Origin of the sequence: Chryseobacterium arthrosphaerae (genome assembly GCF_001684965.1) — a bacterium.
Taxonomy (GTDB): Bacteria; Bacteroidota; Bacteroidia; order Flavobacteriales; family Weeksellaceae; genus Chryseobacterium; species Chryseobacterium arthrosphaerae.
Genome location: NZ_MAYG01000012.1, coordinates 516,664 through 574,334, shown reverse-complemented (window position 1 = coordinate 574,334; position 57,671 = coordinate 516,664). Strand labels below are relative to the sequence as shown.

At 37.8% G+C, this 57,671-nt stretch carries 54 protein-coding genes (2 of these 54 only partly in view); 41 read left to right on the top strand and 13 right to left on the bottom strand.

Annotated elements, in window-relative coordinates:
* The 19 genes from BBI00_RS17985 to BBI00_RS17895 form a co-directional block, all read left to right on the top strand.
* Positions 1-350, top strand: partial view of an ABC transporter permease gene (locus tag BBI00_RS17985; protein ID WP_065400236.1) — the 3' portion only. It extends 499 nt beyond the left edge of the window; only the last 350 of its 849 coding nucleotides appear in the window; its start codon lies off the left edge, out of view; the stop codon is at positions 348-350.
* Positions 351-393: 43 nt separating this feature from the next.
* The gene (locus BBI00_RS17980; protein ID WP_065400235.1) at positions 394-1,647 is read left to right on the top strand and encodes an ABC transporter ATP-binding protein; all 1,254 of its coding nucleotides are present in this window, start codon (positions 394-396) and stop codon (positions 1,645-1,647) included.
* Positions 1,648-1,655: 8 nt separating this feature from the next.
* On the top strand, positions 1,656-2,057 hold the full coding sequence (locus BBI00_RS17975; protein WP_065400234.1) for a sugar 3,4-ketoisomerase: 402 nt from the start codon (positions 1,656-1,658) through the stop codon (positions 2,055-2,057).
* The gene (locus tag BBI00_RS17970; RefSeq protein WP_065400233.1) at positions 2,054-3,121 is read left to right on the top strand and encodes an ATP-grasp domain-containing protein; all 1,068 of its coding nucleotides are present in this window, start codon (positions 2,054-2,056) and stop codon (positions 3,119-3,121) included. Before BBI00_RS17975 ends, BBI00_RS17970 begins: the two co-directional genes overlap by 4 nt.
* Entirely contained in the window at positions 3,122-4,009 is an 888-nt protein-coding gene (locus BBI00_RS17965; RefSeq protein WP_065400232.1) for an NAD-dependent epimerase/dehydratase family protein, read from the top strand.
* Position 4,010: 1 nt separating this feature from the next.
* Positions 4,011-4,640: an HAD family hydrolase gene (locus tag BBI00_RS17960; protein ID WP_065400231.1), complete on the top strand. Its 630-nt coding sequence runs from the start codon at positions 4,011-4,013 to the stop codon at positions 4,638-4,640.
* Positions 4,627-5,334, top strand: a complete 708-nt coding sequence (locus BBI00_RS17955; RefSeq protein ID WP_065400230.1) for a class I SAM-dependent methyltransferase — start codon at positions 4,627-4,629, stop codon at positions 5,332-5,334. Before BBI00_RS17960 ends, BBI00_RS17955 begins: the two co-directional genes overlap by 14 nt.
* A gap of 6 nt (positions 5,335-5,340) precedes the next feature.
* Positions 5,341-6,441, top strand: a complete 1,101-nt coding sequence (locus BBI00_RS17950) for a DegT/DnrJ/EryC1/StrS family aminotransferase (protein WP_065400229.1) — start codon at positions 5,341-5,343, stop codon at positions 6,439-6,441.
* A 1-nt stretch (position 6,442) separates the two neighbouring features.
* Entirely contained in the window at positions 6,443-7,339 is an 897-nt protein-coding gene (locus BBI00_RS17945; protein WP_165602556.1) for a glycosyltransferase family 2 protein, read from the top strand.
* Between the two features lie 2 nt (positions 7,340-7,341).
* Positions 7,342-8,214, top strand: coding sequence for a glycosyltransferase family 2 protein (locus tag BBI00_RS17940; protein WP_065400227.1), 873 nt, complete (start codon positions 7,342-7,344; stop codon positions 8,212-8,214).
* Positions 8,215-8,221: 7 nt separating this feature from the next.
* On the top strand, positions 8,222-9,340 hold the full coding sequence (locus BBI00_RS17935) for a glycosyltransferase WbsX family protein (protein ID WP_065400226.1): 1,119 nt from the start codon (positions 8,222-8,224) through the stop codon (positions 9,338-9,340).
* Positions 9,333-10,178, top strand: coding sequence for a glycosyltransferase family 2 protein (locus BBI00_RS17930; RefSeq protein ID WP_065400225.1), 846 nt, complete (start codon positions 9,333-9,335; stop codon positions 10,176-10,178). Before BBI00_RS17935 ends, BBI00_RS17930 begins: the two co-directional genes overlap by 8 nt.
* A 54-nt stretch (positions 10,179-10,232) precedes the next feature.
* Complete coding sequence (locus tag BBI00_RS17925; protein ID WP_065400224.1) at positions 10,233-10,901, top strand: NAD-dependent epimerase/dehydratase family protein; 669 nt, start codon at positions 10,233-10,235, stop codon at positions 10,899-10,901.
* 183 nt (positions 10,902-11,084) lie between these two features.
* Entirely contained in the window at positions 11,085-11,993 is a 909-nt protein-coding gene (locus BBI00_RS17920; RefSeq protein WP_165602555.1) for a glycosyltransferase family 2 protein, read from the top strand.
* Between the two features lie 116 nt (positions 11,994-12,109).
* Positions 12,110-13,141 carry a hypothetical protein gene (locus BBI00_RS17915; RefSeq protein ID WP_065400222.1) on the top strand — a complete coding sequence of 344 codons (1,032 nt, stop codon included), beginning with the start codon at positions 12,110-12,112 and terminating at the stop codon, positions 13,139-13,141.
* Positions 13,125-14,051 carry a GDP-L-fucose synthase family protein gene (locus BBI00_RS17910; RefSeq protein WP_065400221.1) on the top strand — a complete coding sequence of 309 codons (927 nt, stop codon included), beginning with the start codon at positions 13,125-13,127 and terminating at the stop codon, positions 14,049-14,051. The genes BBI00_RS17915 and BBI00_RS17910 overlap by 17 nt, the downstream gene beginning before the upstream one ends.
* Positions 14,051-15,121 carry a GDP-mannose 4,6-dehydratase gene (gmd, locus tag BBI00_RS17905; protein WP_065400426.1) on the top strand — a complete coding sequence of 357 codons (1,071 nt, stop codon included), beginning with the start codon at positions 14,051-14,053 and terminating at the stop codon, positions 15,119-15,121. The genes BBI00_RS17910 and gmd overlap by 1 nt, the downstream gene beginning before the upstream one ends.
* 66 nt (positions 15,122-15,187) lie before the next feature.
* On the top strand, positions 15,188-16,012 hold the full coding sequence (locus tag BBI00_RS17900) for a glycosyltransferase family 2 protein (protein WP_065400220.1): 825 nt from the start codon (positions 15,188-15,190) through the stop codon (positions 16,010-16,012).
* Between the two features lie 130 nt (positions 16,013-16,142).
* Entirely contained in the window at positions 16,143-17,081 is a 939-nt protein-coding gene (locus BBI00_RS17895; RefSeq protein ID WP_065400219.1) for a glycosyltransferase family 2 protein, read from the top strand.
* Positions 17,082-17,126: 45 nt separating this feature from the next.
* Here the strand turns inward: BBI00_RS17895 and BBI00_RS17890 are convergent, their stop codons facing one another.
* Positions 17,127-18,161 carry an acyltransferase family protein gene (locus BBI00_RS17890; RefSeq protein WP_065400218.1) on the bottom strand — a complete coding sequence of 345 codons (1,035 nt, stop codon included), beginning with the start codon at positions 18,159-18,161 and terminating at the stop codon, positions 17,127-17,129.
* A gap of 165 nt (positions 18,162-18,326) precedes the next feature.
* Between BBI00_RS17890 and BBI00_RS17885 the strand changes: the two genes are divergently transcribed.
* Genes BBI00_RS17885 through BBI00_RS17875 form a run of 3 tightly spaced genes read left to right on the top strand, consistent with a single transcriptional unit; the run spans position 18,327 to position 20,862 of the window.
* The gene (locus BBI00_RS17885; RefSeq protein ID WP_065400217.1) at positions 18,327-18,869 is read left to right on the top strand and encodes an acyltransferase; all 543 of its coding nucleotides are present in this window, start codon (positions 18,327-18,329) and stop codon (positions 18,867-18,869) included.
* Complete coding sequence (locus tag BBI00_RS17880) at positions 18,869-19,708, top strand: glycosyltransferase family 2 protein (RefSeq protein WP_065400216.1); 840 nt, start codon at positions 18,869-18,871, stop codon at positions 19,706-19,708. Before BBI00_RS17885 ends, BBI00_RS17880 begins: the two co-directional genes overlap by 1 nt.
* On the top strand, positions 19,708-20,862 hold the full coding sequence (locus BBI00_RS17875; protein WP_065400215.1) for a glycosyltransferase: 1,155 nt from the start codon (positions 19,708-19,710) through the stop codon (positions 20,860-20,862). Before BBI00_RS17880 ends, BBI00_RS17875 begins: the two co-directional genes overlap by 1 nt.
* Before the next feature lies 1 nt (position 20,863).
* Here BBI00_RS17875 and BBI00_RS17870 read toward each other — a convergent pair whose 3' ends face one another.
* Genes BBI00_RS17870 through BBI00_RS17860 form a run of 3 tightly spaced genes read right to left on the bottom strand, consistent with a single transcriptional unit; the run spans position 20,864 to position 22,857 of the window.
* A complete protein-coding gene (locus BBI00_RS17870) occupies positions 20,864-21,622 on the bottom strand; it encodes an SDR family NAD(P)-dependent oxidoreductase (RefSeq protein ID WP_065400214.1) in 759 nt (252 codons plus the stop codon).
* Entirely contained in the window at positions 21,622-21,855 is a 234-nt protein-coding gene (locus tag BBI00_RS17865; RefSeq protein WP_065400213.1) for a phosphopantetheine-binding protein, read from the bottom strand. Before BBI00_RS17865 ends, BBI00_RS17870 begins: the two co-directional genes overlap by 1 nt.
* Before the next feature lie 27 nt (positions 21,856-21,882).
* Positions 21,883-22,857, bottom strand: coding sequence for a 3-oxoacyl-ACP synthase III family protein (locus tag BBI00_RS17860; RefSeq protein ID WP_083988567.1), 975 nt, complete (start codon positions 22,855-22,857; stop codon positions 21,883-21,885).
* A gap of 52 nt (positions 22,858-22,909) precedes the next feature.
* On the opposite strand from BBI00_RS17860, the gene BBI00_RS17855 reads away from it, so the two are divergent.
* The 3 genes from BBI00_RS17855 to BBI00_RS17845 are packed head-to-tail and all read left to right on the top strand — an operon-like array spanning position 22,910 to position 25,237.
* Positions 22,910-23,479, top strand: a complete 570-nt coding sequence (locus tag BBI00_RS17855; RefSeq protein ID WP_065400212.1) for an acyltransferase — start codon at positions 22,910-22,912, stop codon at positions 23,477-23,479.
* A 42-nt stretch (positions 23,480-23,521) separates the two neighbouring features.
* Positions 23,522-24,670: a glycosyltransferase gene (locus tag BBI00_RS17850; protein WP_065400211.1), complete on the top strand. Its 1,149-nt coding sequence runs from the start codon at positions 23,522-23,524 to the stop codon at positions 24,668-24,670.
* A gap of 12 nt (positions 24,671-24,682) precedes the next feature.
* Positions 24,683-25,237: a serine O-acetyltransferase gene (locus BBI00_RS17845; RefSeq protein WP_065400210.1), complete on the top strand. Its 555-nt coding sequence runs from the start codon at positions 24,683-24,685 to the stop codon at positions 25,235-25,237.
* A gap of 295 nt (positions 25,238-25,532) precedes the next feature.
* Here the strand turns inward: BBI00_RS17845 and BBI00_RS17840 are convergent, their stop codons facing one another.
* Positions 25,533-25,742 (bottom strand): hypothetical protein, encoded by a 210-nt coding sequence (locus tag BBI00_RS17840; protein ID WP_065400209.1) that lies wholly within the window; start codon positions 25,740-25,742, stop codon positions 25,533-25,535.
* Between the two features lie 49 nt (positions 25,743-25,791).
* On the opposite strand from BBI00_RS17840, the gene BBI00_RS17835 reads away from it, so the two are divergent.
* Positions 25,792-27,282: a phosphoethanolamine transferase gene (locus tag BBI00_RS17835; protein WP_065400208.1), complete on the top strand. Its 1,491-nt coding sequence runs from the start codon at positions 25,792-25,794 to the stop codon at positions 27,280-27,282.
* Positions 27,283-27,398: 116 nt separating this feature from the next.
* The gene (locus BBI00_RS17830; protein ID WP_065400207.1) at positions 27,399-32,360 is read left to right on the top strand and encodes a T9SS type A sorting domain-containing protein; all 4,962 of its coding nucleotides are present in this window, start codon (positions 27,399-27,401) and stop codon (positions 32,358-32,360) included.
* Between the two features lie 61 nt (positions 32,361-32,421).
* On the opposite strand, the gene BBI00_RS17825 is transcribed toward BBI00_RS17830, so the two are convergent.
* Together BBI00_RS17825 and BBI00_RS17820 are read right to left on the bottom strand one after the other, a co-directional pair.
* On the bottom strand, positions 32,422-33,030 hold the full coding sequence (locus BBI00_RS17825) for a DUF2306 domain-containing protein (RefSeq protein ID WP_065400206.1): 609 nt from the start codon (positions 33,028-33,030) through the stop codon (positions 32,422-32,424).
* Between the two features lie 211 nt (positions 33,031-33,241).
* The gene (locus BBI00_RS17820; RefSeq protein ID WP_185116325.1) at positions 33,242-34,378 is read right to left on the bottom strand and encodes a helix-turn-helix domain-containing protein; all 1,137 of its coding nucleotides are present in this window, start codon (positions 34,376-34,378) and stop codon (positions 33,242-33,244) included.
* A 387-nt stretch (positions 34,379-34,765) separates the two neighbouring features.
* Here BBI00_RS17820 and BBI00_RS17815 point away from each other — a divergent pair, with 387 nt between their 5' ends.
* From BBI00_RS17815 to BBI00_RS17800, 4 genes are all read left to right on the top strand, one after another.
* Positions 34,766-35,434 carry a carbonic anhydrase gene (locus BBI00_RS17815; RefSeq protein ID WP_065400204.1) on the top strand — a complete coding sequence of 223 codons (669 nt, stop codon included), beginning with the start codon at positions 34,766-34,768 and terminating at the stop codon, positions 35,432-35,434.
* A 21-nt stretch (positions 35,435-35,455) separates the two neighbouring features.
* Positions 35,456-35,755: a hypothetical protein gene (locus tag BBI00_RS17810; protein WP_065400203.1), complete on the top strand. Its 300-nt coding sequence runs from the start codon at positions 35,456-35,458 to the stop codon at positions 35,753-35,755.
* A 147-nt stretch (positions 35,756-35,902) separates the two neighbouring features.
* A complete protein-coding gene (locus BBI00_RS17805) occupies positions 35,903-37,495 on the top strand; it encodes a SulP family inorganic anion transporter (RefSeq protein ID WP_065400202.1) in 1,593 nt (530 codons plus the stop codon).
* A 53-nt stretch (positions 37,496-37,548) separates the two neighbouring features.
* Positions 37,549-38,184 carry a carbonic anhydrase gene (locus BBI00_RS17800; RefSeq protein ID WP_065400201.1) on the top strand — a complete coding sequence of 212 codons (636 nt, stop codon included), beginning with the start codon at positions 37,549-37,551 and terminating at the stop codon, positions 38,182-38,184.
* A gap of 214 nt (positions 38,185-38,398) precedes the next feature.
* On the opposite strand, the gene pth is transcribed toward BBI00_RS17800, so the two are convergent.
* The 6 genes from pth to mfd form a co-directional block, all read right to left on the bottom strand.
* The gene (gene pth, locus BBI00_RS17795) at positions 38,399-38,962 is read right to left on the bottom strand and encodes an aminoacyl-tRNA hydrolase (protein WP_065400200.1); all 564 of its coding nucleotides are present in this window, start codon (positions 38,960-38,962) and stop codon (positions 38,399-38,401) included.
* An 85-nt stretch (positions 38,963-39,047) separates the two neighbouring features.
* Positions 39,048-39,977: a hypothetical protein gene (locus tag BBI00_RS17790; protein ID WP_065400199.1), complete on the bottom strand. Its 930-nt coding sequence runs from the start codon at positions 39,975-39,977 to the stop codon at positions 39,048-39,050.
* 542 nt (positions 39,978-40,519) lie between these two features.
* Positions 40,520-41,254: a hypothetical protein gene (locus BBI00_RS17785; protein ID WP_065400198.1), complete on the bottom strand. Its 735-nt coding sequence runs from the start codon at positions 41,252-41,254 to the stop codon at positions 40,520-40,522.
* An 8-nt stretch (positions 41,255-41,262) separates the two neighbouring features.
* Positions 41,263-42,078, bottom strand: coding sequence for a hypothetical protein (locus tag BBI00_RS17780; protein ID WP_228394793.1), 816 nt, complete (start codon positions 42,076-42,078; stop codon positions 41,263-41,265).
* A gap of 5 nt (positions 42,079-42,083) precedes the next feature.
* Complete coding sequence (locus BBI00_RS17775; protein WP_065400197.1) at positions 42,084-42,902, bottom strand: hypothetical protein; 819 nt, start codon at positions 42,900-42,902, stop codon at positions 42,084-42,086.
* Between the two features lie 373 nt (positions 42,903-43,275).
* Complete coding sequence (mfd, locus tag BBI00_RS17770; RefSeq protein ID WP_065400196.1) at positions 43,276-46,644, bottom strand: transcription-repair coupling factor; 3,369 nt, start codon at positions 46,642-46,644, stop codon at positions 43,276-43,278.
* A gap of 353 nt (positions 46,645-46,997) precedes the next feature.
* Between mfd and BBI00_RS17765 the strand changes: the two genes are divergently transcribed.
* From BBI00_RS17765 to BBI00_RS17720, 10 genes are all read left to right on the top strand, one after another.
* Positions 46,998-47,393: a hypothetical protein gene (locus BBI00_RS17765; protein ID WP_065400195.1), complete on the top strand. Its 396-nt coding sequence runs from the start codon at positions 46,998-47,000 to the stop codon at positions 47,391-47,393.
* A 182-nt stretch (positions 47,394-47,575) separates the two neighbouring features.
* Positions 47,576-47,866, top strand: coding sequence for a hypothetical protein (locus BBI00_RS17760; protein WP_065400194.1), 291 nt, complete (start codon positions 47,576-47,578; stop codon positions 47,864-47,866).
* 134 nt (positions 47,867-48,000) lie between these two features.
* The gene (locus tag BBI00_RS17755) at positions 48,001-49,500 is read left to right on the top strand and encodes a GH3 auxin-responsive promoter family protein (protein WP_065400193.1); all 1,500 of its coding nucleotides are present in this window, start codon (positions 48,001-48,003) and stop codon (positions 49,498-49,500) included.
* Positions 49,501-49,569: 69 nt separating this feature from the next.
* Entirely contained in the window at positions 49,570-49,932 is a 363-nt protein-coding gene (locus tag BBI00_RS17750) for a hypothetical protein (protein ID WP_065400192.1), read from the top strand.
* 92 nt (positions 49,933-50,024) lie between these two features.
* The gene (locus tag BBI00_RS17745; RefSeq protein ID WP_065400191.1) at positions 50,025-51,260 is read left to right on the top strand and encodes an MFS transporter; all 1,236 of its coding nucleotides are present in this window, start codon (positions 50,025-50,027) and stop codon (positions 51,258-51,260) included.
* Positions 51,261-51,562: 302 nt separating this feature from the next.
* The gene (locus BBI00_RS17740) at positions 51,563-52,159 is read left to right on the top strand and encodes a hypothetical protein (protein ID WP_065400190.1); all 597 of its coding nucleotides are present in this window, start codon (positions 51,563-51,565) and stop codon (positions 52,157-52,159) included.
* A gap of 121 nt (positions 52,160-52,280) precedes the next feature.
* Complete coding sequence (locus tag BBI00_RS17735; RefSeq protein WP_065400189.1) at positions 52,281-54,356, top strand: T9SS type B sorting domain-containing protein; 2,076 nt, start codon at positions 52,281-52,283, stop codon at positions 54,354-54,356.
* A gap of 269 nt (positions 54,357-54,625) precedes the next feature.
* A complete protein-coding gene (gene dnaB / locus BBI00_RS17730) occupies positions 54,626-56,212 on the top strand; it encodes a replicative DNA helicase (protein WP_065400188.1) in 1,587 nt (528 codons plus the stop codon).
* A gap of 54 nt (positions 56,213-56,266) precedes the next feature.
* Positions 56,267-56,743 (top strand): ribonuclease HI, encoded by a 477-nt coding sequence (gene rnhA / locus BBI00_RS17725; RefSeq protein ID WP_065400187.1) that lies wholly within the window; start codon positions 56,267-56,269, stop codon positions 56,741-56,743.
* Between the two features lie 166 nt (positions 56,744-56,909).
* A protein-coding gene (locus BBI00_RS17720; RefSeq protein WP_065400186.1) for a T9SS type B sorting domain-containing protein crosses the window boundary here: on the top strand, positions 56,910-57,671 show its 5' end (the start). The gene runs 1,500 nt beyond the window's last position; the window shows 762 of its 2,262 coding nt (coding positions 1-762); the start codon lies at positions 56,910-56,912; its stop codon lies beyond the right edge, outside the window.

The window sequence follows — 57,671 nt, the reverse complement described above, 5'->3', positions numbered from 1 at the left end:
CGTTCCTTATATTCTTAATGGCACTTTTTGCTCTGGGAGTAGGCATGATATTTTCTTCACTTACTACAAAATATAAGGATCTGGCGATGCTGTTAGGTTTTGGGGTTAGCTTATACATGTATGCCACCCCTGTCATTTATCCGGTATCTTCATTACCGGGATTCTTTAAAAAACTGGCATATTATAATCCTTTAACGGGTATCTTTGAATGCTTTAAATATGCATGGATTGGGGCGGGAGACTTCTCTCCTGCCATGCTTGGAATCAGTACGGTGATTATTCTCATTCTTTTAATGACAGGAATCGTCGTATTCAATAAGGTTGAAAAAAGCTTTATGGATACTGTATAGCATTTATTGAGAAACTTTCTTATTAATTTTAAATCATTTAAATATGCTGGCTTTAAAAGCAGAAAATATATCAAAACAATACCGTCTGGGACAAGTCGGAACAGGTACTCTTTCCCATGACCTCAACAGATTCTGGCATAAAGTAAGAGGAAAAGAAGATCCCTATCTGAAGATTGGTGAAGCCAATGACAGAACCACCAAGGGAGATTCTGAATATGTATGGTCTCTTCGTGATATCAACTTTGAAGTTAAGCAAGGAGATGCTGTAGGAATCATCGGAAGAAATGGTGCCGGGAAATCAACATTGCTGAAGCTCCTGAGTAAAGTCACCAAACCCACAACCGGTAAAATATACAGCCATGGAAGAATTGCATCATTGCTGGAAGTAGGAACAGGTTTTCATCCTGAAATGACGGGACGGGAAAATGTCTTTCTGAATGGAGCTATTCTTGGAATGACAAGAAAGGAGATCAAGAGAAAGTTTGATGAAATTGTAGACTTTTCCGGTGTTGAAAGATATATTGATACTCCTGTCAAGAGATATTCTTCCGGAATGTATGTACGCCTTGCATTTGCTGTAGCAGCACATTTAGAATCAGAAATATTAATCGTTGACGAGGTATTGGCTGTGGGGGATGCTGACTTTCAGAAAAAATGTCTTGGCAAAATGAATGATGTTACCAAAGGAGAAGGAAGAACCATTTTATTTGTAAGTCATAATATGACTGCCATAAAAGAGCTTTGCTCATCAGGAATTTTGCTACATCAAGGGCAGCTGTCATATAGTGGAGGTATTTTGGATACTATTGCAGAATATCAGAAAAGCTCTGAAAAACAATCAAGTTACCTTCATGAAGGTCCTTTGGAGACAGCTTTAGGAAATGAAAATATCAGAATTTTAGAATTTTCCGTTAAGCCTACAAAAGGACAGTTTTTAGACATTGAATCAGGGATTAAAATCCTGCTTAGATTTTATAATTTCAAAGAGAATATCAATATTGACACCACTTTTGAACTGAGAACCTATGAAGAAGCTGTAGTTTTTCATACCGGAGCTCCTATCACCACTCAAAATGACTCTCAGAAAAAAGAATATATTGTAGAATTTGAAATCCCGCCACACCTTCTCAATACAGGTAATTATTATTTCAAACTCATGTTTGGTGAGGATCAGAGAATCCCTCTGTATGTCGCCAATGAAATAATAGGCTTTGAAATTGAAAATGTGAAAATGGGTAAAAATATTAATGTATTGCCCGGAATTATCAGACCTGATTTTAATTATATTGTAAAATAAATTGTTTAATGGAAAAAGTTCAATATTTTGATTTAGAAAAAATAGGTGATTCTTCATTAGGTTTCATTACTGTCGCTGAAAATTTAAAAAATATACCTTTTGAAGTTAAACGTGTATACTGGACTTATTATACCCCACAAGATGTAATAAGAGGAGGCCATGCACATAAAAATCTTGAACAATTAATATTTGCTGTTTCAGGTATCATAGAATTTAATACAGAAAATAAAGATGGCCACAAAGAAACTTTTATTCTGAACAATCCGTCTAAAGGCATATATATTCCCAAACTGGTATGGAGAGACATTAAGTTTTCACATAATGCTGTACTTTTATGTTTAGCATCTCTGCCGTATACTGAAGACGATTATATAAGAGATTATCAAGATTTTCAAAAACTCATAGAATGATTAAAATACTAATTGCCGGTGCAGGCGGCGCTCCCTCTGAAGGAGTTATCAACTCTCTTCTCCGAAGTTCTAAAAAGGAGAGAATAATCGGCATGGGCAGTGAGCCTACAGACCTTATTCTTTCCAATGCTCATGAAGTATCTTATATACCTTATGCCAACCAACCCGATTATAAAACATCATTATTACAAATACTGAATCAGGAAAAACCTGATTTGATACACTTTCAAAATGATCTGGAGATTTATCACGCCTCTATGATCAGAGAAGATATTCATTCTGCCGGTACCAAAACGTTTATGCCGTCTCATGAAGTTATTGATACCTGCGTTCATAAATATAAAACCTATTTGAAATGCAGAGAAGCTGGTGTAACAGTACCCGGAAACATCATGATCAATAATGAGGATGATCTTAAAAAAGCTTTTTCAGATTTAGGAGACAAAGATGGAAATATATGGTTAAGAGCTTCATCTATTGGAGGAGGCGGTAAAGGAGCCCTCCCTACCAATGACTTTTCTTTTGCAAAAGGGTGGATCGACCGATATCATGGATGGGGAGACTTTGTGGCTGCAGAAATGCTGACTCCGGATACCGTAACATGGCTTTCCATTTGGCATGAAGGTGAATTGGTAGTCGCCCAAACAAGATTGAGAAAAGGATGGACTCATGGGAACAGAACTGTTTCCGGTGTTACAGGGGTCACAAAAGTAGGTCAGACCTATTCGGATCCTGAGGTAGACAGAATATCAATAGCCACGATCAAGGCCGTTTCAGATAAACCTCATGGAATTTTTGGAGTAGATATGGCTTATGATAAAAATGGTGTTCCCAATCCTACAGAAATAAATATTTCAAGATTCTTTACTACGGTATTATTTTTTACCGAAGCGGGATTGAATATGCCTGAAATATTTAAAGACATTGCTTTATATAATGAGTTTCCACAATTAAATAAAAAAATAAACCCCTTACAGGACGGATTATTGTGGTTAAGAGGCATGGATACTCAACCCAAGCTAATGACGGATACTCAGATACAGCAACGAATAAAAAATTTGTAAATGTTACTTTTAACTGGAGCTTCGGGATTTATAGGAAAACACCTGCTTTCACACCTGATTGAAAGATACGGTAAAGAAAATATAGTCTGCTTAACCTCTCAACCAATAACAGAGTGCACCTATCTGTTGCACAACAACTATCAGTTTGAAAGCGATTTTTTCTTAAAAAATGGTTTGCAGAACATTGATACGATCATTCATGCCGGAGCTTTCACACCTAAAAAAGGAAGTGAAGCAAATAACATTCAATCATCTAATTCAAATATATTTCACACAGAAAAATTATTAAATGCAGCTTTACCTCATCTAAAAAAATTCATTTACCTTAGTACACTTGACGTTTATGATAATGAGAACATTATTTCTGAAGACACTTTAGAAAAACCGGCTTCACTCTATGGCCATTCTAAATTGTATTCAGAAAAGATGGTAGAAAGTTGGGGAAAAGAAAATAATAAATCCGTTCAAATCTTAAGGATAGGGCATGTGTATGGTCCGGGTGAAGAAGCTTATCAAAAAATAATTCCCGCAACAATTCATAATATTTTATCGGGAAAGCCTGTTCAGATTTGGGGTACAGGAGAAGAGTTACGCTCTTTTATTTATATTAAAGATATTGTTAAAGCTATTATCAACTCTATTCATCTAAAAGATACAGGAGTTATCAACTTAGTCGGAAACCGTTCTATTTCGATCAATGATTTGGTGAATATAATAACACAGATTTCAAACAAAGAGGTAATAATAGAAAAGATACCTGTTGAAAAAAAAGGAAGGGATTTTGTATTTGATAGTTCAAAAATGAATGCCCTTTTGTTACCCCATGAAACTTCTTTAGAAGAAGGGCTCAGGGAAGAGTTCGAGTACATGAAAAAAAATAAAAAGTAATATGAATATTTTTTTTGACCTTGATGGCACTTTAATAGATTCCCGATCAAGACTGTATCAGTTGTTCCAATCATTAGTTCCTGCTTCTGAGTTGTCGTTTGATCAATATTGGGCGTTAAAGCGTAGTAAAATAAGTCATAAAGAAATTCTCCTTTCTAAATTTAATTATACCGAAGAGCAGTACAGTGATTTTGAAAAAAAATGGATGTCGGAAATTGAATTAGAAAATTGGCTGCAGCTAGACACTCCTTTTGAGGGAACAGCAGATTTACTTCTGAACCTATCTAAAAAACATGCTCTATTTGTAGTTACGGCCCGTCAGTCGGAAAGTATTGCTGTGGAACAAATAAAATCATTCGGCTGGGAAAATATTTTCACGAAAGTTTTAGTAACTCAACAACAGCAGGATAAATATGATTTAATTAAGGATGCAGTAGAGATAACTTCTGAAGATTGGTTGATTGGGGATACGGGCAAAGATATTCAAACAGGTAAATCATTAGGAATCAAAACAGTGGCTGTTCTTTCCGGTTTTCTCAGCAAAGAAAGTTTACTCCCATATCAGCCGGACATTATTATAGATACTGTTCTTGATTTAAAAATAGATAAAATTACAAATGGAAAATTATAAAAATAAAGTGCAGAATTCGGCACAGTTCTATAACAGTTCTTTTCTTGACTTTGATTTTAAGTTAACAGAATTGAATTATTTAAGTTTAAAACCTTATTTCAAAGGAGATTCTGCTCTGGAATTAGGGCCAGCCCTGGGGCATATGACCAAATATCTGGTCAATGATTTTTCATCTCTGGATTTGGTTGAAGGATCTCAAAATTTATTAAATCAGATTCCTGATTATCCAAACGTTACAAAACACAACTCGTATTTTGAAGAGTTTAAAACAGATAAAAAGTTCGACACTATCATCATGAGCCATGTACTGGAGCATATCGAAAATCCTGTTGATGTTTTAAAGCTTGTTTATTCCTGGTTATCAGACAGTGGTATATTTTTAATTTCAGTACCCAACGCTAAGTCTATCCATAGATTAGCTGCCGTAGAAATGGGATTATTAAAAAGCGAATATGAGTTAAATCAAAGAGATCATGAATTGGGACACTATAGAGTGTATGATTTAGATTCTTTAAAAGATGATATTACAAAAGCGGGATATAAAATAATTGATGAAGGTGGTATTTTCTTTAAACCTGTTTCAAATGGGCAAATTGAAAACAATTGGAATGAAGCCATGATAGAAGGATTTTATAAATTAGGAAAAAAGTTTCCTCACCATTGTGCTGAAATATATGTTGCATGTTCAAAATAAAAAGAAATGATTAAGTTTTTAGATCTTCAAAAAGTAAACATGAAATACCAGCAGGAAATAGAAAACAAACTTCTGGAAGTCTTCAGAAGCGGATGGTATTTATTAGGAAATGAAGTTAAAAATTTTGAAGCAAATTTAGCCCATTATATTGGTTCAGAATATGCAATAGGGGTAGCAAACGGTCTGGATGCACTGCGGCTTATTTTCCGGGCTTACATTGAGCTGGGCTATATGAAACCCGGTGATGAGGTAATTGTCCCCTCCAACACCTATATTGCCTCTATTCTGGCTCTGTCAGATAACGGATTAGTACCTGTTTTAGTAGAACCTGAGCTCAATACTTACAATATTGATATTTCAAAAATTGAAGAAAAGATTACGCAAAAAACCAAAGCAATTTTAATCGTACACCTTCAGGGCAGAATTGTTTTCTCTGAAAAGCTGAAAAATATTGCTGAGAAATACAGATTAAAGATTGTAGAAGACAATGCCCAGGCTATCGGGGCTGAATGGAATAATATAAAATCGGGAAATCTTGGGGACGCTGCAGGTTTCAGTTTTTATCCCGGAAAAAATCTTGGGGCTCTTGGTGATGCAGGAGCCGTCACAACCAACGATAAACAATTAGCTGAAACAATACGTGCCTTAGGAAATTATGGTTCAAACCAAAAATATATTAATATCTATAAAGGATTAAACTCCAGGTTAGATGAACTTCAGGCAGCTGTTCTGGACGTTAAACTGAAATATATAGAAGATGAAAATGAAGCAAGAAGAAAAGTTGCCAGATTATTTATAGAAGGAATAAAAAACCCTAAAATCATTCTTCCTGAAAATCCATCAAATGAGAAAGAGCATGTATGGCATGTTTTTGTCATAAGAACAGAAAATCGTGATGCACTTCAAACCTATTTAACAGAAAAAGGTATTCAGACCATCATTCACTACCCTATTCCTCCTCATCAGCAGGAGGCTTACAAAGAAATGAATAATTTTTCTCTTCCTATCAGTGAACAGATCCATGAAGAGGTGCTCAGCTTACCCATATCTTCTGTGTTGGAAGAGCATGAAATAGCGGACATTATTAATGTCATAAATGAGTATTAATATGGAACAGCCTTTAGTTACAGTTATTGTTACAGCCTATAATCATTCTCAATATATTAGGGAGAATTTAGATAGCATAAAAAATCAAACCTATAAAAACATTCAGCTTATCCTGGGTGACGACGTCTCTCCCGATAATTCCGTTGAAATTTTTGAAAAGTGGTTAGAAGATAATAATTTTTCTGCAGAAAAAAACTTCCATACTAAAAATACAGGCCTGGCAACCATGTTGAATGAATGCATTAAACTTGCAAAAGGGAAATACATAAAAATTATTTCTGCAGATGATTATCTGCATCCTGAGTTTTTAGAAAAAACTGTAGCTAAAATTGAATCTTTAGGAAAAGAATATGGTATGATTCATACCAACACTTATACGATAGATGAAAACAGCTCTATTGGAGAGGATATGGCAGATCACGATGCATTAGGAGAGGTAGATCCCTATATTTTCAGAAAAGAACTGATAAAAAATAATAGAATTGCGGGCCTGACTACATTAATAAAGACAGAAGCAATTATTGAAACCGGCGAATATGATTCCATGTTTATTGCTGAAGATTATTATCGTTGGCTAAAAATAAGTGAAAAGTATTTAATCGGATACGTCCCTGAAAAACTGGCCTATTACAGATTGCATCAGGAAAATATTTCAAAAATAAAGGCAGATAGAATCGAGATAGAAAACTTGATTCTGCAAATGATGTTTGATAAAGAAGGTAATGTAAAAAATACTATAAATAGTATAACGCAGAAATACTATTTTTCAAAAGAAAAACTCCCTTCACAATATATTGAAGCTTACAAAAAATATCCTTTCAATATAAAAAGGTTAAATATTGCAATACAATATAACATTCCGGTGCCGTTGTATAAATTTTTAAATAAAATGATTTAAAAATGAATCCAAAAATTTCAGTAATCGTTCCTTGTTACAATCAGGCTCATTTTCTTGATGAATGCCTGGAATCTGTTGTAGAACAGACATATAAGGATTGGGAATGCATCATCGTGAATGACGGATCACCGGATAACACAGAAGATATTGCAAGAAAATGGATAGAAAAAGACAGCCGTTTTCAATATCTATATAAAAAGAACGGCGGTTTATCTTCCGCAAGAAATGCAGGAATAGAAAGAGCTAATGGAGAATGGTTACTTTTCCTTGACTGCGATGATGTAATAGAAAATAAGAAATTAGAAGCTCACTCTAAGTTTTTTGATCAAAATATTGATATTATTATTTCCGGATACCGATATTTTGAAAACTCAGAAGGAATCAAGTATAAACGGATTTTTGGCAGAGATAATCTTCTTCCTGAGGTTTATCTAAACTTTGATGACACTGTTGATATCAAGCAGCTTTTCAAGATTAAAAACCCTTTTGTAATATCTGCTCCGTTATATCATAAAGATATATTCAAAGCAATTGGCTCTTTTGATGAACGTTTAAAGTCCCTGGAAGATTGGGAATTTAATCTCAGATGTGTCCTGAATGATTTTAAATTCCAGCACATCGGCTATGAAGATCATACCAAAACCCTTATAAGACTTCATGATAACAGCATGATGAGAGATACGGAAAAAATGAATCAGAACTATGAATTATTTCTTTCTATCTGTTATTCAAGTCCAAAATATATAGAAACTTATGGCAAACCGATCCCAAAAACTGAAAGACCTCAAGAAAAAAAAGGTAGAAAACTAATTCGACTTTTGATTCCACCTATTTTTATTATATTGAAAAATAAGATCCTGTATAGAACGAAATAATTTATTGATGAAAAAAATAAAACCCCTAGCATTTTATCTCCCACAATATCACCCTGTTCCGGAAAATGACGAATGGTGGGGTAAAGGATTTACTGAATGGACGAATGTAAGCAAAGCCCAGCCTCTTTTTGAAGGGCATGATCAGCCCATATACCCTGCAGATCTTGGCTATTATGATCTCCGCGTTCCGGAAGTGAGAGAACAGCAGGCTCAGATGGCAAAAGATTATGGTGTACATGGTTTTATCTATTATCATTACTGGTTCGGCAACGGAAAACAATTGTTGGAACGTGTGGCCAACGACGTCCTGAAGTCAGGGAAACCGGATTTCCCTTTTTGCTTTTGCTGGGCCAATGAAACATGGTCAGGAATATGGCACGGACTATCAGAAAAAATACTGGTAGAACAGACTTATCCGGATGAGCAGGACCTGATAGCTCATTTTGAATATCTTCTGCCTTTCTTTAAAGATGAAAGATATATCAAAGTGGATAACAGGCCTCTTTTCATTATTTATGATTCTAACCATTTAAATAACGGGGACCCTCATTATATCTCAAAATTCAGGGAGCTTGCCCGAAAAAACGGATTTGATGACCTCTATGTCATGGCTTCCAATAAGCTGCGTGATGATCTTGACTTCAGGGCTATGGGCTATGACAGTAAGATTTCAAATGCCTTCCAGAAAGCATGGATACCCCATATCGGCAAAGAATATATCTCCCATTCCCAGTATTATAAAAACAGAATAAAAGGATTAATCGGAATTAAGAAAAAAGAACAGCCTAAGGTAAGGATTCAGGATGCTCATGCAGTGGTAAACGATTTAAAATTTGAGGAAAGCAACGTTCCTACATATCCGTGTATTCTGCCTAACTGGGATAATACCCCCAGAAGCGGCTACAGGGGGATCATACTGGCCAACAATTCTCCGGAACTTTTCGAAGTGCAGGTAGAAAAAGCGGTACAATACCTTGAAGATAAAAACTATCCGGAACAGTTTTTAGTGGTGAAATCATGGAATGAATGGGCAGAAGGAAATATCCTTGAACCTGATAGAAAAAATGGCTTCGGATATCTGAACGCACTAAAAAAAATATTGAATAAACACAGTAGAAATGAGTAAATTCAGTGTACTTATCGCTAATTATAATAATGGTCATTTTTTTGAAAAATGTTACCAGAGTTTGATTGCGCAGACTGAAACAGACTGGGAAGCGGTAATTTTAGATGATGGCTCTACTGATGATTCTCTTGAAGTCATCAAAAAGATCATCGGTGATGATCTGCGGTTTAAAATCAATCAGAATGACCAAAACAGAGGAATCGGATATACAAAAAAAAGGTTAATCGAACTTGCTGAGGCAGAAATATGCGGATTTTTAGATCCTGACGATGCCCTTGCCGCACGTGCCCTGGAACTTGTTTTAAGAACTCATGCCGACTATCCTGAAGTAGGCATGGTGTATTCAAACTTTGTCCGTTGTGATGAATATCTTAACCCCATATCTGTTCATAAGGCCCAACAAATTACAGGTCTGGATCAGACTTATTTCAATTTCAATGCTGAAATTTCACATTTTGTCACTTTTAAGAAAAAAATATATGAAAAGACATCAGGTATTGATCCTTTTCTGAAAATTGCTGAAGATAAAGACTGGTACATGAAAATGTGCGAGATCGCTCCCGTTAAGTATATTGATGAAGATTTATATTTATACAGGATCCATGACACCGGCATCTCTACAACAAAAAATGCAGAAAAGGCATTGTTTTGGCACTGGGTAGCCCTGATAAAAATGGCAGAAAGAAGAAACATTAGTATTGAAGACCATTTCCTTCAAAGCTATGTTCCGAAATATAAATATGATCAGGCACTGAATAAACTGAACCATGTGAAAAATTCAAGATGGGCAAAACTGGGAAATACTCTTGGACTTTTTAAGATATTTAAAAAACTTTAATTCCATTCAGATATAAAAAAATCAAACTAACATCTTAATGAGATAAGAACACATATGATAATTGGTAACGGAATTCTGGCAAATGCCATAAGATTTTACGACAGAGAAGATGTTATTTTTTTTGCATCAGGGGTTTCCAATTCATTGGAAAAAAATCCTGCTGAATTTGAAAGAGAAATATCACTCCTGAAATCAGTTATGAATCAGCATCCTGATAAAAAGCTGATTTATTTTTCCACATGCAGTATTTATGATGCCAGTAAGACAGCCAGCCCTTATGTGATGCATAAGCTGACTATTGAAAAAATAATTGCAGAACAGCATTCAAACTTCATTATTTTCAGGGTAGGCAATGCAGTGGGCCGTGGAGGAAATCCCAACACCCTCATCAATTTCCTGAAAAGTTCAATCCTGTCTGAAAATAAACTGACGATCCACAACAATGCAAGAAGAATCCTGATCGGAACCGATGATATTGCAGCATTTGTCGGAAAATATATCAACGATTTTAACCATGAGATTATTAATCTTGCATATCCTTACCAGTATTCACTACCTGAGATTCTGTCAGCGCTTGAAGATCACCTTGGCAAAAAGGCAAACTATGAAAGTGTAGACGAGGGTTCTTTTTATAATATAGAATTCAACAATCTTACGGAAGATTTTTTTACAGACCATTCTCCCAATGAATATTTAAAAAAGCTTTATTCATCCTATTTATAACGAATTATACAACCAGATACAACAGGCACTGAAGCCTCCGGTTCTGTACAGGAAAAAATAATTTTGTAACTTCGACCGAAAAACTTCAGCAATTGCCGGTCTCACAGAAGCATTTTATAAAGCTTTACTTATTATCAGCTGAAGCATAAAAACACATAAAACCCTCTTGATAAAAAAATGAAAATGAATCCCAAAATATCTGTAATTGTTCCCTGTTATAATCAAGCACGGTTTTTGGACGAATCGCTGCAGTCTATTCAGGATCAGACCTATGAAAACTGGGAATGCATCATCGTAAATGACGGTTCTCCCGATAACACCGGTGAAGAAGCTGATAAATGGGTAAAAAAAGACAACCGTTTCAAATACCTTTACAAAGAAAACGGAGGGCTGTCTTCTGCAAGAAATGCCGCTCTGAAGGTCATAACCGGGGATTATATTCAGTTTTTAGATGCAGATGACATCCTGGTTCAAACCAAGTTTTCAGATTCAGTAAATCTGATACAAGATAAAGAAGCAATTGTAGTGTCAGATTTTTGCCTGTTTGATGACTCCAATAAGCAAGAGTTATTACCGCCTTTTTGCAAGTTATCTCAGGATTTGCTCAATTTTGAGTCTATCCTGTACCAATGGGACCTTACATTTACGATTCCTATTCATTGTGGATTTTTTCCAAAATCTCTTTTTGAAAATATAGGTTTTAATGAAAATTTAAAAGCAAAGGAAGACTGGCTTTTCTGGATTCAAATTGCACAGAAAAATATTGATTTCATTTTCCTGAACGCTCCGCTGGCCTTGTATAGAAAACATGCAAGAAGTATGTCCCGGGACAGGAAACATATGATATTATATCAAATGCTTTTCTATAATGAAGCTGAAAAAGTGATTTCAAATTCAGACTTCAATAAATTGCTTTTAAAGCACTTAGACATTAACTATAATAAGGTTAACGAATTAACAATTGAAATAAGAAATCTAAAAGAATCGAATACTTTTAAGCTCTTTTTATTTTTTAAGAAATTGATTAAAGATATGGGGTTATTAAATGTATCTAAAAAATTATTCCGTGTAATACTGAAGTTCAGGAAATAAATTTTATTCCGGAAGTCTCCCGGGTAATTACAAGACTAAAAAAATCAATCTCAGTAAAGTAATTTATTTTTTACAATATATTAAGACATTTCAACAACTTTCACTACCAAAATCCTATGAATATAGCTTTCACAATCTGCTCCAACAACTATCTTGCACAAGCTAAAGTTTTAAAAAACTCTGTTAATAAATATGGTGAAAACTTCAAATTTGTGATAGGATTGTGCGATGAAAAATCCAGTGAAATAGATTATGATTCTTTCCAATGTGACATTGTGGAAATGAAAGATATTGGAATAAAGAATTTTGATGAATTATGGATGAAATATGACATCATAGAGTTTAACACCTCTGTGAAGGCATCATTTTTCAAGTACTTATTAGCCAAGAATCCCAATACGGAATTCATATATTACTTCGATCCGGATATTGAGATATTTGATCAGTTATCGATCCTCAATGCGGAATTTGAAGACAAAGCAGACATCCTGCTCACCCCTCATATTCTGAGTTCCATTCCTTTGGATGGCTACAAACCGGTAGAAAACACTTTTCTTAATTTTGGTATATACAACCTTGGATTTATTGGATTAAGGGGTAATTCTGAAAATACCAAAAACCTTCTCGACTGGTGGGAAGAAAGGCTGTTATCTCTTTGCTATAACCGACCGGAAAAAGGACTGTTTGTAGATCAGATATGGATGAATTTTTCCCCTATATTTTTCAAAAACGTAAAAGTTCTCAATAAAATGGGCTATAACGCTGCCCCATGGAATTTGCATGAAAGAATAGGATTAGTGGCTACAGAAGACAATAAATACCTTATGCCGGACAATTCGCCTTTAGTGTTTTATCATTTTTCAAATTTTAAATATAAAAACCCTGAAACTTTAGCAAAATACTATGACAGATATTCCTTGGATAACTCAGTTTCCCTGAAAAAATTATATCAGAATTATCATCAGAAAATAATTGAAAACGATATTGAGAGAATCTCAAAAATAGATTGCAAATATGTAATTTTGAAAAATGCTTTACCTAAAAAAAGCAAATCTTTTTATGAAATTTTGAAATCAAACTTCAGGAATCTGTTAAAAATAGTTTATTATAAAATTCGTTACAACTACAATTATGAACCCAAACTCTAAAATATACATTGCAGGACATCGAGGTATGGTAGGAAGCGCCATTGTAAGAAATTTAACTTCAAATGGTTTTAACAATATTGTTACTAGAACTTCAGACGAATTAGACCTTACAGATCAAAAAAATGTACAATCATTTTTTGAAACCGAAAAGCCGGAATATGTTTTTCTTGCTGCGGCCAAAGTAGGAGGCATTTATGCTAATAATACTTATCGTGCTGATTTTCTTTACCAGAATCTTATGATTGAGACTAATGTCATTCATCAAAGTTATTTACATGGGGTAAAGAAATTACTTTTTTTAGGCTCCAGCTGTATATATCCCAAGCTTGCTCCACAACCTTTAAAAGAGGAATATTTATTAAGTGGTTTTTTAGAACAGACCAATGAACCCTATGCCATAGCAAAAATTGCCGGGATAAAAATGTGTGATGCATACAGAAGTCAGTATGACTGTAATTTCATTTCCGCAATGCCAACCAATCTTTATGGCCCTAATGATAACTATGACCTCAATAACTCTCATGTTTTACCGGCTATGCTCAGAAAGTTTTTTGAAGCCAAACAAAACAACGTAAAGGAAGTGGTTTTATGGGGCGATGGAAGCCCTTTTAGGGAATTTTTACATGTAGATGACCTTGCAAAGGCATGTGTATTCCTGATGAATAACTACAATGAAAGTGGACATATAAATATAGGTTCATCCAGGGAAATCTCTATATCAGAACTGGCCATGCAGATTAAAGATATTACCCAATATGAAGGAAATATAGTTTGGGATACAGAAAAACCCAATGGTACTCCCAGAAAGCTAATGGATTCTTCTAAGATTAATTCTATGGGCTGGTCTCCTGATATATCTCTGGAAGATGGAATAAAACAAGTTTATCAAGAAAAATTTTTAAACAAATGATGAAAAAAGCACTTATTACAGGAGTTACAGGACAGGATGGTTCTTATCTTGCCGAACTTCTTTTAGAAAAAGGCTATGAAGTTCATGGGGTAAAACGAAGAGCCTCCTCTTTTAACACTCAAAGAATTGATCACCTGTATCTGGATCAGCATGAAAATAATGTGAATTTCAAATTACATTACGGAGATCTTACAGACTCTACCAATATCATCAGAATCATACAAGAGGTACAACCGGACGAAATCTATAATCTTGGTGCAATGAGCCATGTGAAAGTGAGTTTTGATATGCCGGAATATGTTGCCAACGTAGATGGTTTGGGTACACTGCGTTTATTAGAAGCAATCAGGATTTTAGGGCTAACCCATAAGACGAAAATTTACCAGGCTTCTACCTCGGAATTATACGGTGGGATGCCATCCAATAAAAATGAAAAAGGTTTTTATGATGAAAACTCTCCTTTTTATCCCCGTTCTCCTTATGGTGCAGCAAAAATTTATGGTTTCTGGATAACGAAAAATTACAGGGAAGCCTATGGAATGTATGCCTGCAATGGTATTTTATTCAATCATGAATCTCCCAGAAGAGGAGAAACTTTTGTTACACGAAAAATAACCATGGCAGTAGCTAATATAGCAAAAAACAAACAAGACTGTCTATATCTGGGGAATTTAAATGCTAAAAGAGATTGGGGGCATGCTAAAGATTATGTTGAAGGAATGTGGAGAATGCTGCAACAAGATAAACCGGACGATTTTGTTCTGGCAACGGGAGAAACTACTATGGTAAGAGATTTTCTTATTATGGCTTTTGAAGAAGTGGGAATAGAACTGGCCTTTGAAGGGAGCCAGGAAAATGAAACGGCTAAGGTACTACGCTGTAACAACCCGAATTACCAGCTACCATTAGGTAAAACAGTTGTAAAAGTAGATCCTAATTATTATCGTCCAACAGAAGTTGATCTCCTCATTGGTGACCCTACAAAAGCAAAAAATATTCTCGGCTGGCAACCACAGTACACAGTAAAATCTCTTTGTAAAGAAATGATTGAATATGATTTAAAAATATGATTTTTTAAATTACAGAATCATTTCACTTCACAATATAAACAGATTTTCACAAAAAATATTCAAAATATGCTCAATAAGTCCCTTACAGTCATAACAATTAATTTCAATAACCGGAATGGTTTACAAAAAACCATGGATAGTGTATTCCGGCAAACCAATAAAGATTTTCAATATATAGTAATTGATGGAGGAAGTTCTGACGGGAGCAAAGAACTTATAGAAAGCAATCAGTCCAAAATAAACTACTGGGTAAGTGAACCCGACCGTGGAATTTATCATGCGATGAACAAAGGCATTGAGAAAGCTACTGGGGAATATATACTTTTTCTAAACAGTGGGGATGAACTCCTCAATGAATCTGTGGTAGAAAAAGTAATCCCACTACTCCACACAGATGATATTATCTCCGGTAATTTGATGATAGATGACGACAGTAAGGATATTTTTAAACCTACTAAGGAGATCATTTCATTTTTAGATTTTATTGAAGAAACGATCTGGCATCCCAGTACATTTATAAAAAGAAGCGCTTTTGAAAAAGTAGGCCTTTACGACGAAAATCTGAAAATCTGTTCAGATTGGAAATGGTTTTTAATTTCTATTTTCAAATATAACTGCACTTACAGACCTATTGAACAAACCATATCCCGCTTTTATAAGGATGGCATCAGTTCTGATCCCAAATCACAGGCTTTAAGAAGAGAAGAAAGAAGAAAAACACTGGTAGAAAATTTTCATTTTTCTGAATTCCAGACTGAAGAATTAATTGATAAAATTAATTTATATTTTAGCGCAAAGAATTCTATAGACAAGATAAATAAATTGAAAAAATCAAGATTACTAAAATTTTTATATCGAATAGGCCTGTTTAAAAACTATAAATATCTTTAAAAAGCAAAATGTAAAAGATAGGATTTTCATCTGTTTTACATAAGCTTAATTAAATAAAAACAGACATTTCCAATGAGTACTGTCAAAGAAAGATTAATTTTGTGCCCATAAAAAACATAAGCCGATAAAGATGAAAATTTCCGTAATCATTCCCGTCTATAATGCTGAAAAATATGTATCCCAGGCTGTAGCATCTGCCCTTCAGTTCGATGAAGTCTATGAGGTTGTTCTGGTAGAAGATCAGTCTCCGGACAATGCCCTCGAGGTATGCCGGGAACTTGCTCAGAAACATAGCAGGGTAAAGCTCTATCAGCACCCGGATCAAGGCAATCATGGTGCAGGAGCCAGCAGAAATCTGGGGATAGAGAAATCAGAAGGAGATTTCATTTCATTTCTGGATGCAGATGATTATTATCTTCCCAACCGTTTTGATGCAGAAAAAGAACTCTTTAAAAACAGTGATGTAGATGGTGTGTATGGAGCAATAGGCGTACATTATTATTCTGAAAAAGCTAAAGAACAGTATTATAAAGTCTTTGGAGACCGCTTAACCACGGTTTACAAAAAGCATCCTCCAAAAGAGGTATTTCCCGGGCAGCTTAATATGATAGGAACCTTCGGGCTTTTCAGCATAGATGCCCTGACCATCAGGAAAAGTTCTCTGAAAACCCTCGAATATTTCTTCAAAACCCATTTAACACTACATCAGGATACGGAATTCCTGTTCAGACTCTCCTACTATCTGAATTTATATCCGGGAATTCTTGACAGCGCCGTAGCCGTAAGAGGAGTTCATGAGAATAACAGGATTACCAAAGTGGACAACAGAGAGATAAAACCAGCCTCAACAAGGGTTTTACTTTGGGAAGAAGTCAACAAATGGGCGGAAAGTGAAAATACGATTCCTGCAGAAATTAAGCTCCACATCAGGAGAGTGTACAGAAGTTTTCAGATCGCCAATGCTCCTTTTCTTACCAAATGGGGAATGATCCTTAAGTATCTGTTTACAGATTACCGAAGCATAAGATCCGGGCTTTACAATATCAATTTCAGGAAAGATCTGTTCTGACTCCAGCACAAAACTAAATATTTAGTTTTACAAAAAAATTAATCCTTACTGTTTTGAAAAGTGAATCTTTCTTAAAAGATCCCGCATCGGCTTTTCTATGAACTGATAAAAAAGTGCAGAACTGAACAGCATCACGATACTATATATCACAAATACAGTATCAATACTGAACGCATATTGCTGCCATTCTAAAAACGCTCTTACAAGATAGAGAACAGGAATATGGGTAATGTATATTCCGTAACTGATCTCTCCCAGGTATTCCAGCGGCTTCAATGAAAAGAATCGGGTTATCCATCCGTTATTGGCCGATATCACAAAGATTGCAGGTACAAAAAGTAAGGCCATCAAACCATTGTGATAGAAAAGCGGAACAAACATTAAAGATACAAGGATCAATAGAAAAAGGATAATAACCTGACGATCGTAGTTTTTTTGCCTGTAATTTCTCACGAAAAAGATACCTGCCAGATTCCCAATCAGAAATTCATTAAGATGCCACAAAGGGAAGTAATATAAAAACTCGTGGCTTTTGGTATGAGGACCTTCGTAGGCTCCATATACCGGATACAGATTAGAAAACACCTGGGTAATCAGCCATAATCCGATGGCAGCGACCCAGATCATCTTATTTTTCCTTGAATAAAAATAATTGTATAAAAGAGGAAAAAGCAGATAAAAGAAAAACTCTACAGATATAGACCATCCCGGAAAATTGAGGATCATAGCTTCTCCCGGTATCCAGCTTTGAATTCCCAGACTGTACAGCATCAGTTTATACCAGTCGAACATCTGGGATCTTGTCATAAAATAGAGCAAAAGCCCCAAAATATACAGCGGATAGATCCTGGCAAACCTGTTCTTATAAAACTCCAGATAATCGATCTTATCTTTTTTATGATAAGCAATAATCATAATAAACCCGGAAAGGATAAAAAAATAGCTTACCCCTACATTGGCTCTCAGAAAAAGATTGGAAATATAATCGATCTTGTATAAAAACAGATCTTTATTGAAATGGGAAATGACAATTGCCATGGCAGCAATAAATCTTGTAAATGTAATCTGACTTATCTTCACAGAAACACGAAATGCTTTACTTTATCAAAAACTATCTGCCCCCAATCTGCTGACAGTTCCATTTCATTTAAAGTGTTAATTTTAAGGCACAAAAATAAGATTAATTATTATATTTCTATAAAACAAATTATATTTGTAACTACAAGTGTGAAAATAAATCCCAATATGCTTCATGAAATTCTAGCCAAACTTCAACGAAAAAGTCTGATTTCACTTCTCAGAAAACATCCTCATGTTTCCGTTAAGGGAATAAAACTTGGAACCAGTAATCATTTTATCCTTCATGAAAGCTTAAAAAAGGTAACTATCGGAGAAGGTGTCAGCTTCAGAAATTATGTTCATGTTCTTGTACAGCAGAATGCCAGTCTGGAACTTGGAAACAATTTTTTTATGAATAATTTCTGCTCTATCAATTGCCTGGACAGTATCTCCATTGGTGACAATACGCTGTTCGGTGAGAATGTAAAGCTGTATGACCACAACCATGCTTATGAGACCCATCCTGAATTTAAGCTCCATCATTCCCGGTTTACCACAGCGCCTATCAAAATTGGAAAAAACTGTTGGCTGGGAAGCAATGTTACCGTCCTGAAGGGGGTTACTATAGGAGATAATTGTATCATAGGAGCCGGATGTACCATTTATAAAGATATACCGTCCGACACAACAGTAATTAACCGCCAGGAATTAATATTCAAAGAACAATAATGAAGTTCTCCATTCTCATTGCCCATTATAATAACGCCCATTTCTTCAAAGATTGTTTTGAAAGCATACTGCAGCAAACCTATACAGATTGGGAGGCCGTCATTTTAGATGATGCATCTTCTGAAGAAGAAAAGAAAACAGTACAGGAAATTATTTCAAAGGATAAAAGATTTAAATTTTTTGAAAATGAAAAAAATTCCGGGGTTGGTGTGACGAAAAGTAAACTGATCGAACTGGCCGAAGGAGATATCTGTGGCTTTCTTGACCCTGATGATGCCCTTCATCCTACGGCGATTCAAAAGTGTATGGATATTTTTCACGCAAAAAAAAATACGGTTCTCACCTATTCAAGGTTTATGACCTGTGATCAGAACCTGAAACCTATTGCTCCGTTCAGATCAGCAATGCAGGTTCCGAACGGTGATCCTTATTTTTTCAATTTCCCTATCCAGATTGCTCATTTTGTGGCTTTCAGAAGAGCTGTTTATATGCAGACCGAGAAAATGAATCCGGATTTAAAAATCGGAGAAGATCAGGATCTGTATCTTAAAATGTATGAAAAAGGAAAAGTGAAATTCATTGATGACACCAACTACCTTTACAGAACACATCAGGGTGGGATTTCACAGAATGATAATAAAAAAAGATCCCATGAGTATTTTGCCCAGGTGATCTTCAATACCATGAAGCGGAGAAAACTTACGAGCATTAACGGAAGGCCGGTTCCGGATCAGTATCCCGGGGCAGAAGCACTATTTGAATTACTTCAATACCAGCATTCCCTGCCCTTCCGTATTAAGAAAAAAATAAAAATTACGTTACAATCAATCTTCGGATAATGATAGAAAAAAAAATAAAAATTTTGTTCAGGCACCGTTCCATGGAAATGGGAGGTGTAGAAAAAGTTCTGTTGGGACTTCTCAACAATCTTGACAGGAACAAATTTGAAATGACGGTATGCCTGACGCTCAATCAGGGGAAATTACGTGATGAGCTTCCCAGTCATGTCAGAAAAGTCTACCTTACCGACGGTAAAGAAGATTTTTCCGGCAATTCACTGGTACAAAAGCTTCAGCTTGTCGCAAGAAGAATCAAACTCAGAAAGCTGAAAAACAATCCGGCCATTGCCGATAAAACCATCAATGATACTTTTGATATAGAGATTGGAATGGATTACAGGGATTATGATGCCATTCTCAACTCTACCCATAAAAACTCAAAAAAAATAGGCTGGTTCCATTCTGAGATCAATGTGCCGCAATTTCAGCCTTTGGTTCCGGGTATCCTGAAAAGTTTTCCGCAATTTGACCATATGGTGTACTGTTCCCATAAGATCAAAGATATGATGCATCAGTATTATCCCGAATTACAATATCCTCCTGAAACGGTGATCATCAATCCTATTCCTATTGAAGAAATCAAACGGAAAGCAGAAGAAAAACCGGATTATTTTCCTGAAGGACCTGTTTTTGTTTCCATCGGAAGACTCCATTCAAGAAAAGGGTATCATAAACTTATTGAAGCTCATAAAAGGCTTATCGACGAAGGATTCCATCACAGTATTGTGGTGATAGGCGACGGCGGTGAAATGGCTAACCTGAAAGCCCAGGCAGCCCAAAGTAATGTAGAGAAAACATTTATTTTAGCAGGGAATCAAATGAATCCTTACCCATACATCAAAAAGGCAGACTATTTCGTTCTTCCTTCTGAATCTGAAGCATGGCCCCTGGTGATTGCCGAAGCATTAATTCTCCAGAAACCTATTGTGGCTACCAATGTGGGGGATGTGGGGCTGATGATCAAAGACAGGGAAACAGGATACCTCATCAACTACGAGGTTGATGAGATGTATGAGGGGATGAAAGCTTTTCTTACCAATCCTGAATTGGTTCTCCACATCAGGGAGAATCTTAAAAATATTGAAAGTCAGTTTGACAATCAAAAGATATTTGACAGTGTAACAGAGATTATAGAAAACCTCCACAGGCAATAAATTATTGCGCAGAATATCCTCCGTCAATTACAAGATTGGTACCGGTAACCCATCTTGCAGCATCGGATAAAAGAAAAATACAGGCATTCGCTACATCTTCAGGCTCTCCTATTCCCAGCGGATGCTTTTTTATGATCTCTGATGAAGCTTCTTCACCGATATCGTTGAACATTTTTTCTAAGATCGGAGTATTGACCATTGCCGGACTTATACTATTGACACGGATATTGCCCCTGGAAAGCTCCATAGCCAATGACCGGGCTCCTGCTATCACGGCTCCTTTACTGGCAGAATAAGCAGCCTTTCCGGCCTCTCCTACCATTCCTGCAACGGATGAGATAAATACAAAACTTGCCGTTTCATCTTTATATTTCTTTAAAGACAGGATTTTGGCGATTTCAAATCCTGCAATCACATTCACCTCAAATATATCATGATATAACTGCGGGCTATGCTTTTTCAAAGGCAGTGTTTTTTCAATACCTGCACAATGAATGAATCCTGATATTTTTCCCAGAACAGCCACCTTTTCTGCAATGATCCGTTCAAGCCGGTCAGATTGGGTAATATCTTCAGTGATTATTTCAAACTTTGTTTCGGGGTTCAGCATTGAAGCGGTCTTTTCAAGCTCTTCATGATTTCTTCCTATCAGAATAAGATCAGCTCCGTTTCTGCTGCATTCTACAGAACAGCTTCTCCCGATCCCGGAAGAAGCCCCTGTAATAAGAATTGTTTTATTTTTTAACGAGAAAGCATCCATTAATCCTCAAAGTTTTCTATCCCTATTACCTCCATCAGGTCTGAGACCGTCTCTACATCTTTAAACTGTTTGGTATCGATTTTTTTATTGAAATTTTCGTCCACGAATGCAATAACAGAAAGTAAACTGATAGAATCATAGCTTTCTAAAGCCTTTAAATTGGTTTCAACAGTAAGTGTTTCATCTTCTTCCAGTTCTTCCTGTAATTTTTCTAAAAAAACGGATGTCTTCATATTTATAATTTTAAATGTTTGTTACTATTAAATTTCTATAATGGTAGCTCCCCAGGAGTATCCCACCCCGAATCCTGCCATCAGTACTTTATCTCCTTCTTTCAGCATTCCTTTATCCATCATATTTTTAAGGGCAATAGGAATGGTTGCAGAAACGGTATTCCCGGTTTTTTCCATATCAATATAGAACTTTTCTGCCGGAATTTTGGTTTTCTTCCTTAAATAATTCAGCATAAAAGAATTTGCCTGGTGAAAAACAAAATGATCAATATCATCCATCGTCATCTGATTCACTTCAAGAGTTTCTTTTACCAGTCCCGGGATATTTTCAATGGTAAAATTGAAGATCTCAGGACCATTCATGTATATATTTTCCGGGCTGAATTCATGATCCGGATTCAGTTCATAGTCTTTTCTGAAAGCACCTTTCTTTACAATAAGGTTTTCAGCACCGCTTCCGTCTGTCCCAAGGCAGAACTGATAGTCTCCGGCACCCTCTGCTTTTTCAACAATTGCAGAAGCTGAAGCATCCCCGAATATACTTCGGTTTCCTTTGTCATCCGGGTGAATATGCTTGGTATAGGTTTCTGAAGTCACCAGAAGAATACTTTGTGCAATTCCTGCTGAAATGAGACCTTTCGCAAAAGCCAATCCATATACAAACCCCGAACATCCAAGATTGAAATCAATCGCCCCGATGTTTTTTCTAAGCCCTAATCTGTCCTGCAAAATACAGGCCGTTGTAGGAAGAAAGTATTCCGGACTTTGTGTGCAAAACAGAATGAAATCTACTTTGCTGCGGTCATAGGTCTCAAAAATTTTTTCAGAAGATTGTACGGCCATGTCCAGTACCGTTTCATTGTCTGAGGAGATATGACGCTGGGAAATTCCCACTTTCTCCTGAATTCTTTCTGAACTCCACTCCGGGAACTGTTTTTCAAGATCCTCATTAGTGAGCACTTGCTGAGGCAGATAATATTCTATTTTTGAAATTTTCATCATATTAATAAATTCTCTTTCTTTGCAAAAGTAAAGAAAAACAAATTTACACTTGATGATTTTTATATTCAGAATCCTGTTAAAAATAAACTCCCTCTATCATTATTTTTTGAATAGGGCAAGCCTTGAAGTGGCCAAATATAAAGGCATGAAAGTAGGCCGTAATTTCAATATGCCGGATACCATTTATTTCGGGACAGAACCTTACCTCATCGAAATTGGTGATAATGTGAACATCGCCGGAGGGGTAAGATTCGTCAATCACGGAGGAACGACTACCCTGCTCAGAAAACTTCCAGGATATGAAGATGCAAGAATTCTCGGAAGAATAAAAATAGGCAATAACTGCACAATCGGACTAAACTGTGTCATCATGCAGGATGTACAGATAGGTAACAATTGTATTCTGGGAGCCAATTCCGTATTGTCACAGTCTATGCCGGACAATACTGTTTTTATCGGAAATCCCGCCCAGTTCCTGTGTACAATTGAAGATTATGGAGATATTGTCCTGAAAAACAGTCCGAAATACCCCCGTGAACTGGAGAAGGACAGGAAAAAACTGGATGCCTGGATCAAAGAAAATCTCCCTCATAAGTATAAAAAAGCAAGAAAAATTAAATAAATTTAATCTTGTAAAAATGATAAAAGCAAAAAAACAGGCAAATTGAAAAAGAAAAAGCTCCTCATTCGTATAGGCTCCTTACGCCATGGCGGCGCAGAAAAAGTGCTGGTCAACTTTCTGAAAAATCTTCCTCCCGATAAATATGAAGTGGATCTTCTGGTGAATCTCTATTCAGGATTATATATTAAAGAAGTACCGTCCTGGGTCAATCTGCACTATCTGATTAAAGGGGAGATGATCACCACAAACAAACCGTTGGAAATTCCTGTGAAAGCATGGCGGGTTCTTTATCAGAAAATGTTTCTCTGGTTTCCTTCCCTTCTTTATAAATTTATTTTAAAGGATAAAAAATATGATGTGGAGATTGCAGCCATCCATGCCATGCATCAGGAAATCCTGTCAAGTCCTCAAAAGGATTCAAAAAAAATTATCTGGGTACAAAATGACATCTTCAATCTGAAAGAATATACTCCGGAGGTCATCAGACAGTTTTTCAGATTCGACAGAATTCTGGTGATTTCAAATAAACTGCAGGAAGGGATGTACAGTCTCGCAAAAAATGAATCGGAAAAACAGTCCGTTATCAAAATATACAACCCTATTGATAGAGAAGATACTTTAAAGAAAGCGGATATTGAGGTTAATGATTATCCTTTCAACAATGATCTTCCTACTTTTGTAACAGTGGGAACCGTATATCCGCAGAAAGGCTATGACAGACTCCTGAATGTTCACAAAAAGCTGATCGATGAAGGGTTGAAACATCAGCTTCTGATCATCGGAGACGGTTATGATTTTAATGCTATACAGGACCAGCTCAATCAACTGGGGCTTCAGGATACCGCCAAAATGCTGGGCTTCAGCAGCAATCCTTATCCGTATATGAAAAAGGCGGATTTTTATATCATGTCTTCCAGACATGAAGGTTTTCCTACCATCATTGCAGAGGCACTTATTCTCAATAAGCCTATTTCCGCTACAGATATTTCGGGAATCAGAGATCTGCTGCAGGATGGAAAACTGGGCAATATTACGCCCAACTCCGAGGAAGGAATCTATGAAGGCATGAAAAAATTTCTTACCGATCAAAATGTTTCTGAACAGTACAAAAAACAAATTTCAGAGACGGAACTTCCGTTTGTCCTGGAAAAATCTGTAGAGCATCTTCAGAAAATAATTGACGAGGTTTAAATAATACTGACTATGGCTGATTATTCAATTATCCAAAAAGACTTCTATCGGGAAAGCGGAAAGTGGCTTTCCACACTTCAGATCTGGAAAAAATGCATCAACCCCAATCTTCATTTTGTCTATATCTTAAGAATGGCTCAGAAATATCAGAAAAGTCCGGTATTGAATATCTTCTGGCGAATTGTTCTAAGACATTATCAGATCAAATACGGGTTCCAGATCTATCCTGAAACCCAGATCGGAGAAGGCTTTTACCTGGGACACTATGGCAGCCTGGTGATCAACCCGAAAACGATCATCGGAAAAAACTGTAATATTGCCCATGGCGTTACTATCGGCCAGCAAAACCGTGGCAAAAACGAAGGTTCCCCCATCATCGGCGATGAAGTATGGATAGGAACCAATGCCGTTCTCGTAGGTGCTATTACTATCGGCAATAATGTATTGATTGTTCCCAATTCTTATGTCAACTTTGATGTACCTCCCAACTCTGTCGTCATAGGAAACCCTGCTAAAATTATTCCTACCAGCAATGCTACCAAAGACTATATCAACCGTAAAGTATAGCATATCCAGCAGTTATAGTAAAAAATCTATTGCAGGTATAGGTTATTTCGTGTACATTTGTCAAAAATAGCATTGTTGGATGACCAGCTGATGAGACAGTAATCCGGTCCTGTAAAGGAATTGCCTTTCGCTGATGCGGACACTGCCCAAGTCAGGATAGAGACTTTCCTGCAATGCAGCTTGTTTTGAAAAAACCGCTTAATCATTAAAAACACAACCCTAAGTACAATTATTAATTTAAAATAATCTCTGATGAAAAAAATACAACTACACCTTTTCACTTTTTTACCTGTATTTACAGTTCTATAGTTTCAATTTTCATCAATATGAAAATCCGGCGGATAAAATTGATTGCCCGCAACGAAACATTTAACAATAACCTTTCAGCTACTCTCTTAAGTGGTAATAAGATCTGTACCGATAAAAAAGTATTATTCTGTTCAATAATATCCTTCAGGTAATACCCATTTACTCCCAGCAGATAACCTCCGGAAGTCCCTGACATGGTTCCATTTAAAAAAGTTTGTTATAACAGTTTAGCCCACTATACTATCATGATCAAAAAAATCATTCCTGTTCTCACTATTTTAATCTATCTCACAGGCTTTCTGCTTTCTTTTCCTTATATCTATGAGAATTTATTCGGAGCAGAAAAACTGGAAAGCATCAGAAATATTTTTGAGTACGGAATCATGTTTTGTTCTTTTCTTGTTTTTAATGCATTCCTTTTTAAAAATAAATACACAACGGCTGTTGCTGTTCTTTTATGTTTATTCTTAGGGCTGAACTTTCTGATATCAGTATCCTGTTATTTTATCTATCATTCCGGGTTCAATGTAGGGATGGCCATCAGCATACTGGAATCAAATCCGGATGAGGCAATGAGTATGTCCTATATGTTTATCCTTCCCGGAGCCCTGTTCATCGTCTTTATGGGAATGCTTTTATACTCGATTAATTCCCTGAAAAACGTCGTAAAATTTGACTGGAAATACGGAATCATTTCGTTACTGTGGCTGATAATGCCCTTCACCTTTTATATGAAGCATAAATATGTAAGCAATAAAGGTGGAGGAAAAATGATTAAAAGTGTGTATTATCATTACTCTGATTTCAATACAGCTTTGAATATTCAGGAAGACATTAATATGATCAGAAAGAATGTTCCCGTTTTCAACATAAAAAAGATACAGCCGGGAATAGAAAATGTGATCCTGATCATCGGTGAATCTGAAAGGAAACAAAACATGTCATTGTATGGCTATCCTAAAAAAACAACACCTTTTACGGATCAGGAAACTTCCAATATGATGATTTATGACCAGGCAGTTTCTCCGGCAGGGATTACCAATCTGAGTGTCCCGCTTATTCTTTCCAGCATTCACCCGGATGAATTCAGGTACCGTTATGATAAATTGTCCTACAACATCATCAATCTTGCCAATCAGACCGGTTATAATTCTTTCTGGATCAGCACCCAGCAAAGCGCTAAGGGAATTACAGCAATAGCGTCTATGTCTAAAAATAAAAAATGGGTAAACGGTTTTGATGAAGTAATTGTTCCTGAGCTAAAGAACGTTATTCAGAAAAGAGATAATAAATTCATTGTTCTCCATATTATGGGCAGTCATCCTAACCCATGTAACAGATTACCGGAAAACTGGAATTCCGGAGACCTGGATTGCTATGACAGCTCTATAAAGTATACAGATAACGTCATGAAAGACATTTTCAATACCCTCAGAAACACCAATTCTGTAGTGATCTACGCCTCTGATCATGGTCTTAAAATACAGGGAAATAAATTGCTGCATACAGACTCCAAAGAATCCACACAGGTACCGTTCTTTATATGGTACGGAAACAAGGTTCCCCCTGCATACAGAATCACAGGTCGTGATCCGAAGCAGATTCAAACAACCTACATTTACCCGCTCATCATGAAGTATATGGGACTGGAGCCTCCTCAGCACTATAAAAATGAAGATCAGAAGTATTTAAATCTTAATATGAGAAGTATAGATTATGACAAACTAGAAGAATAACATCAGAACACCGTACAGAAATTTTGATTCTTTTTCCCCTCAAATCCCGGATCATCATTTACTGAGCAGGTGTTTTCCTCAAAAACTAATATCTGAAAACTTTTTAAACATAAAATATGAAAGGAAAATCAACGTACAAGATTTTTGCAGCAGTTCTCTGCCTTGCATCGGTTCACGCTTTCCCAAGGGGCATACCTGGCCCCGGACATTCAGGGAGGGCAATTATTTCGAAATCTCAGCAATCCGCAGCACCCTTTGTGTATGAACTGGACCCTCTGATCATTATGAATCAGAATGTACAGGAGAAAGGACTGGTTATGATGAGTGGTAAGCTGATCAAACCTGTAACCAGTGATCACGTAAAGTTATCTGTCAAGTACAAAGATGCCCAGGGAAACTGGGTGACGGGATGGTGTAAGACATTATATTCTTACAACAGATATAATGAACAGCTCAAAGCTGTTTTTGAGCTTCCTGCATCTGCACAAAGTTCTTATAATCTGAAAGTAGAACTCAGTTCAGACACTAATCTCACGAACTTCAACAGCATTAGCTGGGATAAAACAGTAAGTCATTACAAATTGGGAGATTATAACAGCAGCAGCTGTGACTTGGATGAGAATGAATACACTATACTCCTTACGCCTAAAAAGGAAGGAACACTGATCACAGATACTAACGGAAAAGTGACGGGTATTAAAGACAGGGTAACCTCTGCCAACGCCTGGAACAAGCTCGGCAATGTGATCATGAACAATAAAAAGGATGATGTCATATTTTCTCCTAAAAATCCGGCTACATTATTTGACAATAACGGGATCAAATCGGTAAAAATGATCAACCAGGGTGCAGTAAGTGACACTTTAGGTGCAACTCCTGAGTTTATTTATCATGAAATGCCAGGACACCCTATCCCTTACCTGTATACTTATAATGATCCTGTATACATGTTTGCAGGAAAATTCTCCATCAGCGGAATGCTGCTGAAATTCAGTCAGTGGCCGGGCGAACCGAACGGACCGGGATACCATAATTTCAAAAATCCCAATCAACTTCAAAGCCGGTATTTCAATTTATACAATACTATTTTTGAAAAACTATCTGATTTTATTGCAGACCAGGAGCCCGTTGTAATCGTATCCAGTTTGTCTACAGGCTTCAGGGTATATAAAAGTAACGGACAGTCTATCACAATAAAAAATGCAACGGGATACAGTAATTACGGAGCATTATTTTTCGGTTATGGAAATGATCAGGGAGGTGCCAGAAGAGGTCCCGGCTCTGAAAATTTAATTATTTCAAATACTCCTGAAATGACCTTATACGGCATGGGCGCGTTGAGAAATGATGCTACGGAAAGTATTCAGACAGTAAGATCAATGGCAGACATTGAATCCGAGATTGCTAAATTTATCAATTATGTCGGCATTTTTGGTGATGTCAAGCTCAATGTTGAAGGATGTGCCAACTCATGCTATACATTAAAGAGTGATGCTGTTCCTGATAACATACCGGTAGACTGGACCAAGGCTCCGAACAGTTATATTTTTACCGGTAAGAATAAAACCGGTGGCAATGCAGACGGTCTTTACATCCCTGTAAAAAAAGCTTATGAAATGTGGTCTAAAGGAGGTGAATTTATGAGGGATGATAACGGGAATTACACTAAAATTCCGGATGGTGGAATTGCCAAAGCAAATCTCTATTGGGAAGACGAACCTGGCCTGATAAAGTCAGTCAGCCTTGAAGGAACCGGTGAAACGGCTAAAATCAAAGTACTTGTGGACAAAGCCAAAAAGGGAAATGCAGTGGTAAGCTATAAAGTAAATGATCAGATTTATTGGTCCTGGCATATCTGGGCAACAGATGATCCTACCAACGGAAGCACCTACCATCATGGTTTTGAAAAAGATAAAGATGGCAATACAGTAACCAACTGGAAATGGATGGACAGAAATCTGGGAGCTGTTAATGCAAGCTTTCTTGGAAATAACTGGCACAAATCCGCAGGTTTACAATATCAATGGGGCAGAAAAGATCCTTTTCCACCGTTTTCACATAAAGACCTGAGCCTGTATTCCATCAGTGGAGAAATTAATCTGGCTTACAATGATCCGGCTTTCCAATCTAAGTTTGTAAAGATAAGAGGAAATAAATATGCTGCCCAGCTGAATACAGGTACAGATACCCCGAATGGAAATATAAGATTTTCTATAAAAAATCCATTCAGCTTTATCGCTACACCAGTTTATGTTGCTAAAAAAAATGAACCCCTCCTGAATGATGGTGAAGACTTCCTGCAGCAAAACAATAATGACAGCTGGATGGCTGCAGGAATAACAACCTGGTTTTCAAAACAAAAATATAAACAGTACACATCGCCTTTACGGGAAAATATTGTAGCATGGGATCTGTGGGGAGATACCCGTCAGGGAAATTATTCTGATATTGATGATCCGGTTGTGGGAGAATCAAGCTCCCGGTATGCTATGAAATCACCATACGATCCATGCCCATGTAACTGGAGAGTACCATCCAGTTATTTTTCAGGCGGTAGAAACTCAGGAGTACCAATGCCTGATGAAAACAAATACAGCCCCTGGGGTAAACATACCGGAAATGGCACCAACACAAACCCCGAATTTACAGCTAACGCTTTAAATACAAGTTATCCGGGAATCAAAATCTATCCGCAATTTGGATTTGATTTTTCAGGAGTTTCCGGGATGAATTTAGGTCAGTTTCCTATTAACGGCAATTATGAAATGTATCCTAATACAACGAGTGCCGTAAAATATGGCACCGGATGGATTACCCCGGTAATGGAGTTCCAGGATCAAAGTGCAGACGGAGGATTGCTGACATCCACATTTACCACTGCTACAGAAGTAATTAATCAGATACGCTATACAACATATGGAGCAGCCGGATTAACCCTTATCTCTGATCCGCTGAGTGCTACGCATGCAAAACCGGGCTGGCACCGATTCGCAAGCAGTGCTTACCTTGGCAGTGGCGGTGTGCGTTGTATAGCTGATCCGAACAATGCTTTCATGCCCGCAGAATTTGAAACAGAATTCATTGCCTCTGCAAATGATACCTATTCACTTGAAACATTAAAATCATGGACGAAACTTCCAAACAGTTATGTAGAATATACCAATCCCGGCCTTGTTACTCCAAACCCGAACGGAAATAAAATTGATCCGAATAAAGACAATGACAGGATTATTGAAATACCATTGAAAAAAGCTTATGCAATGCATAAACTTTATCTGAGTACTGATTACAGCTTTCCTGCAGAGTCTGCAAAATCATCGTCAGTAGTATGGACAAGCAATAAAGATCTGATCCAGAAAATGGAAATTATCGATGGTTCTATTGAAACAGCTGTCCTAAAAGTTACATTAAATCAGAATGCAACGGGAAATGCTGTTGTAGCACTTCATGTAGGAAATGGAGGCTGGACCGCCAATAAGCATAATGATCCTGTAATCTGGAGCTGGCATATCTGGGCCCCGAGATCCGTAATCGAAAAATATACATTCGATCCTGAAAATGCGGGTAATGGAGGAGTCATCCCTGCTAATGAACAGTTTGCAGATCCGATGACCAGTGCAGGAGTACCTATGAAAACCACCTTTATGGATAGGGATTTAGGAGCCAAACTGCCTTTCATCAATGAGCATATATTTGGATTCAATACGATGGATTACGCAGGTCCATTAGGTTCTTATAATAATTTTAATCCAACTGCAGTGGCAAGATTAGATCAAATGCATGACAGTGGAGGTCTTCATTATCAGTGGGGCCGAAAAGATCCGTTGCCTGTATTTTATAATCCCGGAATGTTTTATAATCATTTCGTAAATGGCAAAAGACCATTCAACGATTATTTTGTATACAGACAGAATAATCCGGCAAACCCTACTACAGGAGCAATTCCCTATACAAACAATATCCTGGAAACTGAATATTTAGCGAATTATACCCAGCCTTATAATACGTATTCTGCAGCTGCCAATGTTTCAGGTACCGATACCAAAGCTGACAAGTTAAAAAAAGTGGTTAAATATTCTGTAAATAATCCACTGAACTTTTTGTATCAGCCTGATGCCACAAAACTTGACTGGGTTTCTGATGAAAATGGAAATATGCCGGACAGATGGGGACACGCTACCGAAAAGTCAGCATATGACCCTTGTCCTGCGGGCTGGAGAATTGTAGATCTTCAAAGTGTTTCTACAGGTATAATTCTGGGGAATCTTATTTCAAAAGGAAATACCCCGTGGTTCTACAATGCTAAGTTCACCAGCTCTTATGGAATTGATCCTGGAAAAGACAATGCTTTTGTGAACAATGAATCTTATGATATCAATAAAATGAATTATGTTGGCAGCTTTGTTTACGGAAATTCAGGTATAGGTTCATACCGATATGGCTTTGTTTTAACCAAGCCTGAATATAATATCGGAACTTTTCCCAATAACGGAATACGGGGAATGAATGGAGGAAATCTACTGAAAGATTCTCAGCTGGGAGGTAATCCTGACACATTTATGAAATCCGGAATATGGACTTCTGCCAATCAGGGAGGAGGAGGCTTTTCATTAGGAATGTTTTTCAACGCAACCATTACCCAGACTCCCGGAGCGAATGACAGGCTATATTATCTGACACCTACATACGGCTTCCGTCCACAGGCAGCTATGTCTTGCCGTTGTGCGGAAATTAAGTATGATGCTAACGGCAATGAAATAGGCAGATATGATCCTAACGCCATTGCGGTACCTAAGGATGCACTTAAAAAAGCGTCAGCACCTTTTGAAAGAGCAAAAGTGGAAGAAATACTTGTAAAAGACAAACTCACTGTATATCCGAATCCGGTAAAAAATATACTTTATATCAAGCCGAATGAGACTAAAGAGTATTATTACCAGATCTACAATATGTCCGGGCAAATGATCAGATCCGGAAAATTTGAAAATGAGAAGACCGATTTATCTTCTTTAATATCAGGAGCTTATTTAGTAAGAATCAATAATTCTGAAACACTGGTGAAAATCATCAAAGAATAACAACCTGTTTTGATCAGATGAAGCCGGCCCCTTTCGGGGCCGGCTTTTTTATGCAAAAATCTCAGTTCATCATCTTCAGGTTCCTGTTAATAAGATAGGCCGCCAATATATTCGGTACCCAGCACAACCATGCTACCACAATATAAGAACCGGCAGGATCATGGGTCATGTTCTTCAGCAACGGATACCATAATCTAAGCGTTACAGCGGCAAAGGTACAGGCATAACTGTAGATCATGAACTGCCTGTGCCGGGTCATTTCTTTTTTTCGTACAGATACAACTCCCATCACTGTTGTGATGAGCCAGATGAAGCCAAGGCAGATAAAACCCGCTGCTGAAACCACTCCCCCGTTGGCGTAAACTCCCATATAAATAGCAGACACGGAACTGATGAGTACTGACACAACATAAATCTTCCCTATGGATCGGTGCATCCTGATATATTTATTCCTGAAGGACTCCCCAAACTGACGCCAGCCGATAAAGAGTGCCAGCCCTCCAAAAATAATATGAGCAAAAAATGCAGTTCTCCAGATGAGATGATGAAGAAGCTCGGGAGATTTGGAACCCAGAAAAGTATGCTGATGATCCACAAAGACATAGATCAAAGGATAAGCTCCGATTAACAATGCAAATATGCACATAATCACAAATAGTAACTTTTTCATAAGGGCAGTTCAATTTTTCCGTAAAAATGAGGATTACAAAGGTTTCAATTGTTCCAGAATGAAAGGTGGAACCTATTTATTTTACTGTACGACCTAAGCTGGAGGCTGGAATTTATTAAACAGCAAGGGTAAAACCAATATCCGCTTCCATTAAATTCACTCGTGTTAAAATTGAATAACTCTCAGCTTTCTGTTTCCTGCTCCTGTAGTCTTATTCCAAATCAATACTCTGGCTCCGTAAAAATTCACGGGGAGAACAATTCATATATTTCTTAAAGTTCCGGTTAAATGATGTTTTGGAATTGAATCCACTTTCAAAAGCCAGGGAAAGAATGGTGAATTTCTGATTTTCCGGAAGGCAGGCTATTCTTTTAAACTCTTCAATCCTCTGCCGGTTGATATAATCATAAAAGTTCTTTTGTTCCATCGTATTAATGGTCTGGGATAGGATATTGGGATGAACATCCAATAACTGGGCAACATAATTCAGATTAAGTTCCGGATCCGTGTATAATTTTCCCTGCTCCATCCTGTGCATCAGCCTTTCATAAATATCCTGTATCGCATCATCACCCGGGGACGTTTTCTGATACTTTGTGATGCCAGAAATACCATCATTTACAGGTTTTCCTTGACTACCTTCAGATCCAGCAGCGAGGTTTAAGATACCAACACGGCTGATCCCAAAATAAGCAGCTACCAGAATAAACAGAACCACTATAGTAAAAATTAAGATATCATTTCTTACGATAACAGCAATCCATATCAGTGCCATCCCTATGATAAGATAATATATCCAGTTCATGTTCATTTTTTCAGTATTTGAATATTGATCGGAAAGTCCTTTCTTATAGTTTCTCATTGCAGAAATGCTTAAACCTATATAAAAGACTCCGGAAAAGATCATCAGACATTTGAGAATAGTGCTCACTATCTTATACTCGCCGGCTCCATTCTGATAAATAACCAGCCTATCCCAGGGCGACAGGATCAAAAGCTGAGACAGGATCAGGAAGACTATAAAAACCGGAATTGAATGCAGTAACCAGATCTTCTTACCGGGTCTTTTTCCAGTCACAGAAAGCACATATAAATACAGCATAGGACCATGAATAAATGGAAGTAAAACTTCGTAACCCAGGAAATAAGGGAACCTTACATAGCTGCCTGTAAAAAATAATACAAAAAAAACAAGATGTATCCCTATGATGAGGGACCAGACTGCCAACAGGTAATCTGCCATTATTTTTTTGCGTTTTCCGGCGATCAGGAATGCAGAAAAACAGGCAATAAAAATTCCTGCCCAATAAAACAAAGGAGACAATGTCTGAAAATCAGAATCCTGCATTGGCACTGTTAGCTTAAAATCAGGGTTTTAATTTATTCATTTTTCCGGATACAAAACGATTGATTTACAACCTATTTCCTGTAAATATGATTTTATTGAAAAAATTAAGAATATTTTAATTCATAATCCTTAATTTATAATTTATACTTCGTAATTTTATCTTAGTTTTTAAACGTTTGAGTTATCAGGCAGCGGCTACCCACTGTAAGACAAAGTATACCGGGATATTAGACATGATTTTAAGCATATTTTAATATTAAACTTTGTTAAAAGTGATTAATTCTTCTGCAAAAAGTATATTTTTGCACAATTATTGATTTAGTCTATTGATTTTAAAAATAATTTAAACGAAATAAATAATTATAAACCTGTAAAAAATTTAAAATTATGTCACAATCGTACGAAGTTATTTTTGAAAACAATAGAAAATGGGTAGAATCTAAAGTTTCAGAAGATCCGAATTTCTTCCATGAGCTGGCAAAAACTCAGCATCCTGACTATCTGTATATCGGATGTTCAGACAGCAGAGCTACAGCAGAAGAATTGATGGGTGCAAAGCCGGGAGAGGTTTTCGTTCACAGAAACATTGCCAATGTGGTCAATACTTTAGACATGAGCTCTACAGCCGTGATTCAATATGCGGTTGAGCATCTGAAGGTAAAGCACATTGTGGTATGTGGACATTACAATTGCGGTGGAGTAAAAGCAGCGATGACTCCTCAGGATTTAGGATTATTAAATCCATGGCTGAGAAACATCCGTGATGTTTACAGATTGCACCAGACTGAGCTTGATGCTATCGAAGACGAGGACAAACGTTATGACAGGCTTGTGGAACTTAATGTTCAGGAGCAGTGTATCAACGTGATCAAAATGGCTTGTGTACAGGAAAGATATATTTTAGAAGAACAACCTGTTGTACACGGCTGGGTATTTGACCTTAGAACAGGTAAGATTATTGATCTGGAGATTGATTTTGAGAAAACCTTGAAAGATATCCAGAAAATCTACAACCTTACCGGTTCTGACTGGGTAATGAGCAGAAAGACTAAATAGTTTTTCCAAAAAGAATGTAAGATGAAATTCTGGAGTATTATTGTATTAACGTTTTTTCTGAATTTTACAGCGCTGCCAAGCATTGCTGCGGTAGCGGGCTGGGATATTCTGAGAACAAATATAATAGTCAATGAAGAAGAGCCACATTCTCACCCATCCTCATTTATTGTATACGAAAAGACCATTCCGAAACCTTTGGATGTTTTTGACTATCTGAAGTTTTCCGAACCTGATCTTCAGGGCGTGTCTTTTGTGCTGGTAGATGATTCCTTTCATCTGTCGCCTTTACTCACCATATTTTCTCCGCCTCCGGAAGCTTAATTTTTAAGTATAATTAGATTATTTTTTACTGTATTCATGCCATTTACGGCACTGAATGCTCCGTATGTACTTTTAAATTAATTTTCCAATCTTTTATAATTGATTATTTAAGAATAAATCGATCAGTTATAGCATTTTCAAGAAATCATGAAAAAAACATCATTATTAGGAGGAATCAAGGAGAATTTCCCTTCCGGGCTCGTTGTATTCTTAGTGGCACTACCACTGTGCTTAGGAATCGCTTTGGCTTCCGGTGCACCACCATTATCCGGAATTATTTCCGGGATCGTTGGCGGACTGGTTGTAGGTTTTATGAGTAATTCAAACATCTCTGTTTCCGGGCCTGCTGCAGGTCTTACTGCAATTGTCTTAACGGCGATTACAGATCTTGGCGCATTTGAACTTTTTCTGTGTGCAGGGATTATTGCAGGACTGATCCAGCTGGTTCTGGGGTTTGTAAGAGCGGGAAGTATTTCCAACTATTTCCCCAACAACGTTATTGAAGGAATGCTTGCCGCCATCGGTATCATTATTATTTTAAAACAAATTCCTCATGCGTTGGGATTTGACAAAGACTATGAAGGAAATCAGTCTCTTTTCAGCAATGGAATCAATCTGAATTATTTTACAGAACTGTTTGGTGCCGTTCACACCGGAGCTATCATCGTAACACTGGTATCTGTAGGAATTCTTATCGCATGGGATAAAATTCCTGCACTGAGAAGAATGAAGATGCTTCCGGGTGCCCTGGTAGCCGTAGTAGCCGGTATTCTCCTGAATGAGGTTTTCAAATTGTCCGGAAGCTCACTGGCAATCGGTAAAGAGCATTTGGTGCTTTTACCTGTACCCCAGACTCTGGATGATTTTAAAAATCTGATCACCATGCCGGATTTCGGAGGGTTTACCAATCCCAAAGTATGGATCGTAGGAGCCACTATTGCCATTGTAGCTTCTATAGAAACCCTGCTTTGTATTGAAGCATCAGACAGATTAGACAAACAGAGAAGAATTACGGATACCAACCTTGAACTGAAAGCTCAGGGAATAGGAAACCTGGTGAGCTCATTCATCGGGGGACTTCCAATGACCTCCGTAGTGGTAAGAAGTTCTGCCAATGCCAATGCAGGAGCCACTTCTAAACTCTCTGCCATGATCCACGGTGTATTGCTTTTGGTATGCGTTCTTTCCATTCCTTTTATCCTTAACCTGATCCCGCTGGCAACCCTTGCTGCCGTATTGATCCTGGTAGGATATAAACTGGCTAAGCCTGCTACATTCAAGCATTTCTGGCATCTTGGAAAATTCCAGTTTGTACCATTCGTGGCAACAGTTGTGGCTGTTGTGGCTACCGATTTATTAAAAGGGGTAGGAATTGGGCTTGCCATCTCTATTTTCTATATTCTTCAGGGAAATATGAAAAGAGCTTATTATCTGAGCAGAGAAAAACTGGATGATGCTGACGGGATCAAGATTAAACTTGCTGAAGAAGTTTCATTCTTAAATAAAGCAGCCATTAAAAAAACACTTAAAAATATAAAACCGAACTCCACCGTGATTATTGACGCCAGAGAAACATCATACATCGCTACAGATGTACTGGAAATGATTCAGGATTTTGCCAATATCCGGGCAAAGGAGGAAGACATCAACGTGGAACTCCTGGGCTTTAAAACTTCATACAGAGATTATGAAAGAAGCCAGGACTCTCACATTCTGATCACACATAAAAGAGCTATGTAAGCTCATTGATCATCAATTTTTTTAACTTTAAAAATCAAAACAATACAATTCATATGAAAGCACATACATACGAAACTCAATCGACTATAACTCCTGAAAAAGCATTGGAATTTTTAAAAGAAGGAAACCAAAGGTTCGTTAATAACCTGAAGGCAAACAGGGATCTTCTTGAGCAGGTAAATGCTACCCGTGAAGGACAGTGGCCTTTTGCTGTAGTCCTAAGCTGTATAGACAGCCGTACTTCTGCAGAACTGATCTTTGACCAGGGATTGGGAGATGTTTTCAGTATCAGAATTGCCGGTAACTTTGTCAATCAGGATATTCTGGGTTCAATGGAATTCGGATGTAATGTAGCCGGTTCCAAGCTTATCGTAGTTTTAGGACATACTAAATGCGGAGCTTTAAAAGGAGGTCTTGATGCTGCACAGATTGAAGGATTGGGAATGGATAACCTGAACCACCTGATCAATCATTTTACTCCTATCATCAATGAAGTGATTGAGGAAAATGAAGAGCGTTCCTCTAAAAACAGCTCTCTTTTGGAAAGACTTAATCACCAGAACGTAAAAAATGCGATTGAAGAAATCCGTAAACAAAGCTCAACGCTTAGAAACCTTGAACAGGAAGGTAAGATCAAAATCGTTGGTGCCAATTACGATGTTGAAACAGGTGCTGTAAGCTGGTTGTAAGACTATTCTTCCGGTTTCAGCAGCCGCAAAAACTATATCATATAATCTAACTCAGATAAACTGATTGGAAATTAATTTCAAAGTACATCAAAGGCCACCGGACATCCGGTGGCCTTTATTGGTATTTAAAATGACGGTATTAATCTTATCGTTTTTATAAAAACCGCTGATCATAAAAAACAGACAGCAGCGACCTTACTCCGTGCCGGCTTAACTATTTCCCGTTAAAAGCAGACATCGTATTGCTGATTCCTGCAAAAACAAAAGAAAGGCTGGCTTTGGAAAAGGTTTCAATTCGCTCAGAAAGTTTTGCTGCCTCTTCTTCATTCCAAGTTCCAAGCACATAATCTACCTGGCGTCCGGCTGCAAAATCTGCCGAGATCCCAAAACGAAGCCTGGCATAGTTTTGAGTCTGCAGTACTTCATTAATATTTTTCAGGCCATTATGCCCCGCATCAGAACCTTTCCCCTTCATTCTTAAGGTCCCGAAAGGAAGTGCAAGATCATCCGTTACAATCAGTACATTTTCCAAAGGAATATTCTCTTTCTGCATCCAGTATTTTACCGCATTACCGGAAAGGTTCATATAGGTATCCGGCTTCAGCACAAAGACTTTTCTGCCCTTGTATTTTCCTTCTGCCATCCAGCCAAAGTTTGAACTGTTAAATGGGACTTCAAGTACTTCAGCAATTTTCTCCGCTACTTTAAAACCTATATTATGTCGTGTATTTTCATATTCCGCACCTTTATTACCAAGGCCGACGATTAAATATTTCATCAGAAATTTTTTGCAAAATTAAGGGATAAAAAATAAAAACTCAACCTTATACAGATTGAGTTTTAAATATTGTTGAAAAATGATTCTATTGTGGTTTGTAAATATAGTTTACGCCATATCCTTTCGTCATATAAGTCTGTGGATCATACACATAATTGGTACTTCTCACAATTGCAGTAGGAATAGGAGGAGTAAGATCTGTGAATGACCATCTCTTAGGGTTGTTAGGAGACAGGATAAGACTTTCCTTATCATTGATCACGGTAGATAATAGTCTTGAGATTTTATACACCTGTGGCAGCAAAGTGAAAGGACTCACCTGATCATCATATGCATAATAATCATAGCTGTATTTGTTGGTAACCGCTCCGAATCCACCTCCTGACATTGTTCCGTAATGTCTAGTCACATTAGAAACATTGTCACCTATATATTTATAAGCTGTTTTGGAATAGTCGGTAAAAGGAGACGAAGTACCCGGTACATCCGGACCATTCTTCATAATGATGGAATCCAGCTTCCCTGTAGCTTTACTGAATACAATTTTATAAAGAGACTGTTCTTTTTTCAGTAATGTCTGCGGACCAGGAGTCGTTGCCGGCGGAACCGGTGGAGGTCTTCTGAAAATAGCACGGTTTTCAGAGATGGTCTGCAGTGTATTGTTGACATATGTGAATAACTGTGTATAAGAAACACTGTCTTTATCCAGCTTACCGTTTCCGTCAAGATCTAAAAACCCGTTAAAATTGATCTGGCTTATTTTGTCACCACTGTACATGATATCTGTAATAGAAGCGCTGTCTGTGATCACTTTTGTCACAAGAAGCCCGCTGTAGTGATATTCTGCAAGGGTATCTTTATCTGTAACTTCTCTGTATAGCGCTCTTGGGCCGCTTAAACCTTCTGTACTATTCAGATCCAATAAAGGATTCCCATCCTCATCCAATAGATTTTTGCAGGAGTGTATTGAGGAAAATCCTGCGATTAGTAAAATAAAGTAGAAAATTTGTTTCATTTCCCGGTAATTAATTATTTTTTTGACAAATATAATTTTTTTTTCGCTTAAAAATTATATTATTATTCATATTCTGGTAAGATTAACAATTATAATCACCCTATAATTCCTTATAGGTCAAGGTCAAATCTGATTTCTTTTCCGGCTTCCCGGTTTCTGATGGTCATACAAATACCTTAATCGCATTTATAGATGAAGAAACTGAAGAAGCAATCAGGTACTCCATGATGAATATTCTTTTCCGGAGATAAGATATATCCTGAATTTTGCACGAATAATCTTTCTTTCATCATGATCCGGTGGATTTCGGAGAATCCGGTTTTGTAGTGATGATACCGCCGGTTTTCTAAAAAATACAGGCAGGCATTTAAAAAAATAGTTATTCCAGCATAGGCAATTTGTTTAATCCGTCCAAATATAATTCAATTTTCAACAACATCAGCCAATTTATTCCAACAAATTCACAAAGAATAGACTTATAAACAAAGAAATCTAAAAACATAACGTTTTCAGATTTCCAATTATTGTATGATATTAAAAAATTAATAGGGTTGCAATACAGATGTTGTAAGCACTGACTGCGACATATCGGCGTTCAGGAAGTCTGTATGTACCGCCCTTCCTATGCCCAGAGTTCCTCCGTTCAGGGTTCTTTTGATACAGGCTACCTTTACAGTATAGTTGTTTTTCTGTTGAAGATCCGTCAATGTTGCATTCAGATTGAAGATCTTATAGGCTCCGGTTTCTCCCAATATTACATCCGTTCTTACTGCTCTGAGGGTATCATCTACAAATACACCGCAGGCGTACCCCGTAGAGCCTGTTCCCAGCTTCTGAACTGTGGTCTGAAATGAAAAAGTCACTTTATTCGTAGCGCTTGTTACCGAGAATTTGTCTACCGCAGTCGGAATAACTGTCCAGCCATTGGCCAAAGGAGCTCCTTGGCTGTATGAAGAAGTAGAACCATCTCCTGTAAAGCTTAATCCCGTCTTATCTTCTACCGTATTCATTGAAAACACAGACATACTTCCCTGCCCGTCTGCGATTTTAATACTCTTCCAGTCATTGGCGGCTAATGTTGCATTATTGTGCAGAATATCACCGGCTGTTCCTGCAGATCCTTTCAGGAGATCTGTACCGCCGGTTCTCAGTTCTTTTCTGATAGTGAGGTCTCCATTCACATCCAACGTATTGGTCGGATTAGGAGTATTGATACCCACCTGAGCATTTCCAAAAAAAGCCAGGAGAAAAGATGTTATAGATAATATTTTCTTCATAATCCTTATTAATTGATAATTGGTTTAAATACCTCCGGAACTTCAAATACATCCACCTTAAGAGATGACTGTGTAATAAAATCATTGAGGTTAGAAAATGCATAGGTACCGATGGTCAGTTTTCTGTTGAGTTCACCATAAGAGGCTAATCTTGTACAGGCCACACTTACGGTATGTTTTCCTTTGGAAAGGTTTTCCACAATTCCGATCTGGGTATGGGTAAAGAAAGTATAGGCAGCACTACTTGCCTTTATATTCCTTTGTCTGAGATTGATCAGTTTATCATCTACAAAAATACCGCAGGCATAGTCTATTGATGTATCCGGAGATCCGTTTTTAGAGAAGTCAGTATGCACAACAGTCTCAAACTGGAAATAAGCTTTACTTTGGGTACTGAATACTTCGATTTCCTGGGTAAGATTCGTTATTTTTTTGAAATTTGGCAGGCTGCTGAAGCTTTTCCCTTTGGTAAAAGTGGTACCTCTGGAGGTCTGCCCTACCGTAGATTCGTCAGCAGTAGTAAAGATAAGACCTTCGCTATCTGAAAAGGAATTGTTATAAATCAGGTAAAATTTATTGGCCTCATATTCCGGAATACGCAGTGATTTCCAGACAGGCGGATATCCGGGGCCCTGAGAAACAAGCAGCTGATCATTATTTCCCTGAGAAACATTATTGTTAGCATCAAAAACTGCAATTTTATTTCTGAAATTAACATCTCCGTTCACATCAAGTGTTGACTTCGGAGAGTTGGTATTTATTCCGACCTGAGCCGACAATAATACCCCTGTTGCGAGAAGTAGTGTTGATATAATTTCTTTCATCATCATTAGTTTTTATAGGTCACATATTCTATTACATCTATTTTCATCGTAGATTCCAGAGTAAATGCACTGGAAGCACCGTTGGAAGACTGTACATCACGTCCTATTGCAAATTGTGCATTGATGTTTGATGTATCGATCTTGCGACATGCAATTTCAACTTTGTGAGTTCCTACAGGAACGTTCTGTTCTGTATAATTAAGGGTAAAAATATAATCCTGAAGCCCCGCCTTCCCACTGTTGTTGTTGGAAGCAATCCTGTCCGGACGCACCGCTACCAGGGCATTATTTCTGAAAACGCCACATGCAAATCTTATGGTCTCTGAAGTGGTGGCTACCGGAGCTTTTATTTCAATTCCTGTCTGGAACTGATACGTCAGCCTGTTTTTCCCGTTTTTGATGCTAAAATTAGTGGTAAGACCGTCAATTTTTTTCCATTTTCCTTTGGTAACATCTGTCATGTTATCACCCACACTGTTTTTGTTGACACCATCACCATCAACAGTATCGGAAAGTTCGCTGATACCCGTCTGATCTGAAGACAAATATGAATTGATCAATTTATATTGTCCCTCTTCCATAAAAGGAATAGTCAATGATTTCCAAACAGGAGGTAAACCCTCACCCTGGGAAATCAAAACCTGGCCATTCAAACCTGCACTACCCGGCTCGGTTGAAGTTCCGCCTACTCTAAGCTCTTTTCTTAAGGTGGTTTTACCATTCACATCAAGAACTGCTTTAGGCTTTGATGTACCGATTCCCACCTGTGCGCCAGCATAGAGAGATAAAAATCCAGCCACGCACGAATATATAGTTTTTTTCATAATAAGGACGACAAAGGTACAAATTGAAGCCTTAAAAATTCCAGTTATATATCGTTAAACCTATAGAAATAAACACATTAGAGCATAGAATTAATCACACAAAAAAGTAGAATTATTTCTACATAACTCTAATTTTACGAATCAAAAAATATACTTTGTCAACCTAAAGCCTTATCCCATCGGAGATCACAAAATAATTTTACTCATTAAAAAGTGACTTTACCCTGATAAATAGGGAACTAATTCTCTCTAACAGGAATATTAGCGTAAGAAAAACATGATAAGAATCACAAAAAAAGCATACAAAAATTTACTTTTTTGTATGCTTTTTATAAAATTCATAGAAGATTTAATGATTTCAGCGAATAATATTTTAATTATGCTCAATGATAGCTTTGAGCAGCATATTGACCTCATCTACATTTTTCACCTTCTCTTTTCTCATCATGAGCTGATTACCTTCTTTGCCTGATTTTTCTTTCAGCTGAGCTTCTGCAGGATTTCTGGTTAAATAATTGATAATATGCCTGAAGCGGTCGGTCTGATAAAATTTATCCTGAGGGTTACCCGGAAAATATCCCAAGAACACCCCGTTTTTCATGACAATCTTTTCAAAGCCGATATCAGCCGCCAGCCATTTTAAGGCAACACTTTTCAATAGGTTTACAGCTTCTTTCGGCAATGCACCAAAACGGTCAATCAGTTCAAGTTCAAACTGATGCAGTTCTGCCTCATTACTGATTTCAGCAATTTTCTGATACAGCAGTAATCTTTCTTCAGTGTTGGAAATATAAAAATCAGGCAGCATCAATTCAAGATCCGTATCAATATTGACATCCTTCACTGATTTGAAGAGTTTTTGCCTGTCTTCCTCATTTTCAAATAAATTCTCAAAATCAGCATCATCCTTCAATTCCTCAAGGGCTTCCTGCATCAGCTTCTGATAGGTTTCAAATCCCATTTCATTGATAAACCCGCTCTGCTCAGCACCTAACAAGTCTCCTGCGCCACGGATCTCCAGGTCTTTCATCGCAATCTGGAAACCACTTCCAAGATCAGAGAACTGTTCAATCGCTTCAAGACGCTTTCTGGCATCAGAAGTCATCATATCATAAGGAGGTGTGATCAGATAACAGAAAGCTTTTCTGTTGCTTCGCCCTACCCTTCCTCTCATCTGGTGAAGATCCGCCATTCCGAACCGCTGTGCATCATTGATGAAAATGGTATTTGCATTCGGAACATCCACTCCACTTTCCACGATCGTAGTAGAAACCAGAACATCATATTTCCCTTCCATAAAATCCAGCACATTCTTTTCCAGCTGCTTACCTTCCATCTGCCCATGCCCGGTAATGACCCTTGCATCCGGCACCAGTCGCTGGATAAGTCCGGCAATATCTTTAAGGTTTTCAATCCTGTTGTTGATGAAATAAACCTGCCCGTCACGTTGAAGTTCATAAGAAACCGCATCACGTAAGGTCTCTTCATTGAAACCGATGAGCTGGGTATCTACCGGCTGTCTGTTAGGCGGCGGTGTTTTGATTACCGATAAATCCCTTGCCGCCATTAATGAAAACTGTAGTGTCCTCGGGATCGGAGTAGCAGTCAGCGTAAGGGTATCCACATTATTTTTAAGGGTCTTCAGCTTATCCTTTACCGAAACCCCGAACTTATGCTCTTCGTCAATAATCAGTAATCCAAGATCTTTAAATTTTACGGAACTGCTCACCAGCTGATGGGTTCCGATAATGATATCTACTTTTCCGTTTTTAAGGGCTTCCAGGGTTTCCGCCTTCTGTTTCGCTGTTCTGAAACGGTTGACATAGGCTACATTCACCGGGAAATCTTTCAGCCTTTCTTTAAAACTCCTGTAATGCTGGAAGGCCAGAATGGTTGTAGGCACCAATACAGCCACCTGTTTTCCATCTGTAGCCGCTTTAAATGCCGCACGAATCGCAACTTCCGTCTTACCGAAACCAACATCACCACAAACCAGCCTGTCCATTACCGTATCAGCTTCCATATCTTTTTTCACATCAAATGTGGCTTTTTCCTGATCCGGAGTATCTTCATAAATAAAGCTTGCCTCCAGCTCATTCTGCAAATAAGAATCCGGTGTATACGCAAAACCTTTTGCCGTTTTTCTCTGAGCATACAGTTTGATAAGGTCAAAAGCAATTTGTTTCACCTTCGCTTTTGTCTTCTGTTTCAATGATTTCCAGGTTGGAGATCCCAGCTTACTGAGCACAATTTCCCTTCCATCCGGACCATTGTATTTTGAGATTTTATGAAGAGAATGGATGCTGACATATAATAAGTCACCGTTTTTATAAGTCAGTTTAAAGCATTCCTGGATCTTACCGTCATTATTCACTTTTACCAATCCCATAAACTTTCCGATCCCATGATCAATATGGGCAATATAATCCCCTATTTTCAGGGACATGAGATCTTTCAGGGTAAGCTGTTCTGATTTGGCAAATGTATTTTTTGCTTTATATCTCTGATAGCGGTCAAAAATCTGGTGATCCGTATAGACCAGGAGCTTATGGCTGTTATCAACAAATCCTTCATGAAGCTCAGATTTAAAACTTTTAAACGGAAGCTCATGCTCAAGCTCTTCAAAGATAGATTCCAGCCTTTCTTTCTGCTTCTCTGTTGAAAAAGAAATCCAGGTATCATATCCGTCTTTCTGTTTTTCCTCAATATCTTCAATCAGCAGTTCAAAATTTTTATGGAATGAAGGCTGGGGAAGCTGTTCCATTTTAATTTCGGTGACCTCTTTTAAACCTTCGATCACAGTTCCACCGAAATCAACGGTTTTGAACTTCTTATAATCGAATAAAAATTCCTGATCAGAGATAAAAAGCTCCTGCGGGGTCCTGTGGGCAATATCTTTACTTAAAGCATCATACTTCTCCAGAGATTTTTCATAGAAGGTTCTGATCTTCTGCATTCCTACCATTCCGTTTCTGGAAATCACATAACTCTCCTTCGGCAACAGCTGTAACAGAGAAACCCTGCTTCCTGTCACTGAAAAATTCATGTTGGATACCAGCTGAAACTCTTTTACCTTTTCTACCGAAAGCTGTGTTTCTATATCAAAGGTTTTGATGCTTTCCACTTCGTTGCCGAAGAAAGTAATCCTGTAGGGTTTTTCATAGGAATAGGAAAATACATCCACAATCCCTCCTCTCACAGAAAACTCACCAGGCTCAGAAACGAAATCAGCCTGCTGAAAATGGTAATGGTTGAGCAACTCATCCACAAAATCAAAATCCAGCTGATCTCCCACTTTTATATGATGAGAAATGGCTTTAAAGTCTTCTTTCTTTAACACTTTTTCCGATAAAGCTCCGGCATAGGCTACGATAACCTTCGGAGACCTTCCGGAATTGATTTTATTCAGGACTTCAGTCCTTAAAACAAGATTGGCATTCTGTGTTTTTTCTACCTGATAGGGTTCAAGATGGGTTGCAGGAAAATACAGCACCTTATCTTTTCCCAGCAGGTCTTCCATTTCTGTATTGGCATACAAAGCGTCTTCCTTATCATCTACCAGATAAAGAATATTTTTCTTCTGAACCAAAAAAAGCTCAGCTACAAAAACGGACACCGAGGATCCGGCACTTCCTTTCACAGCAATATGCTGACTGTCTTCTAACCGGGTGAAAATTTCTTTTCCGAATTCTTTCTGCATGAGATCCGGAAGAAACTTTTCGCTGATGGATTTTAACTGCATAAATAGTATGGTATAAACGACAAAAGCGATTTCGGGAGTTTTCCGAAACCGTTTTTATGCTATACAAAGGTACGGATATTTTTTTCTACAGATGAAAATCCGGAGAGCTGAAGATTTAAAATGAATAACTTACCCAGAATTTGAAAGCAAATGATAATAAAGAAATATTCTGTTTCAGGCTCCGTCTGCAAAGCTTATACTGAATATAAACACTCTGTAATCTGCCTTTATCTTTACACTTGAAAATCTTAATTTTTTACAAATTTATTTAAGAACTCGTTAAATAAATTCTATTATTTCCTCATGGCATAGTGTTTGGGTTGTCAGTTTTACAAACATTTAAGAATAGTATTATGAAAAAAGCAATTAAAATTTTAGGAGTTATGATGCTGTTGGTTTTTACAGCATTATCTTTTTCGTCGTGCAGCAGAGATGATGATCCTGTCAACAATGACTTCTTTGCAGGAACTTATAAGGGAAGTATCTCTTATAATGACGGCGGATCTACCAATATCAGTACTGATAACGGAAGTGTATTTGTAACGAAAATTGCCAGTGGTACCAAGTACAACTTCAGTTTTTCAAACGGAATCCCGGATCTTAACGGAATTGAGTTTGAACAGAAAGGAGATCATACCCTTGTGATGATCGGTTCCAGTGCAACCTCTTATATCAGAATTGATAATAATGAACTGAAAATACTGTTCATACGAGACGGTAAAACATGGACCGCCAACTGTACCCGTTAAAAAATATTCTAATTCATATAATAAGCAGCCTGTTTTCAATTTCTGAAACAGGCTTTTTTATGACCAATAAAGGTCTTTAATTTTTTTTTAAGCTGTAATAAACTTTCGTTAAGTTTAAAAACATCAATTTTCTAGCCTGCTTTTTGTATATCTTTATTCAACAAAAACAAACAGTAATCCCTATGAAAAAATTATTATCTGCAATGTCATTAATCTTAGGATTAGGACTTGCGACTGCACAGCAGACTGCTCCCGCTAAAAGTGCACCTGCACATCCACCCGTAAAAGCTACTACCGCAAAAGCAGCTACACCTGCAGAAGTAAAAGCTGCAAAACCAATGGATACCAAAGCGAAGCCTGCACAGCCGGCTGCTAAAATGAAAAAAGACGGAACGCCGGATAAAAGATACAAAGAAAACAAACATCTGAAAAAAGACGGCACCCCTGATAAAAGGTACAAAGCCAATAAATAAGCATAACATCAACATATAGTTGTTATTTTCATAATCAAATTTCGAAAAGCCGGTGAAACTCGTTTCATCGGTTTTTTTATGCCTGACTCTGTAAAAATGGTTTCAGATTCTCTACTTATTTATAAATTTGAACCATGTTAAACTTCTTCAAGAAAAATGCAGCGCTTATCTGGGCAAAAAAACATGTCCGTAAGGCAGAGGAATTCAAAAAAAATGCGGAGAAAAACCAGGAGGAACTTTTACTTTCTCTTGTCAGCACGGCTCAGAAGACTCTTTTCGGGCGTGAGCATGGTTTTGAGAACATCCGGTCTGTAAAGGAATTTCAGGAGAATGTTCCCGTCGCAGATTATGAAGACCTGAAACCTTACATCGAAAGGGTAAAAAAAGGACAGGCTAATATTCTATGGACAGAAACGCCTGAATATTTTGCCAAAACTTCAGGAACTACCTCCGGTTCCAAATATATTCCTATTTCAAAGGAAGGAATGCCTTTTCAGATTGCCGGAGCCCAAAGTGCACTGTTTCATTATATCAGTAAAAAAGACAATGCAGATTTCGTCAACGGGAAAATGATATTTCTGCAGGGAAGTCCTGAGCTGGAAGAGGTTTTCGGGATCAAAACAGGAAGATTATCGGGAATTGTTGCCCATCATATTCCCAATTATCTTCAGAAAAACCGTCTGCCAAGCTGGGAAACCAATATTATGGAAGACTGGGAAGCCAAAGTAGACAAAATCATTGAAGAAACTGAAAGGGAGAACATGACCCTGATCTCAGGAATTCCCCCATGGCTGATCATGTATTTTGAAAAACTTACGGAAAAGCATGGCAAAAAGATCAAACAACTCTTTCCTAATCTTCAGCTCATTGTTACAGGAGGAGTCAACTACGAACCCTACCGGGATAAAATGGAGGATCTTCTTGGCGGTAAAGTAGATATTATACAGACTTTTCCTGCTTCTGAAGGCTTTTTCGCTTTCCAGGATGATTATACGCAGGAAGGTCTTTTGCTGCTGACCAACCATGGAATTTTTTATGAGTTCATTCCTTTGGAGGAATATGGGAAGCCGGGCGCCAGAAGGTTGACGTTAAAGGAAATTGAACTTCATAAAGATTATGCCCTGGTTCTTACTACCAATTCCGGATTATGGGCTTATTCGATCGGGGATGTTGTCAGGTTCATCAGTAAAGATCCGTACAGGATCCTGGTAAGCGGCAGAACCAAGCATTTCACATCTGCATTTGGAGAACACGTCATTGCTTTTGAGGTGGAAGAGGCTATAAAAGCCGCTCTTGAAAAATATCCTGCCCAGATTACAGAATTTCATCTGGCTCCACAGGTAAACCCTTCCGAAGGCCTACCTTACCATGAGTGGCTGATAGAATTTGAAAAGGAACCGGAAGACTTTGAATTATTCAGAGATGAGCTGGACCAGCAACTCAGAGCAAGAAATACGTATTATGACGATCTTATCTCCGGAAATATTTTGCAGAAGCTGAAAATCACAAAACTTTCCAGAAATGCATTTCATGAATATGCCAAATCTCAAGGGAAATTAGGCGGTCAGAATAAGACTCCCAGATTGGCTAATGACAGAAATGTGGCAGATCTCTTAGAAATTTACAAACTTTAAACACATTTTTTCAATTCCAAAAACGTATATTCGAAAAAAATTATAAATTTGAAAAACTAAACGAAAATAATGAAAGCATCTGTACTGTTGAAATCATCTTTATTAACGTCTTTATTTGTCATTACATCTTGTGCTACTACAAAATACAGCGAGGATATTTCAAAAAACAACTATTCTAATCTGGAAGCCGGGAAGATCTATAAGGTTACGATGAGAGACGGATCTCCGAAGCAGAAAATATTATTCAGAAACATCGTTGGAGATAATCTTGTAGGTACGGCAGGTAAAAAAGACAGCACAGAGGTCATCATCCCTAAATCGAATGTAGCCGCAGTGAAAGACAGCAGAAAGGCAAGAATTGCTACGGGCGCTACCATCATTGGAGCAGCTGGTGTTGCGGCATTGGTGATCAGTTCTTCAAGAGCTGACTAAAATAGATTTTATCTTTTAGGATATATTTACTATATCTGTCAAAAATCAACATATGAATAGCCTTAAATAAATTTTTAGGGCTATTTTTGTTCATGATTTCCTTTACCCCGTTACAAACATTACAAAATGTTGAGTTCAGAAATCTTCTTACCGGGAGATTTTTTATTGTTTTAGCTTTCAGAATGCTGGCCACGTTATTAGGATGGTGGGTATATCAGCTGACAAAAGATCCTTTTTCAATAGGCCTTATCGGTCTTTCGGAAGTAATTCCTGCCGTGAGCTGTGCTTTGTATGCCGGCCATGTGATTGACATGAACGAGAAAAAAAGATTGCTGCTCATCTGCAATTATGCTTATATTTTCCTTATCGGCCTGCTATTGATTCCTGCGTTCCTTAATGTAAGGATGCACTTTACAGGTCACCAGATCACCTATTATATTTATGGTGTCATATTTTTTACAGGAATTGCAAGAGCCTTCATTGGTCCTATTGTTCCTTCCATGATTCCTAAAATTGTAAAGAAAGAAAACCTTCCGAATGCTGTTACGCTCAACCAGGCGACTTTTCTGATCTCTTCGGTATGCGGCCATGCTATAGGCGGTATTCTTATCGGGTACGTCGGGGTAAAATGGACACTGGTGGTGATTTTATCCTTAATCTTCCTAGCCTCGCTATTTTTCTGGCAGCTGAACAGGCAGTACTCGGAATATAAAAAAGAAACAGTGGATGTCATGGAGAGCATGCGTGAGGGGATTTCTTATATTTTTAAAACCAAAGAAATCCTGGGGGCATTATGCCTTGATATGTTTGCGGTCCTTTTCGGAGGGGCTGTTGCCATGATCCCGGTATTTGCTACGGATATTTTAAATTCGGGCGCTGAAGGATTCGGTCTGCTGAATGCTGCATCTGACATAGGATCCATGTGCATCATTACCATTCTTTCAATTGTTCCGCTCCGTAAGAACCAGGGTAAAATACTTCTTGCCGTTGTAACCGGTTTTGGTTTGTGTATCATCGGATTCGGCTTATCCAAACTGTATTGGCTGTCATTTATGTTCCTTGTAATGAGCGGGATGCTGGATGGAATTTCTGTGGTGATCAGGGGTACAATTGTACAGCTGAAAACGCCTGATCATATCAGAGGACGTGTGCTGAGTGTCAATTCAATTTTCATCATGTCCAGCAACGAAATGGGGCAATTTGAAAGCGGACTTATGGCAAAGGCTCTTGGGGTGGTACGCTCTGTAGTTTTTGGCGGATGCATGACGGTTCTGGTTGCTTTAACAGTAGGAGCTACCAATCCTAAACTGAGAAAAATGCAATATTAACACATTGTTAATCAAAGACCTTTACATCCAAATCAGATTTAAAGACAATTCGAAATAATCAAAATCCGGACAGAACGTTTTCTATCCGGATTTTTCTTTAATATCTGTTTTTTCAAAAAATATTTCACCAATTCCATTCTAAATACTCACTTAAAAAGGCTATACATTTATAATACCGTACAATTTCAATTAAATAAAAAAATACCATATCAAAAAACAAGTTGCCGTTTTCATTAAATATATCTCAAAATCTTTAATTTAACGTTAATAATTTCATATATTTGCTACAAAATATCCCCTCTATGAATAAACTTTTATTTGTTTTAGGCTTCTTCATGACCGGTTTTTGGGCAAGTGCCCAGACTTTTTCAGATCAAGCTTTACAGCAGTCTGTTCAGCAAATCAACGGCGCCAAAACAGACGGTGATTATGATACTCTTTTCAATATATTTTCGGAAGCTAAAACTTCAGAAAAGTGGAAAGCAGATTATTATGCTGCAGTAGCCATGTATCTCAAGGCCCATCATTTATTAAAATACAACCCTGAAAAGTCTGCAGCGGAGTCAAATGAAACTGCAAGAAAATTTGCTACCCAGGCACTTGCTTCAGAAAAAAACAACGGAGAGATCAATACTCTTCTGGGTCTTATTTATGCACAGAAAATCAGAACAGCAACTTCTGCAAACTATCAGAAGGACCTGAAAACAGCGACTGACTATATGACAAAAGCAAACGCCCAGCTAAAGAACAGCCCAAGACTTACCTGTCTGAAGTACGAAGTGGCTCAGCTTTCTAATAATAAAACCGAAGCCCTGGAATTTTACTCCAAAGCAGTAAATGAATTTAATACAACTTCATCTACTTCTCCAGACTGGGGCAAGCAGTTAATTAACCCATAAAATTAAAAGAACTGTAAGAAATTCTATCAGAAAAAAGGTTAACACCGCTCTCACGAAAGTGGCATCCATACAGTAATCTTTTAATTGCTACAGTTTAAACATTTTTTTCAAATCTTCTCTTATGAAAAAAACATTACTCCTTTTTCTAATTATATTTTCGCATATTTTCTATGCTCAATCAGACTGTTCATCAGCTATGGCAGTTTGTGGTAATACAGATATTTCATATACTCCGGACGGTAACGGTGATACCCTGGAAACCATTGGGGGATGTCTTACCAACGAAAGATATTCAGTATGGTATACCTTCACTATTGCGACCGCCGGTACACTTACCTTTGAAATTATCCCTAATGCTATAACCGAAGACGACTATGACTTTGCCGTATTCGGTCCTAATAAAACCTGTGCCAACAGAGGTACACCCCTTCGTGGTTCTTATGCTTCAGCAAGAGGAATCACAGGACTTAACATGACTGCTACAGACCTATGCGACCCTGTAGGAGGTGACAGATGGGCAAAATACATGGATGTACTTCCTGGTGAAACCTATTATCTGATAGTTAACAACCACAGTTTGTCAGCAAACGGATTTAAAATGCACTGGGGCGGAACTGCTACTTTATCTTCTCCTTTCTCTGACCCTGCCGTACAGCCGTACCCGTTTAATCCACCGGGACAACCGGCAGCGAACCCTGCAGATCCAAGAGAGGTAACCATCTGTACCAATCCGGCTACTTTTGATTTCGCATCCTTATCAACAGGTATTCTTAACGGTAATCCTAATTTTACTGTTACTTATCATACCAGTCAAAATGATGCTTTAACTGCCAGCAACCCTATTACAGGTCCTCAGACGGTAACAACAACAGGTATCTATTTTTACAGCATCAGCTACACCGACCCTACCAATCCTAATAACCCTATCAATAAGTGTAGACAGACCGGTAAATTTAAATTCAGAGACGGAAAGATCAAGGCGAACAATGCAACGCTGACCATGTGTAATAACAACAATGCCGGAACTGCAACTTTTGACCTTACAACAGCCAATGTTTTTGACGACCCGACTGCAACTAAGAAATACTATCACACGCTATACGACCTGAACAACGGAATCAATGAGATCACTAATATTTATCAGTTTGTTTCTGCCGAAGGAAAAATCTATGTAAAAGTAACTTCTCAGTTTGGCTGTACAGACATCGCAGAAATTACCCTGAAGTTCTATCCGCAGATCATTGCAAAAGATGCTGATATCAGAGCTTGTTTCATAGAATCAAATCCATCTACAGGTTTATTCAATCTTGATAACGCTTCCGTTACAACCCCTACAGCAACAACTACTAAGAGATACTTCCCTTCATTAACGGATGCTATAGATGCAACGAATGAAATCTTAAACCCTAAGACTTATATCGCTCCAAACGGTGTAGTATACGTAAGAGTGAGTGACAACAGAGGATGTTATGTTATTGTAAAAATAAATTTAACAGTTATTCCTCCTGTAACGTCAAGCGTTCTTGTTGACAAAATCATCTGTATAGAAGACACTACGACCCTGGATGCAGGACCAGGATTCAAGAGCTACGAATGGAGCACAGGTGCTACAACACAATCGATCAGTAATGTTGGAGTGGGTACTTATTGGGTAAAACTAAAAACCGGAGAATGTGTTACCACTCAGACTGTAAAGGTATATCCTTCCGAACAGCCGGTTGTAACAAGCATCGATATCTCTAACACTACAGTGACTGTAAATGTTATAGGAGGAACACCGGATTACCAGTACTCTATGGATAAAATCCAATGGCAGACATCTAATGTATTCAAAAACATTGCAAGAGGCAGCTACAAAGTATATGTAAAAGATGCTTACGACTGTGAGCCTATCGAAATAAACGTACTGGTTCCTAACCTTATCAACATTATTACTCCAAACGGGGATGGTGTAAATGATACAGTAGATTATTCAGCGATTGCAGATAAACAAAATCTTGTATTGACTATTTTTGACCGATACGGAACAAAAATCCACCAAGGTGATAAAACGAACGGTTATAAATGGGACGGTAAATTATCCGGCAAAAACATACCAACAGGTACCTACTGGTATACCGTAACCTGGAACGAGAACAACGCAAAGAATACACCATTCAAATTCTCAGGTTGGATTGTTGTAAAAAACAGAGAATAATTTTTCTTTATCATATGTAAAAAAGCCGCTTTCAGCGGCTTTTTTCATTTTTAATCCATAATAATTAACAGTTATGCCGTTCTGAGGCCTGTTGTAAAAACAAAAACCAAGATTAACTTTCCATTGGATCCTGTTAAAAATCATCGTGTTCGAAGGTGATTTTTTTATCAACATCATGAATCTCCTGTTAACAGCATTTTCCGAAACACTGCGAATAATTTGTTGAATACTATTTTTTAAATATTTTTTAAATAAACTATCTTTGCAACATGGCGCAGAAAGAAACATTATCATCCCTGACACACGGAAACTTTGCAAAAGAACTGTCTATTGCGGATGGAAAAATGCCTCCCAATGCAGTGGACTTCGAAAGGCTTGTAATCGGAACTTTTTTGATTGACAAAAAAGGGCTTGACCATTCCATCGACCTTCTTACCCCTGAAGTATTTTATGATCCCAGACATCAGATCATCTTTTCCACCATCTTAAAACTCTATGAGGGAAACCACCCCGTAGACCTGATGACGATTATCCAGGAGCTGAAAAAAGAAGATAAACTCAGCCAGGCCGGTGGTGACCACTACATCATTGACCTGACCATGGGAGTAAGCTCATCTGCCCATATTGAATATCACGTACGTGTTATTCTTGAAAAATATATTTTAAGAAGCCTTATCAATGTTTCTGCCAATGTCATTGACTCTTCCTATAAAGAGTCTACAGATGTTTTTGAGCTTTTGGACAAAGCAGAACAGTCATTCTTCGAAATCACCAACGGAACAATTAAAAAGGGATTCGATACCGCCAATTCATTGGTAAAACAGGCTATTGATACGATTAAGTCTTTAAAAGATAAGCAGGGACTTTCCGGAGTACCTTCAGGATTCAGGGACGTGGATAAAGAAACAGGGGGCTGGCAGAATTCCGACCTCATCATTATTGCCGCCCGTCCGGCGATGGGGAAAACGGCATTTCTTCTTTCCATGGCAAGAAATATTGCCGTTGGACACAAGATCCCTATGGCCCTTTTCTCTCTCGAGATGGCTTCTGTACAGCTTATCACCAGGATGATTGCTTCCGAGACCAGAATTTCATCTGAAAAACTCAGAAAAGGAACCCTGGACGATGAAGAATGGCAGAGACTGTTCTCTAATGTATCCGAACTGGAAAACGCTCCTTTATATATTGACGAAACCCCTTCCCTTTCGATATTCGACTTCCGTGCAAAATGCCGGAGACTGGTAATGCAGCACGGGGTAAGGCTGATCATGGTCGACTACCTTCAGCTAATGACCGCAGGTGGAGGCGGAAAAGGAGTTGGAAACCGTGAACAGGAGATCTCCATGATTTCACGTTCATTAAAAGCTATCGCAAAAGAACTGAATGTACCGGTAATTGCCCTTTCCCAGCTTTCAAGAAGTGTGGAAACCCGTCCCGGAAAGAGACCTCAGCTTTCTGACCTTAGGGAATCCGGAGCGATTGAGCAGGATGCCGATATCGTATCTTTCATCTTCAGACCTGAATATTATAAAATCACCGTTTGGGATAATGACGAAGAAGGACAGGAAACCTCTACAGAAAACCAGGCTGAATTGATCATTGCCAAGCACAGGAATGGTGCCACGGCGGATGTCAGATTGTCTTTCTTAAAACATTTTGCCAAATTCGGAGATATTGAGGCGGCTTTGGATGGTGGCGCAGGCGGAGGATATCCTTCTAATTTCGGAGAGCCAAGCGGTTTTGACAAGATCAAAACAACCATTCAGCCAGGAGCGGCATTTGATCTTCCGGACAGTTCAAAACTTTCAGGTTCATCAATGAATGATTTCGATGATGATGATGATTTTCCTTTTTAAGTTGTAATCTATTTTTAATTTAAACTTAAATAATACTATTTTACGAAAAAAGTTTTGAGGATCAATATTTATACAGACGGAGCTTGCAGCGGAAATCCCGGAAAAGGAGGATATGGAATTCTCATGCGCGTTCCGGAAAAAAACTATCAGAAAACTTTTTCTAAAGGATTCCGGAAAACGACCAACAACAGAATGGAACTCCTGGCCGTCATCACGGCGCTGGAAAAGCTGAAGTCTGCAGAAAATGAGATTCATATATATACAGACAGCAAATATGTATCTGATGCCATCAACCAAAACTGGATCTCAGGATGGATCAAAAGAGGATGGAAAAATGTAAAAAACCCTGATCTCTGGAAAAAATTCGTTGAGTTATACAATAAGCATACCCCTAAAATGCATTGGATAAAAGGGCATGCAGGACATTTTGAAAATGAACTTTGTGACAAGCTGGCTGTAGCTGCTGCGGCTTCTCAGGATCTTGAGATCGATACTTACTTTGAAGGCATTGACAACAACACGCTCTTCTGAATCAATTTAACACAAACATAGAATTTAACGTATAACATTCGTAATTTCATCACAAGAAAGATTGTTTTTTGAAAAATAATTGAAAGTTTTAACAAAATTAACATTAAATACACATTTATTGATTGGGATTTAATATCTTTACTTATTTAATCTAAGTCCCAGTTAAATGAATAAAAATCTATTATTTTACTTATCGGTTTTCTTTCTCTGTATATCGGGAAAATCTTTTTCCCAGACGTATCAGCTTACCGGAAACCCTATAAATACTACCGGATGGACTATTGTTCCTGATGCATCTGCGAATACAGATTTCATCATGCTTACCGAAGATCTGACCAATAAATCCGGTTCAATAAAACTAAACGACCCCATCAATCTTAAATATTGTGACAAGTGGCGGGTTGAATTTGATTTCAGAATTGACGGAAACGGTACTTCTTCCGGAAAGGGAGACGGATTTGCTTTCTGGTACCTTGCCAACCCACCCGTTACCAGCCAACAGGGAGCAGGATTAGGAATTCCGCAAAACGCAACAGGCCTTATTGTAGGTTTTGATATCTATAATAATATGGGCGGCGGCGGGCTGATGAGTAAAGTTCACGTTGCATATGGGGTAGTTCCCAATACTACCGATACCAATGGTCTGGAGTACTACAATACCGCAGGCAGTTCATTCCACTCACCGGACCTCAATTCTACCCAGCCTTTTACAGGAAGTACTTACAAACATGTAGAAGTTACAGGAACAGTAGATCCCGCAGTACCAGCCAACTGGATCATCACAGTAAAGATCGATGGCAATACCATTACTTCACAGTCTTTCGCACCTTCTGCAGGAGCTGCCACCATGACCCAGGGATATTTTGGATTCTCCGCCTCTACCGGAGCAGCCAGTGCCAGACATGCTGTAAAGAACGTTAAGATTTAT

Bases quoted from the DNA above. Each gene is read 5' to 3' on its own strand.
- BBI00_RS17980 (WP_065400235.1), top strand. From the start codon at position 394: ATGCTGGCTTTAAAAGCAGAAAATATATCAAAACAATACCGTCTGGGA.
- BBI00_RS17975 (WP_065400234.1), top strand. From the start codon at position 1,656: ATGGAAAAAGTTCAATATTTTGATTTAGAAAAAATAGGTGATTCTTCA.
- BBI00_RS17970 (WP_065400233.1), top strand. From the start codon at position 2,054: ATGATTAAAATACTAATTGCCGGTGCAGGCGGCGCTCCCTCTGAAGGA.
- BBI00_RS17965 (WP_065400232.1), top strand. From the start codon at position 3,122: ATGTTACTTTTAACTGGAGCTTCGGGATTTATAGGAAAACACCTGCTT.
- BBI00_RS17960 (WP_065400231.1), top strand. From the start codon at position 4,011: ATGAATATTTTTTTTGACCTTGATGGCACTTTAATAGATTCCCGATCA.
- BBI00_RS17955 (WP_065400230.1), top strand. From the start codon at position 4,627: ATGGAAAATTATAAAAATAAAGTGCAGAATTCGGCACAGTTCTATAAC.
- BBI00_RS17950 (WP_065400229.1), top strand. From the start codon at position 5,341: ATGATTAAGTTTTTAGATCTTCAAAAAGTAAACATGAAATACCAGCAG.
- BBI00_RS17945 (WP_165602556.1), top strand. From the start codon at position 6,443: ATGGAACAGCCTTTAGTTACAGTTATTGTTACAGCCTATAATCATTCT.
- BBI00_RS17940 (WP_065400227.1), top strand. From the start codon at position 7,342: ATGAATCCAAAAATTTCAGTAATCGTTCCTTGTTACAATCAGGCTCAT.
- BBI00_RS17935 (WP_065400226.1), top strand. From the start codon at position 8,222: ATGAAAAAAATAAAACCCCTAGCATTTTATCTCCCACAATATCACCCT.
- BBI00_RS17930 (WP_065400225.1), top strand. From the start codon at position 9,333: ATGAGTAAATTCAGTGTACTTATCGCTAATTATAATAATGGTCATTTT.
- BBI00_RS17925 (WP_065400224.1), top strand. From the start codon at position 10,233: ATGATAATTGGTAACGGAATTCTGGCAAATGCCATAAGATTTTACGAC.
- BBI00_RS17920 (WP_165602555.1), top strand. From the start codon at position 11,085: ATGAATCCCAAAATATCTGTAATTGTTCCCTGTTATAATCAAGCACGG.
- BBI00_RS17915 (WP_065400222.1), top strand. From the start codon at position 12,110: ATGAATATAGCTTTCACAATCTGCTCCAACAACTATCTTGCACAAGCT.
- BBI00_RS17910 (WP_065400221.1), top strand. From the start codon at position 13,125: ATGAACCCAAACTCTAAAATATACATTGCAGGACATCGAGGTATGGTA.
- gmd (WP_065400426.1), top strand. From the start codon at position 14,051: ATGAAAAAAGCACTTATTACAGGAGTTACAGGACAGGATGGTTCTTAT.
- BBI00_RS17900 (WP_065400220.1), top strand. From the start codon at position 15,188: ATGCTCAATAAGTCCCTTACAGTCATAACAATTAATTTCAATAACCGG.
- BBI00_RS17895 (WP_065400219.1), top strand. From the start codon at position 16,143: ATGAAAATTTCCGTAATCATTCCCGTCTATAATGCTGAAAAATATGTA.
- BBI00_RS17885 (WP_065400217.1), top strand. From the start codon at position 18,327: ATGCTTCATGAAATTCTAGCCAAACTTCAACGAAAAAGTCTGATTTCA.
- BBI00_RS17880 (WP_065400216.1), top strand. From the start codon at position 18,869: ATGAAGTTCTCCATTCTCATTGCCCATTATAATAACGCCCATTTCTTC.
- BBI00_RS17875 (WP_065400215.1), top strand. From the start codon at position 19,708: ATGATAGAAAAAAAAATAAAAATTTTGTTCAGGCACCGTTCCATGGAA.
- BBI00_RS17870 (WP_065400214.1), bottom strand. From the start codon at position 21,622: ATGGATGCTTTCTCGTTAAAAAATAAAACAATTCTTATTACAGGGGCT.
- BBI00_RS17865 (WP_065400213.1), bottom strand. From the start codon at position 21,855: ATGAAGACATCCGTTTTTTTAGAAAAATTACAGGAAGAACTGGAAGAA.
- BBI00_RS17860 (WP_083988567.1), bottom strand. From the start codon at position 22,857: ATGATGAAAATTTCAAAAATAGAATATTATCTGCCTCAGCAAGTGCTC.
- BBI00_RS17855 (WP_065400212.1), top strand. From the start codon at position 22,910: ATGATTTTTATATTCAGAATCCTGTTAAAAATAAACTCCCTCTATCAT.
- BBI00_RS17845 (WP_065400210.1), top strand. From the start codon at position 24,683: ATGGCTGATTATTCAATTATCCAAAAAGACTTCTATCGGGAAAGCGGA.
- BBI00_RS17840 (WP_065400209.1), bottom strand. From the start codon at position 25,742: ATGTCAGGGACTTCCGGAGGTTATCTGCTGGGAGTAAATGGGTATTAC.
- BBI00_RS17835 (WP_065400208.1), top strand. From the start codon at position 25,792: ATGATCAAAAAAATCATTCCTGTTCTCACTATTTTAATCTATCTCACA.
- BBI00_RS17830 (WP_065400207.1), top strand. From the start codon at position 27,399: ATGAAAGGAAAATCAACGTACAAGATTTTTGCAGCAGTTCTCTGCCTT.
- BBI00_RS17825 (WP_065400206.1), bottom strand. From the start codon at position 33,030: ATGAAAAAGTTACTATTTGTGATTATGTGCATATTTGCATTGTTAATC.
- BBI00_RS17820 (WP_185116325.1), bottom strand. From the start codon at position 34,378: ATGCAGGATTCTGATTTTCAGACATTGTCTCCTTTGTTTTATTGGGCA.
- BBI00_RS17815 (WP_065400204.1), top strand. From the start codon at position 34,766: ATGTCACAATCGTACGAAGTTATTTTTGAAAACAATAGAAAATGGGTA.
- BBI00_RS17810 (WP_065400203.1), top strand. From the start codon at position 35,456: ATGAAATTCTGGAGTATTATTGTATTAACGTTTTTTCTGAATTTTACA.
- BBI00_RS17805 (WP_065400202.1), top strand. From the start codon at position 35,903: ATGAAAAAAACATCATTATTAGGAGGAATCAAGGAGAATTTCCCTTCC.
- BBI00_RS17800 (WP_065400201.1), top strand. From the start codon at position 37,549: ATGAAAGCACATACATACGAAACTCAATCGACTATAACTCCTGAAAAA.
- pth (WP_065400200.1), bottom strand. From the start codon at position 38,962: ATGAAATATTTAATCGTCGGCCTTGGTAATAAAGGTGCGGAATATGAA.
- BBI00_RS17790 (WP_065400199.1), bottom strand. From the start codon at position 39,977: ATGAAACAAATTTTCTACTTTATTTTACTAATCGCAGGATTTTCCTCA.
- BBI00_RS17785 (WP_065400198.1), bottom strand. From the start codon at position 41,254: ATGAAGAAAATATTATCTATAACATCTTTTCTCCTGGCTTTTTTTGGA.
- BBI00_RS17780 (WP_228394793.1), bottom strand. From the start codon at position 42,078: ATGAAAGAAATTATATCAACACTACTTCTCGCAACAGGGGTATTATTG.
- BBI00_RS17775 (WP_065400197.1), bottom strand. From the start codon at position 42,902: ATGAAAAAAACTATATATTCGTGCGTGGCTGGATTTTTATCTCTCTAT.
- mfd (WP_065400196.1), bottom strand. From the start codon at position 46,644: ATGCAGTTAAAATCCATCAGCGAAAAGTTTCTTCCGGATCTCATGCAG.
- BBI00_RS17765 (WP_065400195.1), top strand. From the start codon at position 46,998: ATGAAAAAAGCAATTAAAATTTTAGGAGTTATGATGCTGTTGGTTTTT.
- BBI00_RS17760 (WP_065400194.1), top strand. From the start codon at position 47,576: ATGAAAAAATTATTATCTGCAATGTCATTAATCTTAGGATTAGGACTT.
- BBI00_RS17755 (WP_065400193.1), top strand. From the start codon at position 48,001: ATGTTAAACTTCTTCAAGAAAAATGCAGCGCTTATCTGGGCAAAAAAA.
- BBI00_RS17750 (WP_065400192.1), top strand. From the start codon at position 49,570: ATGAAAGCATCTGTACTGTTGAAATCATCTTTATTAACGTCTTTATTT.
- BBI00_RS17745 (WP_065400191.1), top strand. From the start codon at position 50,025: ATGATTTCCTTTACCCCGTTACAAACATTACAAAATGTTGAGTTCAGA.
- BBI00_RS17740 (WP_065400190.1), top strand. From the start codon at position 51,563: ATGAATAAACTTTTATTTGTTTTAGGCTTCTTCATGACCGGTTTTTGG.
- BBI00_RS17735 (WP_065400189.1), top strand. From the start codon at position 52,281: ATGAAAAAAACATTACTCCTTTTTCTAATTATATTTTCGCATATTTTC.
- dnaB (WP_065400188.1), top strand. From the start codon at position 54,626: ATGGCGCAGAAAGAAACATTATCATCCCTGACACACGGAAACTTTGCA.